Source organism: Mycolicibacterium canariasense (assembly GCF_002101555.1).
Classification (GTDB): Bacteria; Actinomycetota; Actinomycetes; order Mycobacteriales; family Mycobacteriaceae; genus Mycobacterium; species Mycobacterium canariasense.
The window spans coordinates 1-57407 of record NZ_LQOL01000111.1; the positions used below are offsets into that span (position 1 = coordinate 1).

Annotated in this window: 53 protein-coding genes and 1 tRNA gene (1 of these 54 running past the window's edge); 23 read left to right on the plus strand and 31 right to left on the minus strand. The window is 67.8% G+C overall.

Annotation, left to right across the window (positions count from 1 at the left end):
• Positions 1–26 precede the first annotated feature (26 nt).
• The 6 genes from AWB94_RS33125 to AWB94_RS33155 form a co-directional block, all read right to left on the minus strand.
• On the minus strand, positions 27–383 hold the full coding sequence (locus tag AWB94_RS33125; RefSeq protein WP_131805225.1) for a hypothetical protein: 357 nt from the start codon (positions 381–383) through the stop codon (positions 27–29).
• A gap of 546 nt (positions 384–929) precedes the next feature.
• A tRNA-Ala gene (locus AWB94_RS33135) sits at positions 930–1005 on the minus strand.
• Positions 1006–1079: 74 nt separating this feature from the next.
• A complete protein-coding gene (sepX, locus tag AWB94_RS33140; protein WP_062655596.1) occupies positions 1080–2135 on the minus strand; it encodes a divisome protein SepX/GlpR in 1056 nt (351 codons plus the stop codon).
• A 210-nt stretch (positions 2136–2345) separates the two neighbouring features.
• On the minus strand, positions 2346–2999 hold the full coding sequence (locus tag AWB94_RS33145; RefSeq protein ID WP_062655597.1) for a GNAT family N-acetyltransferase: 654 nt from the start codon (positions 2997–2999) through the stop codon (positions 2346–2348).
• A 134-nt stretch (positions 3000–3133) separates the two neighbouring features.
• On the minus strand, positions 3134–4381 hold the full coding sequence (gene glp / locus AWB94_RS33150) for a molybdotransferase-like divisome protein Glp (protein WP_062655598.1): 1248 nt from the start codon (positions 4379–4381) through the stop codon (positions 3134–3136).
• Positions 4382–4421: 40 nt separating this feature from the next.
• Positions 4422–5333: a UTP--glucose-1-phosphate uridylyltransferase gene (locus tag AWB94_RS33155; protein ID WP_062655599.1), complete on the minus strand. Its 912-nt coding sequence runs from the start codon at positions 5331–5333 to the stop codon at positions 4422–4424.
• A 62-nt stretch (positions 5334–5395) separates the two neighbouring features.
• Between AWB94_RS33155 and AWB94_RS33160 the strand changes: the two genes are divergently transcribed.
• The 4 genes from AWB94_RS33160 to mscL all read left to right on the plus strand — a co-directional run bounded on the left by AWB94_RS33160 (position 5396) and on the right by mscL (position 7553).
• The gene (locus AWB94_RS33160) at positions 5396–5965 is read left to right on the plus strand and encodes a 5-formyltetrahydrofolate cyclo-ligase (protein ID WP_062655600.1); all 570 of its coding nucleotides are present in this window, start codon (positions 5396–5398) and stop codon (positions 5963–5965) included.
• A gap of 72 nt (positions 5966–6037) precedes the next feature.
• Positions 6038–6367, plus strand: a complete 330-nt coding sequence (locus tag AWB94_RS33165; RefSeq protein WP_062655601.1) for an FmdB family zinc ribbon protein — start codon at positions 6038–6040, stop codon at positions 6365–6367.
• Between the two features lie 60 nt (positions 6368–6427).
• A complete protein-coding gene (locus AWB94_RS33170; RefSeq protein ID WP_062655602.1) occupies positions 6428–7087 on the plus strand; it encodes an SAF domain-containing protein in 660 nt (219 codons plus the stop codon).
• A gap of 70 nt (positions 7088–7157) precedes the next feature.
• Positions 7158–7553, plus strand: coding sequence for a large-conductance mechanosensitive channel protein MscL (gene mscL / locus AWB94_RS33175; RefSeq protein ID WP_062655603.1), 396 nt, complete (start codon positions 7158–7160; stop codon positions 7551–7553).
• A gap of 75 nt (positions 7554–7628) precedes the next feature.
• Here mscL and AWB94_RS33180 read toward each other — a convergent pair whose 3' ends face one another.
• The 7 genes from AWB94_RS33180 to rpmF all read right to left on the minus strand — a co-directional run bounded on the left by AWB94_RS33180 (position 7629) and on the right by rpmF (position 14122).
• Positions 7629–8264, minus strand: a complete 636-nt coding sequence (locus AWB94_RS33180) for a porin MspA (RefSeq protein ID WP_085122607.1) — start codon at positions 8262–8264, stop codon at positions 7629–7631.
• A gap of 98 nt (positions 8265–8362) precedes the next feature.
• Positions 8363–8998 (minus strand): porin MspA, encoded by a 636-nt coding sequence (locus AWB94_RS33185; protein ID WP_085122609.1) that lies wholly within the window; start codon positions 8996–8998, stop codon positions 8363–8365.
• 668 nt (positions 8999–9666) lie between these two features.
• The gene (locus AWB94_RS33190) at positions 9667–10161 is read right to left on the minus strand and encodes a MogA/MoaB family molybdenum cofactor biosynthesis protein (RefSeq protein WP_024453123.1); all 495 of its coding nucleotides are present in this window, start codon (positions 10159–10161) and stop codon (positions 9667–9669) included.
• 68 nt (positions 10162–10229) lie between these two features.
• Complete coding sequence (locus tag AWB94_RS33195) at positions 10230–11552, minus strand: S1C family serine protease (protein WP_062655604.1); 1323 nt, start codon at positions 11550–11552, stop codon at positions 10230–10232.
• 171 nt (positions 11553–11723) lie between these two features.
• Positions 11724–13211: a HAMP domain-containing sensor histidine kinase gene (locus AWB94_RS33200; RefSeq protein WP_084395047.1), complete on the minus strand. Its 1488-nt coding sequence runs from the start codon at positions 13209–13211 to the stop codon at positions 11724–11726.
• The gene (locus AWB94_RS33205) at positions 13211–13897 is read right to left on the minus strand and encodes a response regulator transcription factor (protein ID WP_062655618.1); all 687 of its coding nucleotides are present in this window, start codon (positions 13895–13897) and stop codon (positions 13211–13213) included. The genes AWB94_RS33200 and AWB94_RS33205 overlap by 1 nt, the downstream gene beginning before the upstream one ends.
• Positions 13898–13948: 51 nt before the next feature.
• On the minus strand, positions 13949–14122 hold the full coding sequence (rpmF, locus tag AWB94_RS33210; RefSeq protein WP_062655619.1) for a 50S ribosomal protein L32: 174 nt from the start codon (positions 14120–14122) through the stop codon (positions 13949–13951).
• A gap of 212 nt (positions 14123–14334) precedes the next feature.
• Here rpmF and AWB94_RS33215 point away from each other — a divergent pair, with 212 nt between their 5' ends.
• The 7 genes from AWB94_RS33215 to AWB94_RS33245 all read left to right on the plus strand — a co-directional run bounded on the left by AWB94_RS33215 (position 14335) and on the right by AWB94_RS33245 (position 23403).
• The gene (locus AWB94_RS33215; RefSeq protein WP_234811972.1) at positions 14335–16041 is read left to right on the plus strand and encodes an acyclic terpene utilization AtuA family protein; all 1707 of its coding nucleotides are present in this window, start codon (positions 14335–14337) and stop codon (positions 16039–16041) included.
• A complete protein-coding gene (locus AWB94_RS33220) occupies positions 16038–17189 on the plus strand; it encodes an acyl-CoA dehydrogenase family protein (protein WP_234811973.1) in 1152 nt (383 codons plus the stop codon). Before AWB94_RS33215 ends, AWB94_RS33220 begins: the two co-directional genes overlap by 4 nt.
• Positions 17186–18781: an acyl-CoA carboxylase subunit beta gene (locus AWB94_RS33225; RefSeq protein ID WP_062655607.1), complete on the plus strand. Its 1596-nt coding sequence runs from the start codon at positions 17186–17188 to the stop codon at positions 18779–18781. Before AWB94_RS33220 ends, AWB94_RS33225 begins: the two co-directional genes overlap by 4 nt.
• A gap of 7 nt (positions 18782–18788) precedes the next feature.
• Positions 18789–20756 carry an acetyl/propionyl/methylcrotonyl-CoA carboxylase subunit alpha gene (locus tag AWB94_RS33230; protein ID WP_062655608.1) on the plus strand — a complete coding sequence of 656 codons (1968 nt, stop codon included), beginning with the start codon at positions 18789–18791 and terminating at the stop codon, positions 20754–20756.
• Positions 20753–21910, plus strand: coding sequence for an acyl-CoA dehydrogenase family protein (locus AWB94_RS33235; protein WP_062655609.1), 1158 nt, complete (start codon positions 20753–20755; stop codon positions 21908–21910). The genes AWB94_RS33230 and AWB94_RS33235 overlap by 4 nt, the downstream gene beginning before the upstream one ends.
• The gene (locus AWB94_RS33240; protein ID WP_062655610.1) at positions 21910–22674 is read left to right on the plus strand and encodes an enoyl-CoA hydratase family protein; all 765 of its coding nucleotides are present in this window, start codon (positions 21910–21912) and stop codon (positions 22672–22674) included. Before AWB94_RS33235 ends, AWB94_RS33240 begins: the two co-directional genes overlap by 1 nt.
• Before the next feature lie 126 nt (positions 22675–22800).
• The gene (locus tag AWB94_RS33245; protein WP_062655620.1) at positions 22801–23403 is read left to right on the plus strand and encodes a DUF1707 SHOCT-like domain-containing protein; all 603 of its coding nucleotides are present in this window, start codon (positions 22801–22803) and stop codon (positions 23401–23403) included.
• 2 nt (positions 23404–23405) lie between these two features.
• On the opposite strand, the gene AWB94_RS33250 is transcribed toward AWB94_RS33245, so the two are convergent.
• A complete protein-coding gene (locus tag AWB94_RS33250; RefSeq protein ID WP_062655611.1) occupies positions 23406–25373 on the minus strand; it encodes a vWA domain-containing protein in 1968 nt (655 codons plus the stop codon).
• Positions 25366–26748 carry a sigma 54-interacting transcriptional regulator gene (locus AWB94_RS33255; protein ID WP_062655621.1) on the minus strand — a complete coding sequence of 461 codons (1383 nt, stop codon included), beginning with the start codon at positions 26746–26748 and terminating at the stop codon, positions 25366–25368. The genes AWB94_RS33250 and AWB94_RS33255 overlap by 8 nt, the downstream gene beginning before the upstream one ends.
• 73 nt (positions 26749–26821) lie before the next feature.
• On the opposite strand from AWB94_RS33255, the gene AWB94_RS33260 reads away from it, so the two are divergent.
• Positions 26822–27844, plus strand: coding sequence for an alpha/beta hydrolase (locus AWB94_RS33260; RefSeq protein WP_109762062.1), 1023 nt, complete (start codon positions 26822–26824; stop codon positions 27842–27844).
• A gap of 135 nt (positions 27845–27979) precedes the next feature.
• The gene (locus tag AWB94_RS33265; RefSeq protein ID WP_062655612.1) at positions 27980–28774 is read left to right on the plus strand and encodes a type IV toxin-antitoxin system AbiEi family antitoxin; all 795 of its coding nucleotides are present in this window, start codon (positions 27980–27982) and stop codon (positions 28772–28774) included.
• Here AWB94_RS33265 and purH read toward each other — a convergent pair.
• From purH to sfnG, 5 genes are all read right to left on the minus strand, one after another.
• The gene (gene purH / locus AWB94_RS33270; protein WP_062655613.1) at positions 28771–30339 is read right to left on the minus strand and encodes a bifunctional phosphoribosylaminoimidazolecarboxamide formyltransferase/IMP cyclohydrolase; all 1569 of its coding nucleotides are present in this window, start codon (positions 30337–30339) and stop codon (positions 28771–28773) included. The two genes, AWB94_RS33265 and purH, sit on opposite strands and share 4 nt — an antisense overlap.
• Before the next feature lie 10 nt (positions 30340–30349).
• Complete coding sequence (gene purN, locus AWB94_RS33275) at positions 30350–31000, minus strand: phosphoribosylglycinamide formyltransferase (protein WP_276054864.1); 651 nt, start codon at positions 30998–31000, stop codon at positions 30350–30352.
• Positions 31001–31004: 4 nt separating this feature from the next.
• Positions 31005–32381, minus strand: a complete 1377-nt coding sequence (locus tag AWB94_RS33280; RefSeq protein WP_062655615.1) for a cell division protein PerM — start codon at positions 32379–32381, stop codon at positions 31005–31007.
• Between the two features lie 72 nt (positions 32382–32453).
• Complete coding sequence (locus AWB94_RS33285; protein ID WP_062655616.1) at positions 32454–33323, minus strand: DUF5336 domain-containing protein; 870 nt, start codon at positions 33321–33323, stop codon at positions 32454–32456.
• A gap of 59 nt (positions 33324–33382) precedes the next feature.
• The gene (gene sfnG / locus AWB94_RS33290) at positions 33383–34513 is read right to left on the minus strand and encodes a dimethylsulfone monooxygenase SfnG (protein WP_062655623.1); all 1131 of its coding nucleotides are present in this window, start codon (positions 34511–34513) and stop codon (positions 33383–33385) included.
• Between the two features lie 113 nt (positions 34514–34626).
• On the opposite strand from sfnG, the gene AWB94_RS33295 reads away from it, so the two are divergent.
• Positions 34627–35475, plus strand: coding sequence for an LLM class F420-dependent oxidoreductase (locus AWB94_RS33295; protein ID WP_062655617.1), 849 nt, complete (start codon positions 34627–34629; stop codon positions 35473–35475).
• A 65-nt stretch (positions 35476–35540) separates the two neighbouring features.
• On the opposite strand, the gene AWB94_RS33300 is transcribed toward AWB94_RS33295, so the two are convergent.
• Entirely contained in the window at positions 35541–37067 is a 1527-nt protein-coding gene (locus AWB94_RS33300; RefSeq protein WP_085122611.1) for an acetyl-CoA acetyltransferase, read from the minus strand.
• A gap of 149 nt (positions 37068–37216) precedes the next feature.
• Between AWB94_RS33300 and AWB94_RS33305 the strand changes: the two genes are divergently transcribed.
• The 4 genes from AWB94_RS33305 to AWB94_RS33320 all read left to right on the plus strand — a co-directional run bounded on the left by AWB94_RS33305 (position 37217) and on the right by AWB94_RS33320 (position 42027).
• Entirely contained in the window at positions 37217–38332 is a 1116-nt protein-coding gene (locus AWB94_RS33305; protein ID WP_062659508.1) for an ATP-binding protein, read from the plus strand.
• A gap of 4 nt (positions 38333–38336) precedes the next feature.
• A complete protein-coding gene (locus AWB94_RS33310) occupies positions 38337–39419 on the plus strand; it encodes a MarR family transcriptional regulator (RefSeq protein ID WP_062659416.1) in 1083 nt (360 codons plus the stop codon).
• Between the two features lie 56 nt (positions 39420–39475).
• Entirely contained in the window at positions 39476–40099 is a 624-nt protein-coding gene (locus AWB94_RS33315) for a TetR/AcrR family transcriptional regulator (protein ID WP_457920263.1), read from the plus strand.
• 77 nt (positions 40100–40176) lie between these two features.
• Entirely contained in the window at positions 40177–42027 is a 1851-nt protein-coding gene (locus AWB94_RS33320) for a S9 family peptidase (RefSeq protein ID WP_062659417.1), read from the plus strand.
• Between the two features lie 52 nt (positions 42028–42079).
• Here the strand turns inward: AWB94_RS33320 and AWB94_RS33325 are convergent, their stop codons facing one another.
• Positions 42080–42991, minus strand: coding sequence for an SDR family NAD(P)-dependent oxidoreductase (locus AWB94_RS33325; RefSeq protein ID WP_062659418.1), 912 nt, complete (start codon positions 42989–42991; stop codon positions 42080–42082).
• 25 nt (positions 42992–43016) lie between these two features.
• On the opposite strand from AWB94_RS33325, the gene AWB94_RS33330 reads away from it, so the two are divergent.
• Positions 43017–43631 carry a TetR/AcrR family transcriptional regulator gene (locus AWB94_RS33330; protein ID WP_062659419.1) on the plus strand — a complete coding sequence of 205 codons (615 nt, stop codon included), beginning with the start codon at positions 43017–43019 and terminating at the stop codon, positions 43629–43631.
• A gap of 62 nt (positions 43632–43693) precedes the next feature.
• Here the strand turns inward: AWB94_RS33330 and sucD are convergent, their stop codons facing one another.
• Entirely contained in the window at positions 43694–44596 is a 903-nt protein-coding gene (sucD, locus tag AWB94_RS33335; RefSeq protein WP_062659420.1) for a succinate--CoA ligase subunit alpha, read from the minus strand.
• A gap of 12 nt (positions 44597–44608) precedes the next feature.
• Positions 44609–45772 carry an ADP-forming succinate--CoA ligase subunit beta gene (gene sucC / locus AWB94_RS33340; protein ID WP_062659421.1) on the minus strand — a complete coding sequence of 388 codons (1164 nt, stop codon included), beginning with the start codon at positions 45770–45772 and terminating at the stop codon, positions 44609–44611.
• A 269-nt stretch (positions 45773–46041) separates the two neighbouring features.
• Between sucC and AWB94_RS33345 the strand changes: the two genes are divergently transcribed.
• Both AWB94_RS33345 and AWB94_RS33350 read left to right on the plus strand, forming a co-directional pair.
• Positions 46042–47124 (plus strand): M23 family metallopeptidase, encoded by a 1083-nt coding sequence (locus AWB94_RS33345; RefSeq protein WP_062659422.1) that lies wholly within the window; start codon positions 46042–46044, stop codon positions 47122–47124.
• Complete coding sequence (locus AWB94_RS33350) at positions 47117–47677, plus strand: hypothetical protein (protein ID WP_062659423.1); 561 nt, start codon at positions 47117–47119, stop codon at positions 47675–47677. The genes AWB94_RS33345 and AWB94_RS33350 overlap by 8 nt, the downstream gene beginning before the upstream one ends.
• On the opposite strand, the gene pcrA is transcribed toward AWB94_RS33350, so the two are convergent.
• The gene (pcrA, locus tag AWB94_RS33355; protein ID WP_062659424.1) at positions 47678–49981 is read right to left on the minus strand and encodes a DNA helicase PcrA; all 2304 of its coding nucleotides are present in this window, start codon (positions 49979–49981) and stop codon (positions 47678–47680) included.
• Positions 49982–50182: 201 nt separating this feature from the next.
• Here pcrA and AWB94_RS33365 point away from each other — a divergent pair, with 201 nt between their 5' ends.
• A complete protein-coding gene (locus AWB94_RS33365; protein WP_062659425.1) occupies positions 50183–50479 on the plus strand; it encodes a chorismate mutase in 297 nt (98 codons plus the stop codon).
• Positions 50480–50489: 10 nt separating this feature from the next.
• On the opposite strand, the gene modA is transcribed toward AWB94_RS33365, so the two are convergent.
• On the minus strand, positions 50490–51239 hold the full coding sequence (modA, locus tag AWB94_RS33370; protein WP_062659426.1) for a molybdate ABC transporter substrate-binding protein: 750 nt from the start codon (positions 51237–51239) through the stop codon (positions 50490–50492).
• An 84-nt stretch (positions 51240–51323) separates the two neighbouring features.
• Positions 51324–52781, minus strand: a complete 1458-nt coding sequence (locus AWB94_RS33375) for an NAD-dependent succinate-semialdehyde dehydrogenase (RefSeq protein WP_062659427.1) — start codon at positions 52779–52781, stop codon at positions 51324–51326.
• A gap of 50 nt (positions 52782–52831) precedes the next feature.
• Here AWB94_RS33375 and pgi point away from each other — a divergent pair, with 50 nt between their 5' ends.
• The gene (gene pgi, locus AWB94_RS33380) at positions 52832–54481 is read left to right on the plus strand and encodes a glucose-6-phosphate isomerase (protein WP_062659428.1); all 1650 of its coding nucleotides are present in this window, start codon (positions 52832–52834) and stop codon (positions 54479–54481) included.
• 57 nt (positions 54482–54538) lie between these two features.
• Here the strand turns inward: pgi and AWB94_RS33385 are convergent, their stop codons facing one another.
• From AWB94_RS33385 to AWB94_RS33400, 4 genes are all read right to left on the minus strand, one after another.
• A complete protein-coding gene (locus tag AWB94_RS33385; protein ID WP_234811975.1) occupies positions 54539–54856 on the minus strand; it encodes a hypothetical protein in 318 nt (105 codons plus the stop codon).
• A 69-nt stretch (positions 54857–54925) separates the two neighbouring features.
• The gene (locus AWB94_RS33390; protein ID WP_062659430.1) at positions 54926–55675 is read right to left on the minus strand and encodes an SDR family oxidoreductase; all 750 of its coding nucleotides are present in this window, start codon (positions 55673–55675) and stop codon (positions 54926–54928) included.
• Positions 55676–55724: 49 nt separating this feature from the next.
• On the minus strand, positions 55725–56606 hold the full coding sequence (locus AWB94_RS33395; protein ID WP_062659431.1) for an Fpg/Nei family DNA glycosylase: 882 nt from the start codon (positions 56604–56606) through the stop codon (positions 55725–55727).
• A 67-nt stretch (positions 56607–56673) separates the two neighbouring features.
• Positions 56674–57407: the 3' end of a xanthine dehydrogenase family protein molybdopterin-binding subunit gene (locus AWB94_RS33400; protein ID WP_062659432.1), read on the minus strand. Its footprint extends 1435 nt past the window's final position; only the last 734 of its 2169 coding nucleotides appear in the window; the start codon falls outside the window, past its right edge; its stop codon occupies positions 56674–56676.

Genomic DNA, 57407 nt, shown 5'->3' on the forward strand with positions numbered 1-57407 from the left:
CACACCCAGCCAACCAGACACCCCAATCACAGGCCGACAGCAGCTGACCGTTCTACACCCTCAATCATGAAGAGCCCGGAATCCTCGTAGGTTCGCTTATGGTAATCTTCGTCAGCCTTGCCTTTGGGGTTTCCCGACTTACCAAATTCCCAGACGCTGTCGCCCTTGGGAACAAACGGCGTCTCGACCGGCGACGTGACCTCGCCATCGTAACCTTCGAAATCGACATGCTCTTCAATCGGCATGATGAGACGGGTGACGTTGGGAACCGACTCCGTAATGATTTTACGCACGAGGTGCGGTAATACAGATCGCGCGTCATACTTCGCGGCCCACTGTTCTATTTGTAGCTGACTCGCTACATTCGGTAAATGGATTGCCATCGGCGACTCCCAGGTTAAGCACAAAGCATCAGGTTTATTATAAACCAAGGATGTGACAGTGTCGCCGCTTTAATCCCTGACAGCAATTAATAACGCTTCACTTGGCGCATTTATTGAAATTAGACCAGAGAAAACGCAAACCGACGTGTATTCGGCGACGAGTGGGCTAATCCTGTGGAAAGGGCAGGTCAGTCATCAGCAGTCCAGCATCAATATCAAGTCCGTCTGCGATCTTGATGATCGTCTCGGATCGCAGACTGCGCTGACCACGCTCGACCTGCCGAGCTGCGTCCCGTGAATACCGCATCGGACGGCGGCAGCTTCCTGACTCAGGCCAAGCCCCACGCCGCCACCCCCGCGCTCATCGTCGTCACCCCACCACCGTGACAGTCATCAGCAGAACCACTCACCAACTCATCTCCAGCCACACCGTCGACCCCCACCGCAACTACTGGCGCAACCAACAAAAAAGCCCCGGCCGATGGCCGGAGCTTTCTGTAACCAATGACGCGACTCAGGTGTAACCCATGACTCGACTCATCACAATGGTGGAGCTAAGGGGAATCGAACCCCTGACCTTCTCGATGCGAACGAGACGCGCTACCAACTGCGCTATAGCCCCTTGTGCCGGTAGCAGGTTATCAGGCATACCGGCGACGGCAGAAACCGGCCGCTAGTACGCGGTCCCGGGAAGAGTCACTGCCCCGCCGCGCGCGGCAGATCCCAGCTTCGCGCGGCCGTCGTGTACTCCAGATGCTCGAAGATGGGGTCCTCGTCGTCGATCTCCAAGATGGCCGCACCGGGGCGCCGCAACCGCGACGGCACCACGTCGTACTCGGGGTCACCGGTGTTCTCCACCCCCAGCCGCGACCGCATCATCCGGTGCGCCCGCCGGCGCCGCAGTTGCTCCTCGATGCGGGTCTGGCGGCGCAGATACGCCAGGTACAGCACGGTCACCGTGGCGACGGAGCCGCACGCCCACCACATGCCGGGCCCGAGCAGGAACGGCAGGGCCGCGGTCACCATCAGCAGCGCCGCCATCACCGACAACACGCGCTTGCGGAAGGTGTACTTGCGGGCGCTGACCGCTTGCGCGGTCTTGGACTCGAAGCGGTCACGCCGCGCGGCCGCGAAGGACTGCGCCCCGGCGGATTCCGACTCGGCCTCGGGCTCCAGGCCCGAGGTGTCGTCGACGTACTCGTAGTCGTCCTCGGTGCCGTCGTCGACCAGATCGGCCGGCTCCTCCTCGGCACCCTCGACAGCCTCGGTGGTCGGCTGCTGCTGGGCCACCGGTTCGGTCTCGGGCTCGACGTCCGCATTGCCGAAATCCAAGGGCAATTCCTCGGTTTGGGCCTGCTCCCGCCCGAACGATTCGCCGATCGGCAGGGCGCCGGAATCCTCTTCGACGATGTCGACGTCGAGGTAGTCGGGTTCGGAACTCTCTTGGACCGCCTCGGCAAGCACCACGGCGCGCCGCACCGGCTGCTCGGCGCCGTCGTGGTCCGCGTCGTCGAGGTCGCCGACGTACTCGTCCTCGACCGGCTGCCAGTGCGGATCGCTCTGGTGCCCGCCGGCCGGACGGGCGCGCCGGCGCAGACGCGCGTTGCGGCCGGTGTTGAGCACCCGGGTGGCCAAGGCGACGTCGCTGGTGCGGCGGACGGTGTCACGTTTGCTCACCAACATCGGCACCAGCACGAAGAGCCAGAGCACGACAAGGGAGATCCACAACAGAGATTGGGGGATGCTTGGCATGACGCCTGCTCCTTTCCCCTTCAGGCTAGGTCTGTGACCAGCGCATCCGTCCACGGCGCGCCGAGACAATTACACACCTGTAATTCACTGAGTACAAGCACCATCAGTCACACAAGTCACATTCGTCACATTGGACGCCGCCGAGATCGACGAAATACCGAAATGCACTCGCACTTTCCCGCCCGTTTGATCAATTGGGCGATGAGGGGGTCAGGTCCAGCTGGCGCGGCCGCTGCGCACCAGCTGCGCGGCCACCGAACCCTGCACTTCCTCGATGGTGATCGCCACCAGCAGATGGTCGCGCCAGGCGCCGTCGACATCGAGATAGCGCTGCAACAGCCCCTCTTCCCGGAAGCCGGCCTTGGCCAGCACCGCGCGGCTGGCCTGATTCTCCGGGCGCACGGTGGCCTCCACCCGATGCAACATCACCGGACCGAACGCGTGGTCCAGCCCCAACGCCAGCGCCGCCGTGGCCACCCCCGAGCCGGTGAACTGCTTGGCCACCCAGTACCCGATCCACGCCGACCGCAGCGCGCCGTGGGTGACGTTCCCGATGGTGATCTGCCCGGCGAACTGGCCGTCCAGTTCGATGACATAGGGCAGCATGCGCCCCTTACGCGCCTCGCCCCGCAGTCCCGAGCACACCGCGGGCCACGACGAAATGGCATGACGCACTTCCCAACTCACATCGGCACTGGGCTCCCACGGCTCCAGGTGGGCCCGGTCGGCGAGCCGCAGTTTGCTCCACTGGGCACCGTCGCGCAGCCGGATCGGCCGTAGCCCCACCAGGCCGGCCGGCACCCGGATGGGCCCGGCGGGCAACGGCCATCCCGGATGGACCGCACTCGTACGCCAGCGGTTCACGCGATTGCCTCGCAGGCTCGGCTCTCGCGCGTCATCTGTCGGTTCGCTCCGCAAGCTTCGCTCACGCGATTGCCTCGCAGGCTCGGCTCTCGCGCGTCATCTGTCGGTTCGCTCCGCAAGCTTCGCTCACGCGGTCAGCCGCGCTGTGCAAGGAATGCGACGTCGACCACCTCGCCGGTGCGGACCTGCTCGGCGTCGCTCGGCACGATCACCAGACAGTTCGCCTCGGCGAGCGTGGCCAGCAGGTGCGAGGACGCACCCGGCGCACCGCCGAGGGCCTGCACCAGATACTCGCCGGTGTCCTGGTCACGCATCAGCTGCCCGCGCAGGAACCCCTTGCGCCCGGCCACCGAACTGATCGGCGACAGGGTCCTGGCCTGGATCACCCGGCGCATCGGCTGCCGTTTACCCAGCGACATCCGGATCAGCGGGCGGACCATCACCTCGAACACCACCAGTGCGCTCACCGGGTTGGCCGGCAGCAGGAACACCGGGACACCGTCGCGCCCCAACTGACCGAACCCCTGCACCGACCCGGGATGCATCGCGACCCGCACGACCTCCATCTCCCCCAGCTCGGAGAGCACGGAACGCACCGCCTCGGCGGCCGCCCCGCCGACCGCGCCGGCGATCACCACCACCTCGGAGCGGCTGATCTGGCCCTCGACGACCTCGCGCAGCTCCGCCGGGTCGCCGTTGACGATGCCGACCCGGTTCACCTCGGCCCCGGCATCGCGGCCCGCGGCGGCCAGCGCATAGGAGTTGACGTCATAGACCTGCCCGTTGCCCGGCGTCCTGGACACGTCGACCAGTTCCCCGCCCACCGACAGCACCGACATCCTCGGCCGCGGATGCACCAGCACCCGATCCCGCCCGACGGCAGCGAGCAGACCGACCTGCGCGGCGCCGATGATCGTGCCGGCCCGCACGGCGACGTCCCCGGGCTGCACATCGTCACCGGTGCGGCGCACGTAGGCACCCGAGCGCACCCCGCGCAGCACCCGCACCCGGGATTGGCCGCCATCGGTCCAGCGCAGCGGCAGCACCGCGTCGGCCAGGGTCGGCATCGGCGCACCGGTTTGCACCCGGGCGGCTTGCCGCGGCTGCAGCCGACTCGGTGTCCGGGCACCGGCGTCGACGTGCCCGACCACCGGCAGGCTCACCTCGCCGGACCCGTCGTCGGTGCCACCCACGGTGGCCACGTCGACGCTGCGGACGGCATAACCGTCGATCGCGGCCTGATCGAAGCCCGGCAGCGGTCGCTCGGTGACCACCTCTTCGGCGCACATCAGGCCCTGCGATTCGGCGATCGCCACCCGCACCGGACGTGGTGCCACCGCGGCAGCCGCTACTCGAGCCTGCTGCTCCTCAACCGAACGCACTGCACGCCTTTCTCCTGTCCGCAGACCGGCCGCGCAGTCGTTATTTCTCGGCCAGGCCCAATCGCTCGACCAACCACCGCCGCAGCTCTGGTCCGTAGTCGTCGCGTTCCAACGCAAAGTCAACCGCAGCCTTGAGGTAGCCGCCGGGATTTCCCAAGTCGTGTCTCGACCCACGGTGCACCACGACATGCACCGGGTGGCCCTCTTCGATCAACAGCGCGATGGCGTCGGTCAGCTGGATCTCCCCACCGATACCCCGATCAACCCGGCGCAGGGCGTCGAAGATGGCCCGGTCCAGCACGTAGCGTCCGGCCGCCGCGTACAGCGACGGCGCGTCCTCGGCCTTGGGCTTTTCCACCATGCCCTTGACCCGGAGCACATTCGGGTTCGCGGCGTCCGGGACCGTCTCGACATCGAACACGCCGTAGGCACTGATCTCGTCCTCGGGAACCTCGATGGCGCACAACACCGTTCCGCCCCGCTTCGCGCGCACCTTCGACATGGTCTCCAGCACACCGGTGGGCAGCACCAGGTCGTCGGGCAGCAGCACGGCGATGGCGTCCTCGTCGTCGAGCAGCTTCTCCTCGACGCAGCCCACGGCGTGCCCGAGTCCGAGCGGCTCCGCCTGGACCACCGATTCCACCTTGATCAGCGCGGGCGCGCGGCGGACCTTCTCCAGCATCGTGTGCTTGCCGCGGGCTTCCAGCGTGCCCTCCAGGATCAGGTCCTCGACGAAGTGCGCGACGACGCCGTCCTTGCCCTCGGAGGTGACGATGATCAGTCGTTCGCCCCCGGCCTCGGCCGCCTCGGCGGCGACCAACTCGATACCCGGGGTGTCCACCACCGGCAGGAGTTCCTTGGGGACCGTCTTGGTGGCCGGGAGAAATCGTGTCCCCAGACCGGCTGCGGGAACGACCGCCGTCCTCGGGATCGGAACCTGTGCCTGTGTCATCGTTGACACACTAATACCAGCCAGTACCTAGGCGAAGGGGTAGCGGCGCAATCGTGGCAATCATGACAAAACCGGTGCTGCGAGAACGCATTCTCGCCGCTCGGCGCGCGGTGCCCGCCCAGGTTCGGCTGGCGGAGGCCACCGCCCTGCAAACTCATCTCCGGGCCGCCTTTCGTCCGGGTGACACCGTGTGCGGCTACGTGCCGGTGGGATCCGAACCCGGCTCGCCGGCGATGCTCGACGCACTCGACACCGCCCGCGTGCGGGTCCTGCTGCCCGTCGCCAGGGCGAGACAACCGATGCAGTGGGGCGCGTACTCGCCCGGCCGGCTGGTCGCCGCGCCGTTCGGTTTGCGCGAACCCGCACCGCCCTGGCTGGGGCCCGAGGCGATCGGGACGGCGGCGGCGGTGCTGGTGCCGGCACTGGCGGTCGACCGGCGCGGGGTGCGGCTGGGCCGCGGGGCCGGTTTCTACGATCGGGCCCTGCCGCTGGCCGATCCGGCGGCCCGACTGATCGCGGTGGTGCGTGACGACGAAGTGCTCGACGAACTACCGATGGAGCCACACGACGTGCCGATGACGCATGTGGTGACCCCCGGCAGGGGCATCGTGGCGCTGGCGATGCGGGAATGACCTGCCCCACGTAGCGGTTCTAGCACTTGGGCCGGTAGAGTGCCAGAAAGTTTGACTGTCTCGGAGGGTTTCGTGCCTACCTATTCTTATGCGTGCACCGAATGCGACAACCGTTTCGATGCCGTGCAGGCGTTCAGTGATGACGCGCTGACCACGTGCCCCAAGTGCTCCGGCCGCCTGCGCAAGCTTTTCGGCAAGGTGGGTGTGGTGTTCAAGGGCAGCGGCTTCTACCGCACCGACAGCCGCGACTCGTCGAAGTCCAGCAGCACCGCCGGTTCGTCCGCCACGAGCGACAGCGGCTCGAGTTCGTCGTCGTCATCCTCGGACTCGTCGTCGGGCAGCTCGTCGTCCGCGTCGTCCAGCTCGAGCAGCTCGACTCCGGCCGCGGCCGCTTCCAGCTAGTTATCCACAGGCCCGCCGCGCGGGCTGTCCCCCACCGCACCACCGGCCTTAGCGTGAGGCGTGGGCGAATCACTGAATCCGGCGCTGTGGTCGCGGCTGCGGCACGGCCTGCGGCCCAGCTGGACCCGGACCGTGGCCGCCCGTCGGCTCGCGGCGGGTCTGCTCGTGCTGCTGGCCGCCGCCGCGGCGTTGCGGCCCGACCCGGACGCCGCGGTGCGGCCCGTCCTTGTCGCGGCCCGAGACCTGGCGCCCGGCACCGCCCTCACGCCGGCCGACGTACGGATCGAAAAGCGTTTGGCGGCAACCATTCCTGACGGCGCGCACACCGACGTGGCGGCCGCGGTGGACGCCACACTGGCAGCGCCCGCCCGTCGCGGTGAAGTGCTCACCGACGTGCGTCTGCTCGGACCACGGCTGGCCGAGGCCACCGCGGGGCCGGAAGCCAGGATCGTCTCGCTGCACCTCGCCGACGATGCGCTGGTGGACCTCATCCGGCCCGGCGACGTGGTCGACGTGCTGGCCGGCGGCAGCACCGCCGCAGGCCCGGACACCCAACCCGAAGTCATCGCCACCGACGCGGTCGTGACGCTGGTGTCGCCGCCTACCTCCGGTTCGGCCGGCGCCGCCGATCGGGTGGTGCTGGTGGCATTGCCCCGCGTGGCCGCCAATACCGTCGCCGGAACCGCACTGACCAGGCAGATCACGGTCACATTTCACTGAGGCCGGCCGCCACCTCGGCTCGGTAAGGTTTGCGGGGTCGATACCGTCGAACTGCTGGAAGGGTCCCCGCATGCTCAAAGGTTTCAAAGAGTTCCTGTTGCGCGGAAACATCATCGATCTGTCGGTTGCCGTCGTCATCGGCACCGCGTTCACCGCGCTGGTCACCAAGTTCACCGAAAGCATCATCCAGCCGCTGATCAACCGGATCGGAGCCGGTGGCGATTCCGACTACGGCATCCTGCGGATCAGCATCGGGGGCGGGCAGACCATCGACCTGAATGTGTTGGTGTCGGCCGCCATCAATTTCGTGCTCGTCGCGGGGGTCGTCTACTTCCTGATCGTGCTGCCCTACAGCAAGTTCCGCAAAGAGAAGGAAGAAGTCGCCGACGCCGAAGTGGTGCTGCTCACCGAGATCCGCGACCTGCTGGCCGGACGCGCCGAAGGCAATCCGCTCGACAAGGCGTGAACACGAAAACAGCCCCCGGTTGCGGCCGGGGGCTGTTTTCGCGGGAACGAGCTAGTTCATGTGCTAGTTCATGTGCTAGTTCATGTTCCAGGGCTCGCCGTAGGTGGTGACCGAGTCACCCTCCTTGGCGATCAACCGAGCGAACGGACGCAGCAGCACACCACCGGCAGCACCGGTCACCGTGCCGTGCGCATTGGACACCGCGACCGCACCATTGGCACCCGACACATCGGTCGAGAAGGTCGCAACCTCCTGGATGCCCGGGCCGTTACCCAGGTCAGCGCTGATCGACGCACCCGGGAACAGGTTCGGGGTGATCACCTGCAGCGGGTTGGCCGGCGTCGCATCGTCGAGCAGGATGTTCGGCGTCGTGTAGCTGAAGTTGATACCCACACCCAGCGACCACGGGAAACCGATCTGGTAACCCAGCTCCAACGTGCCCTCGAACTCGTCAGCACCCGGACCCGACACGATGTACTTGGCCTTACCCGAATGGAACCACTCACGGGTCAGCCGGTTGCGGTCCAACGGGAACACGCCATTGAGGAACGTATCCCACTGCTGAATGGTCAGGGTCCGGTCCTTGCCGTCCACGAGGCTCAGCTCGTTGTCCAGACCTGCGTGAGAAGTGCCCATGCCGATAAAGAGCGATGCAAACGCTCCAGCCACAACAGTGACCATCGCAAGCAGCACCCGACTGAATGCCTTCATGTTCTCCCTCTACCTGTGTGTGGTGTGGCCCAATACGCAGGTGGTGCCGCCCGGGCCGAAGCCCAGACGGCACCCCCGCGCCGTTTATCGCCGAAACGTCAGTTCATGTTCCAAGGCTCGCCGTAGGTGGTGACCGAGTCACCCTCCTTGGCGATCAACCGAGCGAACGGACGCAGCAGCACACCACCGGCAGCACCGGTCACCGTGCCGTGCGCATTGGACACCGCGACCGCACCATTGGCACCCGACACATCGGTCGAGAAGGTCGCAACCTCCTGGATGCCCGGGCCGTTACCCAGGTCAGCGCTGATCGACGCACCCGGGAACAGGTTCGGGGTGATCACCTGCAGCGGGTTGGCCGGCGTCGCATCGTCGAGCAGGATGTTCGGCGTCGTGTAGCTGAAGTTGATACCCACACCCAGCGACCACGGGAAACCGATCTGGTAACCCAGCTCCAACGTGCCCTCGAACTCGTCAGCACCCGGACCCGACACGATGTACTTGGCCTTACCCGAATGGAACCACTCACGGGTCAGCCGGTTGCGGTCCAACGGGAACACGCCATTGAGGAACGTATCCCACTGCTGAATGGTCAGGGTCCAGTCCTTGCCGTCCACGAGGCTCAGCTCGTTGTCCAGACCTGCGTGAGAAGTGCCCATGCCGATAAAGAGCGATGCAAACGCTCCAGCCACAACAGTGACCATCGCAAGCAGCACCCGACTGAATGCCTTCATGTTCTCCCTAGCTGTGCCGACGGTGTTCTGGCGTGTTCACCGTGTGTGTCGATGTGTGGCCCGGCCCTAGCGCAAACCTCACACCTTGCAAGACCTTCATGTGGACCAAATTAGAAAGCCCACATGTTGCTCTTACTCTTTGCTCATCGTTGACACGAGGAACATAACGGGGAGGCATCCACCCGGCAACGCGTGCGTGGTGACATCCGCCACCGCGGAGGCTCACTCCGGAAGTTTGCTGGGCGGTGCGAATCCAGCAACGATCGGGCGCACCAGAGGCGCAGCACTCACGCGATGGCGGATTTGCCCCGTCCGTCGAATCGCACGGAGTTTCCAACCGGAATCAAAGAGATTCCGGCCGATCAGAACGAAATCACAGCTCAGCCGTGGTGTGGCGGCACGTTGTCGCGGAGCCAGCGGTCACGCTCGGATGCCTCCGCCGGCAAATCATCGACCCGCTCGTCGCGGGTGGTGCTGGGCAGCTCGTCGCCGAAGATTGCGTTAACTACATCTCTCGACGGCTTGGAGGGCTCGCTCACATCATCCCCCAGCTGTGATGAACATCACATTCGCGTCCACCGTCCCGTTCACGCGGCTGTAACGCAACGGGCCTGCATTTTCTTCCCTCACGTGCACGAACTCGCATACTTCGGGCCGGACAAACGCCGCTAAATGTCAAGACTCGACAGCTGGCCGATGATCTGGCCGGCGAGCGGCCCCAAGGTGGCCATGCCGTCGCGCACGGCCGCGCGGGAACCGGCAATGTTGACCACCAGGGTGCTGCCGGAGATACCGGCCAACCCCCGGGAGACGCCCGCGTCGATGATGCCCGCGGACAGTCCCGACGCCCGCAGCGCCTCCGAGATGCCGAGCAGCTCACGATCCAGGATGTCGACGGTGGCCTCGGGGGTGACGTCACGGGGGCTCACCCCAGTGCCGCCGACCGAGATCACCAGATCGACCCCGCCGATCACCGCGGTGTTGAGCGCGTTGCGGATCTCGACCTCGTCGGCGGCGACCACCACCACACCGTCGACCAGGAATCCGGCCTCACCGAGCAGTTCGGTGACCAACGGCCCACTGTGATCTTCTTCCCCATGTGCAGTCCGGTCATCGACGACGACGACGAGTGCACGCCCTACCAACGCCCCAGGTTGTTCCATGAGTGCCACCGTATATCCGGCCGGGGACAACGGAGCAGCCGACAGCCAGGCGCGACCACGTGTGCGCGTCACTGGGCTGCCTTCCCCAAGGTGACGTCCAGGGTGGCCGGTTTCCCGGACGGATCCAGATAGGTGAGGGTGATCTTGGTGCCCGGGGCTTTCGAACGCACCGCGGCCACCAGCGCGTCGGCGCTACTGATCACCCGGTCGTTCACCTTGGTCACCACGACGCCGCTGGGCAGGCCCGCAGCCGCGGCGGCGCCGCCGGCGGTCACCTCCACGATCTTGGCGCCATCGGCCCCGGCGTCGTTGCCGACCTGCACACCCAGCGAGGCATGGGATGCGGTGCCGTTCTGCACGAGCTCGTCGGCGATCCGCTTGGCCTGATCCACCGGGATGGCGAAGCCCAGACCGATGGAGCCGCTCTGCGACTGCCCCGAGTCACCACCGAGGGTCGCGATAGCGGAGTTCACCCCCACCAGCTCGCCGTTCATGTTGACCAGCGCACCGCCGGAGTTACCCGGGTTGATGGCGGCATCGGTCTGGATGGCGTCCAACACGGTGTTCTGATTCTTGGCGTCACCGCCGGCTGCCACCGGACGGTTCAGGGCGCTGACGATGCCGGTGGTGACGGTGCCCTCCAGGCCCAGCGGGGACCCGACGGCCACCACGTCCTGTCCCACCCGCAGGTTCTCCGAGGACCCCAGGGTGATCGGGGTCAGCCCGGACACGCCCTGGGCCCGCACCACCGCGATGTCACTGCTGGGATCGGTGCCGACGATGCTGAAGGTGGTGGTCCGGCCGTCGGCGAACGTCACCTTGGTCTGCGCGGCGCCGCCCGGGGCGCCCGGTGCGCCCGGTGCGGCGGCGGCCACGACGTGGTTGTTGGTGAGGATCAGTCCGTCGCTGCTCAGGATGATCCCGGAGCCTTCCTCGGACGCCCGGCCCATATCGGTCTCCAGCTTGACGACGCTGGGCACCACCTTGGCCGCGACCTGCTCGACCGAACCGACCGGCAGGCTGGCCGCCGGCACACTCGGGGCGGCGCCGCCGAAGGAGGTGGTGGCCGTGGTGCGGTCCGGCTGGGCCAGCACCGCCACGCCGCCGCCGACGCCGGCGGACACCACGGCGATGGCAACCGCACCGACAACCAATGCCCCTGTGCGGGAACGCTTTTGCCGACGCGGCGCGGTGCCTCCGGACGGCCGGTACGGGTCGTACTGCGGCGCGACGGGGTGCTGCTGCCGCGGTTGCTGCGCATAGCGCCAGTCATACGGCGGCTGAGAGTGCTGATAACCGGCCTGCGGGCCACCATGCGTGGGGGAGTATCCGGACCCCGGCTCGTACCCGCCGGGGCGCTGCGGGGGCGTGTACCTGGGGTGGTTGGTCATGTGGCTCCGCGCTCTCTCTGTCGTGGTGCTGTTACCTGGACAACGCGTCCGTCACGTACACAGTGCCCAGTTGGGCTGAGAATCCACTTAGAGAACGTCGTGGACGACGCGAGGAAATCCCCACGCGTCACAGATCACACCCCGATGCGGCGCTACACCCCCAGCCGGACGTCAACTATTGTCCGCGCCCGCCACCACGCCGTCCACCGAATTGATCGTGCGTGTCGCGGGCTCGGCGACGGGGGCTTCGGGCAACGCCCGCCGGCCGGGCAACATGACGCGGATGGAGGTGCCCGGCGGTTGCCCACCCGGCACGGTCTCTTCGACGCGGATCGTCCCGCCGTGTTTGAGCACCACCTGTTTGACGATCGCCAGGCCGAGCCCCGACCCTGGCATGGCGCGCGCCGAGGTGGACCGGTAGAAGCGCTCGAAGACCAGCTCACGCTCCTCCGGCGGGATACCCGGGCCATGGTCGGCGACCACCAGTTCGGCATGCACGGCATCGCGTTGCTGGAGCCGCACCGACACCCGACCGCCGGGCGGGCTCCACTTGGCCGCGTTGTCCAGCAGATTGAGCACGGCGCGGGACAGACCCGCGGCGTCGCCGTAGACCTGCCACGAGATCACGTCGGCGTCGAACTCGATATCGCTGCGGCGCCGGCGAACTCGCTCGAGGGAACGATCCACCACATCGGAGATATCCACCGTCTCGTGGATCACGACGCCGGCGTCGTCGCGGCTCAGATCCACCAAATCGCCGACCAGGGTGGACAATTCACCGATCTGGGCGACGACATCGGCCTGCAGCCCGGCCATCTCCTCATCGGGCAACCGGGGTGCGCCCGGCGCCATGGACGCCATCAGCAGTTCGACGTTGGTGCGCAACGACGTGAGCGGCGTGCGCAGCTCGTGACCGGCGTCGGTGACCAGCCGGGCCTGGCGTTCCCGGGATTCGGCCAGCGCGCGCAGCATCATGTTGAAGGCCTCGGTGAGCCGGGCCAGTTCGTCGGTGCCCACCACCGGGATGGGGCGCAGGTCGTCGGTGCGTGCCACCCGTTCGGCGGCCTGTGTCAGCCGGCCCACCGGACGCAGGCCGGCGCGGGCCACCATGCCCCCGGCAATGGCGGCCACCGCCATGCCCGCACCACCGACGATGGCCAGGATGGTGCCGAGTCGTTTGAGCAGTGCGAGTGTGGGCGCCAGACTCTTGGAGATCAGCAGGGAATTGCCGTCGGCCAGATGCACGGCGAGCACCCGCTGGTTGTTGGCGGTCCGCAACGACATCAGCAGGTCACCCTGCACCACCGCTTTCTCCGGCGCCCCCAGGGGCAGCGTCTGCCCCTCCTGGTTGGCGGTGTAGATGTACCGACCCGGGCTGACCAGCATGGCATTCACGTCGGAGTAGGCGGTGCCTTCGATGGCCTTGCCGGGATCGGCGGCCAGCGAGCCGCTCTCGATGAGCAGTCGCGCCCGGCTGTGCAGCTGATTGTCGATGTCGGCGAACACCGACCGGGACACCACGACGTACACGGCGACGGCCATCAGCACCACCACCATGGCCACCATCGACATCGCCAGCAGCATCACCCGCCAGCGCAGCGATACCGAACTGACGTTGCGAACCGTTGTGTAGCGGCGGTAGGGCAGTTTCACGGACATCAGGGCGGGGTCTCACGCAGCACATAACCCACGCCGCGCACGGTGTGGATCAGCCGCGGTTCTCCTTCGGCCTCCGTCTTGCGGCGCAGGTAACCGACATACACCTCAAGGGCGTTGCCCGACGTAGGGAAGTCGAAACCCCACACCTCTTCGAGGATACGGCTGCGGGTCAGCACCCGGCGCGGGTTCGCGATGAGCATCTCCAGCAGCGCGAACTCGGTGCGGGTCAGACTGATGGACCGCTCGCCGCGGGTGACCTCGCGGGTCACCGGATCCAGGCTGAGGTCGGAGAAGGTCAGTGCCCGTGATTCGCTGCTGTCGTCGGGCACCCGACGGCGCAGCAGGGCACGCATCCGCGCCAGCAGCTCTTCGAGGGCGAACGGCTTGGGCAGGTAATCGTCGGCGCCGGCATCGAGCCCGGCCACCCGTTCGGATACCGAGTCACGGGCGGTCAGCACCAGGATCGGCAGATCGTCACCGGTGCTGCGAAGGTGCCGGCAGACCTCCAGGCCATCGAGGCGCGGCATCATGACATCCAGGACCAAGGCGTCCGGACGGTCACTGGCGATCAGATCCAGTGCCTCGACACCATCCTGGGCCAACTCGACCGAGTACCCGTTGAACGAGAGCGACCGGCGCAGTGATTCGCGCACCGCGCGATCGTCATCAACGACAAGAATGCGCACCGGCACAGTGTCACCCGCGTGTCTGAGAGCGACCTGAGAGGCGCTGCCGAGCTACTTACGGTCGAGGTCGATGAGGCCGAGGCGGGCGGCCTTGAGCAGGCGCCGCGGCACCTTGTGCTGCTGACCGGCCACGTTGACGTTGACCAGGCCGGTGGCCTCGGTCTTCCACTGCGCACGCCGGCTACGGGTGTTCGAGCGCGACATTCTCCGCTTGGGCACGGCCATGACGTGCATCTCCTTGTGTTCGGGTTCTGAAAAGTCAAAGTCGCGCGGCACCTCAGCGGCGACAATTGCACTTGAGGATAGCCGGTGAGCCGCGTCCGCTCCAAAACGAGCCAGCGGGCGCGACCCGCCCCTTGACTCGAGACCATCGGTACCCGATAACCTACCGGTTGGTTGGGATGCGATCGCGTCCCGCCCGGTTCAAGGGAGAATGCGTGGCGTCTGCGGCCGGCGATGCGGTTCGGATCGGCAACTGTTCGGGGTTCTACGGCGATCGCTTCGCGGCGATGCGAGAGATGCTCACCGGCGGTGAGCTCGATTACCTGACCGGCGACTACCTCGCCGAACTCACCATGCTCATCCTGGCCCGCGACCGCGCCAAGAATCCGGCCCTGGGCTACGCCAAGACCTTCCTGCGCCAACTCGAAGAGTGCCTGGGCATCGCGCTCGATCGCGGCGTGAAGATCGTGGCCAATGCCGGCGGACTCAACCCCGGCGCACTGGCCGGCGCGGTGCGCGAGCTGGCCGATCGGCTGGGCCTGACGGTCACGGTCGCCCATGTCGAGGGCGACGACCTGGTGGCTCGCGCCGACGAACTCGGATTCGGGGGTGTGCTGGCGGCCAACGCCTACCTGGGCGCCTGGGGCATCGTCGACTGCCTGAACGCCGGCGCCGACGTCGTGGTGACCGGACGCGTCACCGACGCGTCGGTGATCGTCGGGCCGGCCGCCGCCCACCACGGCTGGTCCCGCACCGACTACGACGCGTTGGCCGGTGCCGTCGCCGCGGGCCACATCATCGAATGCGGCACGCAGGCCACCGGCGGCAACTACTCCTTCTTCACCGAGCTACCCGATCTCACCCGGCCCGGATTCCCGCTCGCGGAGATCGCGGCCGACGGGTCGTCGGTGATCACCAAGCACGCCGGCACCGGCGGATCGGTCAGCACCGGCACCGTCACCGCCCAGCTGCTCTACGAGATCACCGGCGCGCGCTACGCCAATCCGGATGTCACGTTGCGGATGGACAGCGTGTCACTGGCGGACGACGGACCGGACCGGGTGCGGGTGCACGGTGTGCGCGGCGAGGCGCCGCCACCCACGCTGAAGGTTTCGCTCAACAGCATCGGCGGTTTCCGCAACGCGACGTCGTTCGTGCTCACCGGCCTGGACATCGACGCGAAGGCCGAGCTGCTACAGCGTCAGCTGGAGGGCAATCTGACGGTGCGGCCCGCCGAGCTGGAATGGACGCTGGCCCGCACCGACCATCCCGACGCCGACACCGAGGAGGCCGCCAGCGCCCTGCTGCACTGTGTGGTGCGCGATCCCGACCCCGCCAAGGTGGGACGTCAGTTCTCTTCGGCCGCAGTCGAACTCGCATTGGCCAGCTATCCCGGTTTCACCTCCACCGCGCCGCCGGGCGACGGCCAGGTGTACGGGGTGTTCACGCCCGGCTATGTGGATGCCAAGCTGGTGCCGCACGTCGCGGTGCACGCCGACGGCAGTCGGGTCGAGATCGCCGCGGCCACCGACACCCTCGAGCTGGCCGCGGTGGCCGACCCCGAGCTGCCGCCGGCACCGGTCGCCGGGCCGGTGCTGCGCGCCCCGCTGGGCCGCATTGCCGGGGCCCGCAGCGGCGACAAGGGCGGATCGGCCAATATCGGTGTCTGGGTGCGTACCCCAGACGAATGGGCCTGGCTGGCACACACGTTGACCGTCGACAAGGTGCGCGAGCTGCTCCCCGAGACCGCCGACCTGCCGGTGACCCGGTACCTGCTGCCGAATCTGCGGGCGGTCAACTTCGTCATCGAGGGCATCCTCGGCCAGGGGGTGGCCTATCAGGCCCGCTTCGACCCGCAAGCCAAGGGACTCGGCGAATGGCTGCGATCCCGGCATCTCGACATCCCGGAAAGGTTGCTGTGACCGATATCTGGCACACTCCCGAACGCGAAGCGCTCCGAAAGTCGGTGCACGCGTTCGCCGAACGTGATGTGCTCCCTTATGCCGACGAGTGGGAGCGCAACGGTGAGATCCCGCGCGAGCTGCATCGCAAGGCGGGCGCCGCCGGGCTGCTCGGGGCGGGGATGCCCGAGTCGGTGGGCGGTGGCGGCGGTGACGGCGCCGACGCCGTCGTCATCTGCGAGGAGATGCACCAGGCCGGATGCCCCGGCGGAGTGTTCGCATCCCTGTTCACCTGCGGCATCGCGGTGCCGCACATGATCGCCTCCGGGGATCGGCGCCTGATCGACACCTACGTCCGCCCGACGCTGCGCGGTGACCTGATCGGGTCGCTGGCGATCACCGAACCGGGCGGCGGCTCCGATGTCGGCCACCTGACCACGCGCGCGGTCAGGGATGGCGACCATTACGTCGTCAACGGCGCCAAGACCTACATCACCTCGGGAGTGCGCGCCGACTACGTGGTGACCGCGGTGCGCACCGGCGGGCCCGGCGCGGCCGGCGTGTCCCTCATCGTGGTCGACAAGGGCACGCCCGGTTTCGAGGTCAGCCGCAAACTGGACAAGATGGGCTGGCGGTCCAGTGACACGGCCGAGCTGTCCTACACCGACGTCCGGGTGCCCGTGGACAATCTGGTCGGGGTGGAGAACACCGGCTTCCTGCAGATCGCCGGCGCGTTCGTCGCCGAGCGGGTGGGCCTTGCCGCCCAAGCGTATTCGAGCGCGCAGCGGTGCCTGGACCTCACCGTCGACTGGTGTCGCAACCGCGAGACCTTCGGACGCCCGTTGATCACCCGGCAGGCCGTGCAGAACACGCTGGCCGAGATGGCCCGCCGGATCGACGTGGCCCGGGTCTACACCCGCAGGATCGTCGAGCGGCAGCTGGCCGGTGACATGGGTTTGATCGCCGAGGTGTGCTTCGCCAAGAACACCGCGGTGGAGGCCGGCGAGTGGGTGGCCAACCAGGCCGTCCAATTGTTCGGCGGCATGGGTTACATGGCCGAGTCCGAGGTAGAGCGCCAGTACCGCGACATGCGCATCCTCGGCATCGGCGGCGGGACCACCGAAATCCTCACCGCACTGGCCGCCAAGACGTTGGGATACCAGTCATGACCGTCCTGAAATCCACGTTGGACCCCCGCTCGTCGGCGTACACCGAGGCCGCCGAGGCGATGACGGCCAAACTCGCCGAACTGGACGCCGAGCACGCCAAGGCACTGGCCGGGGGCGGCACCAAGTACGTCGACCGCCACCATGCCCGCGGCAAGCTGACCGCGCGCGAACGCGTCGAGCTGCTGCTCGACCCGGACGCCCCGTTCCTGGAGCTCAGCCCGCTGGCGGCGTGGGGCACCGATTTCGCGGTCGGCGCCAGCGTGGTCACCGGGATCGGCGCCGTCTGCGGCGTCGAATGCCTGATCGTCGCGAACGACCCGACCGTCAAGGGCGGCACCAGCAATCCGTGGACGCTCAAGAAGATCCTGCGGGCCAACCAGATCGCCATGCAGAACCGGTTGCCGGTGATCTCCCTGGTGGAATCCGGCGGTGCGGATCTGCCCACGCAGAAGGAGATCTTCATCCCGGGCGGCCAGATGTTCCGGGATCTCACCCGGCTGTCGGCGGCCGGGATCCCCACCATCGCCCTGGTTTTCGGCAACTCGACGGCGGGCGGGGCATACGTGCCAGGCATGTCCGACCACGTCGTGATGATCAAGGAACGCTCCAAGGTGTTCCTGGCCGGCCCACCGCTGGTGAAGATGGCCACCGGGGAGGAGTCCGATGACGAATCCCTCGGCGGCGCCGAGATGCACGCCCGCACTTCGGGTCTGGGTGACTACCTGGCCGTCGACGAGCTCGATGCCATCCGGATCGGCCGGCGCATCGTGGCCCGGCTGAACTGGCGCAAGCAGGGCCCCTCCCCCGCCCCGGTGCTCGAACCGCGGTTCGACGCCGAGGAACTGATCGGACTCGTGGGCGCCGATCTTCGGATCCCGTTCGATCCGCGCGACGTGATCGCCCGCATCGTCGACGACTCGGATTTCGACGAGTTCAAGCCGCTGTACGGGTCGTCGCTGGTGACCGGCTGGGCACGGCTGTACGGGTATCCGGTCGGCATCCTGGCCAACGCCAGGGGCGTGCTGTTCAGCGAGGAGTCACAGAAAGCCACCCAGTTCATCCAGCTGGCCAACCGGTCCGATACACCACTTCTGTTCCTGCACAACACCACCGGCTACATGGTGGGTAAGCAGTACGAAGAGGGCGGGATGATCAAGCACGGCTCGATGATGATCAACGCCGTGTCCAACTCCACCGTGCCGCACATCTCGCTGCTGATCGGGGCGTCCTACGGTGCCGGCCACTACGGCATGTGCGGTCGTGCCTACGACCCGCGCTTCCTGTTCGCCTGGCCCAGTGCCAAATCGGCGGTGATGGGCGGCGCCCAGTTGGCCGGCGTGCTCTCGATCGTCAGCCGCGCCGCCGCGCAGGCCCGTGGGCAAGCGGTCGACGAGGACGCCGACGCCGCACTGCGGGCCGCCGTCGAGGCGCAGATCGAGGCCGAGTCGCTGCCGGCCTTCCTGTCCGGGCGGCTCTACGACGACGGGGTGATCGACCCGCGCGACACCCGCACCGTGCTCGGAATGTGCCTGTCCGCCATCGCCAGCGGCCCGATCGAGGGGACGTCGAATTTCGGCGTCTTCAGGATGTGAGACGCACGTGATCACCAGAGTTCTCGTCGCCAACCGTGGTGAGATCGCCCGCCGCGTCTTCACCACCTGTCGCCGGCTCGGTATCGGCACCGTCGCGGTGTACACCGATCCGGATGCCGGCTCGCCCCATGTGGCCGAGGCCGACACCCGGGTACGCCTGGAGGGCCGCAACGGGTATCTGGACAGCGCCCAACTGATCGCCGCGGCACGGGCCGCCGGTGCCGACGCGATCCATCCCGGGTACGGATTCCTCTCGGAGAACCCGGATTTCGCCGCCGCCGTGCAGCAGGCCGGCCTGACCTGGATCGGACCGCCGGTACCCGCCGTGGCTGCGATGGGCTCCAAGATCGAGGCCAAGAAATTGATGGCGGCCGCCGGCGTTCCGGTGCTGGCCGAGCTCGACCCGGATACCGTCACCGCCGATCAGTTGCCGGTGCTGATCAAGGCGTCGGCAGGCGGTGGCGGCCGCGGCATGCGGGTGGTGCGCGAATTGTCGGCGCTGACGGGCGAAGTCGCTGCCGCCCAGCGCGAGGCGCAGTCGGCATTCGGCGATCCCACGGTGTTCTGTGAGCGCTACCTGGCCAGCGGCCACCACATCGAGGTACAGGTGATGGCCGACGCGCACGGGACCGTGTGGGCCGTCGGTGAACGCGAATGTTCCATCCAGCGCCGCCATCAGAAGGTGATCGAGGAGGCGCCCTCACCGCTGGTGGAACGCTCCCCAGGCATGCGGGAGAAGCTGTTCGAGGCCGCCCGGCTGGCCGCCGGCGCCATCGGCTACACCGGTGCGGGGACGGTCGAATTCATGGCTGACGAGGCGGGTGACTTCTTCTTCCTGGAGATGAACACCCGGCTGCAGGTCGAGCACCCGGTCACCGAGGAGACCACCGGACTGGATCTCGTCGAACTGCAGCTCGAGGTGGCCGACGGTCACCGGCTCGACCCCGCTCCCCCTGCCGCACAGGGGCATTCCATCGAGGCCCGGCTCTACGCCGAGGATCCGGCCGAGAACTGGCAGCCACAGGCCGGCCCGGTGCACCGGTTCGACGTGCTCGGCACCCGAACCCGGTTCGGCACGCTGGACGGGCGCAGCGGTGTGCGGGTGGACTCCGGCATCGTCGACGGTTCGCAGGTGTCGGTGTTCTACGACCCGATGCTGGCCAAGATCATCTCCTACGCACCCACCCGGGAGCGCGCCGCGGCGATCCTGGCCGACGCTCTGGCCCATGCCCGCCTACACGGCATCACGACCAATCGCGACCTGCTGGTCAACGTGCTGCGGCACCCGGCGTTCCGCGCCGGCGACACCGACACCGCCTTCTTCGACACGCACGGACTGGCCGAGCTGGCCGCCGGTCCCGCCGATGCAGCCGCCCCATCGGCCGTCGCAGCGGCTCTGGCCGACGCCGCACACAACCGCAGCACCGCAACGGCTTTCGCGCCGGCGCCCAGCGGGTGGCGCAACCTCGCCTCGGGCTACCAGACCCGGACCTACCGCGACGCCGCTGGATCCGAACGGGTGGTCCGCTACCGGTTCGCCCGTGCCGGGGTGCAGCTGCCCGACCACGACGGTGTGGCCTTGGTGTCGGCGACGCCGGACCGGGTCGTCCTTTCCGTCGACGGCGTGGAGCGGTCCTTCGACGTGGCCCGGTACGGCGACGAGGTCTTCGTCGACTCCCCGTCGGGGGCGGTGCGCCTGGTGGCCCAGCCACGCTTTCCCGATCCGGACGCGGCCGTCGCGCAGGGCTCCCTGCTGGCTCCGATGCCCGGATCGGTGGTGCGCGTCGGGGCCGCCGTCGGGGACACCGTCACCGCGGGCCAGCCACTGATCTGGCTGGAAGCCATGAAGATGGAGCACACCATCACCAGCCCGCAGGCCGGTGTGCTCGCCGAACTCCATGTCGCTGCCGGCCAGCAGGTCGATGTCGGCGCCGTGCTCGCCCGTGTAGAGGAACCAGAAGGAGAACAACCATGAGTTTCGTCGAGACCGAGGAACAGCGGGCGCTGCGCGACGCCGTCAGGGCGATGGCCGCCAACTACGGCCAGGACTATTACCTGGAGAAGGCGCGCGCCGGCCAACACACCACCGAATTGTGGAGCGAGGCAGGAAAGCTCGGCTTCATCGGGGTGAACCTGCCCGAGGAGTACGGCGGCGGCGGGGCGGGCATGTACGAGCTCAGCCTGGTCATGGAGGAGATGTCCGCGGCCGGCTCGGCCCTGCTGATGATGGTCGTCTCGCCCGCCATCAACGGCACCATCATCTCCAAGTTCGGCACCGAGGATCAGAAGAAGCGCTGGATCCCCGGTATCGCCGACGGGTCCATCACCATGGCATTCGCCATCACCGAACCCGATGCCGGGTCCAACTCCCACCGCATCACCACCACCGCGCGCCGCGACGGCAGCGACTGGATCCTCAAGGGCCAGAAGACGTTCATCTCGGGTATCGACCAGGCCCAGGCCGTACTCGTGGTGGGCCGCACCGAGGACCACAAAACCGGCAATCTCAAGCCGGCGCTGTTCGTGCTGCCCACCGACACCCCGGGGCTGAGCTGGACCAAGATCGAGATGGAGATCGTCAGCCCGGAAAGCCAATTCCAGGTGTTCCTCGACGACGTCCGACTTCCGGCCGACGCACTCGTCGGCTCCGAGGATGCGGCCATCGCGCAGCTGTTCGCGGGGCTCAATCCCGAGCGCATCATGGGCGCGGCCAGCGCGGTCGGGATGGGCCGCTTCGCGATCGGCAAGGCCGTCGACTACGTGAAGACCCGCCAGGTGTGGAAGGTCCCGATCGGTTCGCATCAGGGTCTGTCACATCCGCTGGCGCAGAACCACGTCGAGATCGAACTGGCCAAGCTGATGATGCAGAAGGCCGCGACGCTGTACGACACCGGCGATGACTTCGGCGCAGCGGAGGCCGCGAACATGGCCAAGTACGCCGCCGGTGAGGCGTCGGTGCGTGCGGTCGATCAGGCCGTGCAGTCGCTCGGTGGAAACGGCCTGACCAAGGAGTACGGCATTGCCGCGGCGGTGACCGCGTCCAAGCTGGCCCGGATCGCCCCCGTGAGCCGCGAGATGATCCTCAACTTCGTCGCGCAGACCTCGCTGGGTCTGCCCCGGTCGTACTGATGGCGCAGCTGGTCCACTACGCCGTCGACGGTGCCGTCGCGCGGGTCACCCTCGATTCGCCGCACAACCACAACGCGTTGTCGTCCGCGCTCGTGACCCAACTGCGGGAGCGACTGGCCGACGCAGCAGGATCCGGCGCCCGCGCGGTGGTGCTCGGCCACACCGGCAAGACGTTCTGCGCCGGCGCCGATCTGAGCGAGGCCGCACATGGTGATCCCGGCGACCTCGCCGTGGACCGGGCCCGGGAGATGACGGTGGTGCTGCGCTCCATCCTGGAACTGCCCATTCCGGTGATCGCCGCGGTGGACGGACACGTGCGCGCCGGCGGCATGGGGCTGGTCGGTGCCTGCGATATCGCGGTGGCCGGGCCGGCGAGCACTTTCGCGCTGACCGAAGCCCGGATCGGGGTGGCGCCATCCATCATCTCGCTCACACTCTTGCCGAGATTGACGGCTCGCGCGGCGGGCCGCTACTTCGTGACCGGTGAGAAGTTCGGTTCGGCCGTGGCCGCGGCCATCGGCCTGATCACGGAGGCTGCCGAGGATGTGGACGCCGCGGTGGCCGCGTTGACCGCGGAGATCGTGAAGGGTTCACCGCAGGGGCTGGCCGCGTCGAAGGCCCTGACCACGGCGCCGATCCTGGCCGCTTTCGACGCGCACGCCGACGAGCTGGCATTGCAGTCGGCGCGGCTTTTCGTGTCCGACGAGGCGCGCGAGGGCATGCTCGCCTTCTTGCAGAAGCGCAGCCCCAACTGGCTGACGTGATCCAGGCGACGCGAATACAGCAAACAACGCGCCCGCCGCAACGAATTCGTCAACGCTATTGCATGTGCGGCTATTCGTCGTACGCTCGTCAGTGATGAGCGCCGGCGCGAAGAACAGATGGCACTGATGAGCACGTCAGCGTCGTGGAGTGGGTCGATGCGTGCCGCCGACACCGACCGGATACAGGTGGCGCAGTTGCTCACGGACGCGGCCGCCCAGGGCCGCCTTTCGCTCGACGAGTACGAATCCCGGTTGGCCAAGGCGTATGCCGCCCAGACCTGCGCGGACCTCGATCGGCTGAGTGCCGATCTGCCCGGCGGCAGCGCGACCGGCAAGGGTGTCTGCCGGCCGGCGCCGTCCACTCTGCTGCTGGCCATCATGAGCGGATATGAACGCCGCGGCCGGTGGAACGTGCCCAAGAAGCTGACCACCTTCGCCTTGTTCGGCGGCGGCGTCGTCGACCTGCGCTACGCCGACTTCACCACGGCCGATGTGGAGATCCGCAGCTACTCGATTTTCGGCGGACAGACCATTTTGGTGCCGCCGGAGGTGAACGTCGATATCGGCGGTGTCGGCGTGATGGGCAGCTTCGACCACAGCGTGAACGGCAGCGGGACACCGGGCGGCCCCCGGGTGCGGGTGCGTGGGTTCTCGCTGTGGGGCAGCGTCGGGGTCAAACGCAGGAAGCGCCGTCACGCCGACGGCGACGGCGACGGCGACGAGGTCTGACGCTACCTCCGCCGTGAGGTCAGGTAGTCGCCCACCACGGCGGCGCCGAGACCATCCAGATCCGGTACGACGACGCGGCCCTGCACCCGGCGGGCGACCTGGTCGATGAATCTGGCGAGTCCCGGATCGTTGCCGAGCCGGAAGATGGTGACCTGCGCGCCGAGCCGGGCCACCTCGTCGAAACCCTTGACCGTGAACGCGATGGTGCGCGGGTGCGGCGGGTAGTCGAAAAATACCGAAGAGCCCTCGTTGCCGCCGTAGTCCTCCAGGTGGGCGGTGGGCTCACCGTCGGTGACGATGAGGATCACCGGCTGGGCATTGGGGTGCCGGCGCAGGTGCCGGGCGGCCAAGGCCAGCGCGTGATGCAGATTGGTGCCCTGCTCGTAGACGCCCTCCAGCCCGGTCAGTTCGGCCGCGGTCAGCGTCCGGGCGTACCGGCCGAACGCGATGATCTGCAGGTCATCGGACCGGAAGCGGGTGCTCACCAGATGATTCAGGGCCAACGCCGTGCGCTTCATCGGCAGCCACCGGTTCTCCATCACCATCGAGAAGCTGGTGTCCACCAGCAGCGCCACGCAGGCTTGGGTGCGGGTTTCGGTTTCGGAGACCTCCACGTCGTCGACCGTGATGGCCAGCGGCCCGTGCTCGTCGGTACCCGCCCGCCGCAGCACCGCATTCGTGAGCGTGCGCGTGACGTTCCAGGGTTCGGTGTCGCCGAACGCCCATGGCCGGGTCGCCCCGGTCAGTTCGCCCGCCGCCCCGGCCCGTTGGGTCTGACGTTCGCCGTTGCGCCCGGACAGTTGGCGCGCGACATCGCGCAGCGCGGTCTGGCCCAGCTGACGCATGGCCTTGGGCGACAACCGCCACTTACCGTCGGAACCGCGATCCAGGAAGCCCTGGTTCATCAGGGCGCGTTCCAGATCGGCGAGGGTGCGGGCGTTCACCGCCGCGTCGTCGCCGAGCTGACGGGCCAGCATGTCCAGGTCGACGTCCTCCATGGTGGCGCCCGGATAGCTCTGCGCCAGTTGCTCGGCCAGCTGCTCCAGCTCGGCGATGTCGGCCAGCGCCTGGGCTCCCTCGCCCATGCCCAGCGGGTCCCCGCCGGAGAACTCCTGCGATCCCGTCCAGTCCTCGCCGGGCCGCGCGGCCTGCAGGTGGGAATCCAGTCGGTTCAGCGCATTCATCAGCGACGGAGAACCGAACGCCTGCTGTGCCAGGGCATCCAGCTCGGCGCGCTGTTGCGCCGACAGGCTGTTACGGAAGCGCTGAGCGGCGGCGGCGCGTTGGGCCAGCGAATCGATCAGCTCTTCCACGTTGCGCGGATTCTCCGGGAAGTACTGGCCGTGCTTGGCCATGAAATCCTGAAAATCTTGCTCGGAGTCTTGGCCTTGTGCGTGCTTGTCGAGCAGGTCGTTGAGGTCGTCGAGCATGTCGTTGACGGCCTGGCGGTCCTCGTCGGTCGCGTTCTCCAGGGCCTGCTTCATGCCGGCGAAGCGTTGATCGAGCATCTCCCGGCCGAGCAGATCGCGGATCTGTTCGTACTTCTGCCTGGCCTCCGTCGAGCGCCAGTCGTAGTCGGCGAGTTCGCGTACCGCCTTGGCCGGGGACGGGGACAGCGCCTCCATCTGCATCTCGCCGAAGCGGGCGTCATCGTCGAGCGCGCGGGCCAGTTCCTTGCGTTCGGCCAGCACCGCCTCGTCGAGCAGTTTCTTGATGTCCTGCAGGGTGCCGTCGAGATTGTTGCGCTGCAACAACTCCCGTCGCTTGCGGTTGGCCTCGGCGGCGAGCTTGTCCGCCCCGGACAGGCTGCGGGTGCCGCGGCGCAGCAGCTCCGACAGTGCCCGTCGCGGTGACGAGCCCTCCATCACGTCCTGACCGATCTGCTCGAGTGCTTCGCGCAGGTCGACCGGCGGCGCCAGCGGGTCGGGTCCGCCGCTGTATCGCGAATATCTCGAAAGGTGTTTAACCATAAACTGTTTCGCCCTCATCGGAGGTCTTGTCGATCCGCTTGGCCAGGTACAGCGCTTCCAGGGCCAGCTCCACCGCCGCGGCCCGTTCACCGTCATTGGTGGCCCCGAGCCGTTCGGCGATCGCGTCCAGCACCGGCAGATCGGGCAGCGCGGCCAGCACGTCCTTGGCGCTGACCCGCTCACCCGTCGTCACCGGCGAGCCGTCCTCGACGGCGGCCACCAGGGGGCCCACGTCGATACCGCCCAGTGCCCGCGACGCGGTGTCGGCCGTCGCCCGGCGCAGCAGATGCTCCAGCACCACCTGCTCGCGGCCTTCCTCACCGGACTCGAATTCGAGCTTGCCGCGCAGCACGTCGATCACGGTGCCGAGGTCGACGACGCGGGCCACCGGCTCCTGTTCGCCGAGAATGGCCCCACGGTGCCGGGCGGACGCGGCCACCGTTTCGGCGGCGGCGATCGCGAACCGCGCCGACACCCCGGACCGCTGGTCGACGGCGCTGGACTCGCGCAGCGAACGGGCGAACCGGGCGACGATCTGCAACAGGTAGTCGGGCACCGGCGCGCTCAGGTGCGCCTCCTGCCTGATGACGGCCACCTCGGCGGCCAGCTCGAGCGGGTAATGGGTGCGGATCTCGGCGCCGAACCGGTCCTTGAGGGGGGTGATGATGCGGCCGCGGTTGGTGTAGTCCTCCGGGTTGGCGCTGGCGACGACGAGCACGTCGAGCGGCAGCCGCAGGGTGTAGCCGCGGACCTGGATGTCGCGCTCCTCCATCACGTTGAGCATGGCCACCTGGATGCGCTCGGCGAGGTCGGGCAGCTCGTTGACGGCGACGATGCCGCGATGCGAACGGGGAATCAGGCCGTAGGCGATGGTCTCGGGGTCGCCGAGGCTGCGGCCCTCGGCCACCTTGATGGGATCGATATCACCGACCAGGTCGGCGACGCTGGTATCGGGAGTCGCGAGCTTCTCGGTGTACCGCTCGCTGCGGTGACGCCAGGCGATCGGGAGGTCGTCGCCGACCTCGGCGGCCCGGCGGATCGATTCCGGGGTGATGGGGCTGTAGGGGTGCTCCCCCAGCTCAGAGCCGGCGATGACGGGCGTCCACTCGTCGAGCAGGCCGGCCAGTGAGCGCAGCAGGCGGGTCTTGCCCTGTCCACGCTCACCCAGCAGCACGAAGTCGTGTCCGGCGATCAGGGCGCGTTCGACCTGGGGCAGCACGGTGTCCTCGAAACCGAACAGGCCGGGCCAGATGTCGTCGCCGGTGGCCAGCCTGGCCAACAGGTTCTCCCGGATCTCCTGCTTGATCCCGCGCTCGACATGACCGGAAGCGCGCAGCTCGCCGACGGTGCGGGGCAGATTGTTAGGTGACGTCACCACTCCACGCTACGACTGCTGCCGAGTACCGGCATGGTCACCTGAATTTTCCCCGCCCCAAGTACCCAGTACCATGGGTACCGTGAATTCGCTCGAATGGCGTGACCGGCCGACCACCGTGCAATTCGGCCCGGCCTGCCGGCAATCACGATTGCTGGGTGTGCTGACCGCGATCTCCCTGCGCACCGTGCTGGGTATCGTCACGATCATCGGCCTGATCGTCAACAAGGTGTGGCCGGCCGGATTGCAGCGCGCCCACCTCGATGTCATCGACCGGCCGCTGCGGTTCATCCCGCCGCTGCCCGGCACCAGCGTCACACCGGAGCGGCTGCCGCACTGCCCGGCCGAGTGGGTCGTCGCACCGGACGCCCGCGACTCCGATCGGGTGATCATCTACTTCCACGGGTCTGCGCTGGTGACCCTCGGCCTCAACTCGCATCGGCGGTTCGCCTCGAAACTGTCCGAGGCCACCGGTTCTCAGGTGTTCAACGTCGGGTATCGCCTGGCCCCGCAGGCCAGCATCGAAGAGGCCGTCGAGGACGGCCTGGACGCCTACCGGCATGTGCTCTCCCTCGGATTCACCCCGGATCGCATTGTGCTGGCCGGTGATTCGGCCGGCGGACTGATGGCCGCCGATACCGCGCTGGCGATCCGCGACGCCGGGCTACCGGTGCCCGCCGGCCAGGTTCTGCTGTCGGCGCTGACGTCGGCGGACATGCAGCTGAAGTACGCGGCGCTCAAGGAGCACACGGATGTGCTGTTCCCGTTCATGACCGTCAAGTTCATCTACGACGTCTTCGCCACCGTCAACGGCACCCGACCGGTGCCGGTCATGCCGTCCGAGGCGAACATGAGCGGACTGGGCCCCTTCCTGTTGCAAATCGGCACCAACGAGATGCTGCGCAACGACACCTTCACACTCGCCGACCGGCTACAGGCCGACGGTGTCCCGGTGTGGGTCCAGGTGTGGGACAAGGCGATGCACATGTTCCAGCTGTCCTTCGACGTGAACCCCGACGCCCGCCGTGCGGTCGAGGAGATCGCGTCGTTCGTGGAGTACGTGACGACGGCGGCTCGCGACGAGGCGGCGTCCTAGCGCCGGACTCCGGTCGGGTTGCCTCCGCCGTGCTCCAGCGAAATCGACCTCAGGGCTGTGGCGAGTTGTCCACAGCCCTCACGTCGATTTCGCTGGAGCACCCGAGACGTCGGTGGCTACTGACACGATGCGGGCATGGACCCGATCATCGGCTCGGAGGCCATCGCGAGCGGAGCGCTCACCAGGGCAGAACTGCGCTGGCGATTCACCGCGCTCTACCCGAATGTCTATGTGCCGAAAGACGCCACGCCCAGCCTGGGTACCTATGCCACGGCTGCGTGGTTGTGGAGCGGCCGGCGCGGCATCATCGCGGGCCGGACGGCGGCGGCACTGTACGGCGTGCCGTGGATCGCGAACACGGGTCCCATTGAGCTCATCGCGCCGAACAGCAAGCACCCGGAAGGGCTGATCGTTCGCAATGAACGTATCGCCGTGGACGAGATCCGAATCATCGACGGCGTGCCGATCACCACTCCTGAGCGCACCTCTCTCGACCTGGCCAGGCACTTGGAGCTACAGACCGCCGTCGAACACCTCGACGCCCTGGCCGCGATCACCGGGCTGCGCAAGGACGATGTCTGGCACCTCGAAGAGCGCTACCCCGCCGCACGGGGCATCATCGCGGCCAGGCAGGCAATAGCCCTGATGGACGCCGGCTCCGGGTCACGATGGGAAACCCGGGTGCGGCTGATCATTCGGAGTGCCTCGGGTATCCCCGTTCCTCGCGTCGGCATCCGCATCAGCGACCTCACCATCGCGATGGGCTGGCCGAGATGGAAAGTCGGTATCGACTGCCGGGAACGACCGGCCGACGAGCGCGATTTCCTGCAGCGCATCGGCTGGACCATGGTGGCGGCGCTGCCACAGCACACCCGGGCTTCGATCATCGCGCGGGCCCGCACCGCGGTGTGGGCCCGCGCCGCTGCCTAGTGCGCGAAGTGCCGGGCCCCGGTGAGGTACAGCGTGATCCCGGCCTTCGCCGCGGCCTCGGTCACCATGTCGTCACGCATCGAACCACCTGGGTGCACAATCGCTTTCACGCCCGCATTGGTCAGGGTCTCCAGGCCGTCCGGGAACGGGAAGAAGGCATCCGAGGCCGCGACCGCGCCCTTGACCCGGTCACCGCCGCGCTCCACCGCCAGCCGGGCGGCATCCACCCGGTTCACCTGACCCATGCCCACCCCCACGGTGGCACCGTCGGCCGCGACGACGATGGCGTTCGATTTCACCGCGCGGCAGGCCCGCCACGCGAACACCAGGTCGGCCAGCGTGGCCGGATCGGCGGGCGTGCCGGTGGCCAGCGTCCAGTTGGCCGGGTTGTCACCCGCGGCGTCCAGCGCGTCGCGCTCCTGCAGCAGCAATCCACCGCTGATCTGCCGGAATTCGACACCGCTGTCCTGCGGCTCGGAGGCCACCAGGATGCGGATGTTCTTCTTACCGGACAGGATCTCGACCGCGCCGGGCTCATAGGCGGGCGCGACGATCACCTCGGTGAAGATGTCGGCCACCGTCTGCGCCATTTCCACGCTGACGGTGGAGTTGGTTGCGATGACCCCACCGAAAGCCGAAAGCGGGTCGCATTCATGGGCTTTGCGATGCGCGTCGGCCACCGACACCGACGAGACGGCGATACCGCACGGGTTGGCGTGCTTGATGATCGCGACACAGGTCTGCTCGTGGTCGAATGCGGCCCGCCAGGCCGCATCGGCATCGGTGTAGTTGTTGTAGGACATCTCCTTGCCGTGCAGCTGCTCGGCCTGGGCTAGGCCCGGCCAGCCGGCGTCGTCGCGGTACAGCGCCGCACCCTGGTGCGGGTTCTCGCCGTAGCGCAGCACCGCGGCGCGGTGCCAGGTGGCACCCACCCACTGCGGCGGGCCGTCCGGGCCTGCGCCGTCTTCGGGCGCCAGCACCGAACCCATCCAGCTGGCCACCGCGACGTCGTACTCGGCGGTGTGCCGGAATGCCAACGCCGCCAGCCGCTTCCGCTCGGCCAGGGTGAAACCACCGGACCGCACGGCGGCCAGCACGCCCTCATAACCGAGCGGGTCGACGACCACGGCCACGCTGGGATGGTTCTTGGCGGCGGCGCGCACCATGGACGGTCCGCCGATGTCGATCTGCTCGACGCACTCGTCGGGCGCCGCACCGGAAGCCACCGTCTCGGTGAACGGGTAGAGGTTGACCACGACGAGCTCGAACGGGGCGATACCCAGATCCGCCAGCGCCGCCTCGTGCTCGGACTTGCGCAGGTCGGCGAGCAGGCCCGCGTGCACCTTCGGATGCAGCGTCTTCACCCGGCCGTCGAGCACCTCGGGGAAGCCGGTGACATCCTCCACCGGGGTGACCGGAACACCCGCCTCGGCAATCGTTTTCGCGGTGGATCCGGTCGACACGATGCTCACGCCCGCGTCGTGCAGCCCGCGGGCCAGCGCCCCCAGACCCGTCTTGTCGTACACGCTGATCAACGCGCGCCGGATCGGCCGCTTTTCACTCATCGTTGCATCCTCAACATCCGAAGGCCGCCTTTCGCCCGGTCCAGGTGAGGCCGCGGGTAGCCACCGCGGCGAGCACGTCCACCAGTAGTCGTCGTTCGACCACCTTGATGCGTTCGTGCAAAGTTTCTTCGTCGTCATCATCGAGCACGGGCACGGTTTCCTGCGCCAGAATCGGCCCGGTGTCGGTCCCGGCATCGACCAGGTGCACCGTGGCGCCCGTCACGCGCACACCGTAGTCCAGCGCTTCGGCGACGGCCCGCGCGCCGGGGAAGGCCGGCAGCAAGGCCGGGTGGGTGTTCACCACGCGCCCTTCGAAGCGCGAAAGAAATTGGGGACCAAGAATTTTCATGAAACCGGCACTGACGACCAGATCGGGATCGTGGCGCGCCACCGCATCGGTGAGGGCAGCGTCCCAGCCGGCCCGGTCGGTGTGGTCGGCGAGCCGCACGGTGAACGACGGCACCCCGGCGCCCGCGGCGATCTCCAGCGCACGGCACGCCCGGTCCGTGCCGACGGCGACCACCTCGGCCGGGTAGTCACCCGCGGCCGCAGCCAGCAGTGCCTCCAGCAGGGATCCGGTACCCGAAGCCAACACCACCAGCCGCGACGGTGCGGTCGGAGGCACCCTGATCGGGTCCCGGAGCGGGGGCTGCACGCCCAGCAGCCTAGTCGGCCTGTTCGCGTGGCTTTTCGACCGGATCCCCGTCGGTGAGGAAGTGCTCTTCCGGATCGAGCAGGGCCTCGTCGGGCTCCGGTCGTTGGGTGCGGGGCGCCCCGGCCTCCTTGGTCTCCTGAGCCTCGGCAACCTCAGAGACCTCGACGACCTCGACGTCGATCGGTTCGTCCAACACCACCACATCGGTGACGGCATCGTCGGGCTCCGGCTCCGGCTCGGGTTCGGGAACTGGCTTGACCGGTTTGGGGCGCTTGGCCAGGCCACCGGCCATCGCCACGGTGAGTCCGCCGATCGACACGAACCAGAGGAACACCGCGGGCCCGAACGTGACCTGGTCGACTCCGACGTCGCCGAAGTTGCCGAGCCGTCCACCGCCGGCGTGGCCGAGCAGCGCCATCACCGCGGCCGCGATGGCGGCGGCCACCACCAGCTTCGCGGCGGCGGTGGGCAGCGGCACCGGCCGTCGCGCACACTGCTGTCCCAGCGCCACCGCCGATACAGCGGCGACGATCAGCAGCGCGACCCAGATCGGCCCCAGCGGCGGGGTGGGCATGGCCGCCAATACCGGCACCGCCGGGATGTCACCGCCCAGCACGGTGAACGAGCTGAAGGTGGCCAGCCCGACATGCGCCGTCGACCCGACCGCCACCGCCGCGGTTCCGACGATGACGTTGGGGATGTACAGCGCCGACAGCAGGGTGAGGCTGAACTGCCCGAATACCGAGTCGGTGATCCCGAACAGGTCGTGCATGGTGCCCCAGTGCACGATCAGCGAGCCCGCGGCCACCACGCCGGACAGGCCGAAGAGCGCGAGCACGCCGGCGCCGGCGCCGCGCAGGGCGTCGGGCAGCCAGCCCGGCACCCAGGGCACCGACCGCATCTTGCCGGTGAGCAGGACGCCGACGACCGCACCGATCGCGTGCACCGCCAGCACGCCGGCGAATGCGCGCCCGGCGTTCGGCGTCTGCAGTTCGGTGAGCACCGAGGACGCGTCGTGGATGACGGCCAGCGCGAGCGCCGCGATGAGCAACGGGCCGCCCAGCGCGGAGGCCACCACCCAGCGGATGACGAACCAGGACGACCGCGCCGCGGCCGCGGCCGTCGTCCGGGCGGTGCCCCACACCATCAGCAACACCGGCAGCAGCGGCATCACACCGAGCTCGCGGCCACCGATCGACACCGGTACCTGGTGCACGCCGAGCCACATGCTGGCGATCGCGCCGAAGGCGCCGGTCATATCGCTGTTGGCGATGAGCAACTGCAGCAGCGTCACCGCCGCGATGATGCCGAGGGCAACCAGCGAGGGACCGAACGCGACGCGCAGCAGGTCGCGTGCCTGCCGGGTGCCGACTGACCGGTTGTCCACTAGCTGGGTCGCTCCTCGCGTGCTGGGCTCACGCATCCGGTGTCCACCTCGCCCGGATGCGCGACGCCCAGACTACGACGGCGGCGGCCCAGCTTGCTCTGAGGACGCGGCGTGAGATTGTGTCGGGACCGCTGTGGTCGGGTCGGACGATCCGGCCGGCTGCGGCTGACCGAACGCGGGGAAGCCGGTGGGCGGCGTGGGCGGGCCGCTCTGCGGACCGGGCGCACCGGCGGCGGCGAAACCGCCGGTATTGGGGCCCTGGTAACCGCCGCCGTACTGGGCGGGCGGGGCGTAGCCGGGCCGGCCCTGCGGGGGCGCGGGCGGTGCACCGTAGGGCTGACCCGGCTGACCGTGCTGTTGGCCGGGCTGCTGACCACCGTGCTGTCCGTAATACGGCGCGCCGTACTGGCCATAGGGCTGCTCGTACCGCGGCCGCGGTTCGGGCGCGGTGATGATGCCCGCCTCCAGCAGCAGCGCCGCGATCGCGGCACCGGCCTGCAGCACCGTGCAGATGATCACCAGATACAGCGCCCAGCCGATCGACACCCCCTGCGGTGCGTTGATCACCTCACCGAGCACCAGCAGGAAGGACAGCAGCGCGATGGCGGCCACCACACCGGCGGACACCTTCTGCTTGGGCAGCAGGGCGACGGCGCCGATCAGGCCGGCCAGCACCGACGCCGCCACCGCCAGCCCGATGCCGATGGTGCTGCCACTGGCGCTGCCGAACTGCGGGAAGTCCGAACTCTTGATGGTGAGCAGCGGTCCGAAGTTGAACGCGTAGGTGGCCAGTCCGAGGACGGCGACGGCGGCGAACAGGTAGACCGGCAGCTTGACCGGCTCGGCCGGATCCGTGACCTTCCCGAACTGCTGGGTCGGCGCGACGTACTGGTTGCCCTGCTGGGACTGCGGATATCCGGGACTACCGGGTGGGTAGGTCATGACTCTCCTGTGTCGGCGATCTCGACCACCCACGCTAGCGCACCCACATGTGAGCGACCTCAGGCCGATACGAGCACCGACGGGTCCAGCGCGCCTTCCTCGGACGCCTCGATTTCGCGGACCAGCGGCAGCACGTGCTTGCCGAAGTACTCGATTTCTTCCTGGAAGTGGAGGAAGCCGCCCAAGATGAGGTCGACACCCCGTTTGCGGTAGGCGGCGATGCGTTCGGCGATCTGCTCGGGGGTCCCGATCAGCTGGGTGCGGAACCCGTCGTTGTACTGGACGAGGTCCTCGAACGAGGAGTCGGCCCACATGCCCTTCTTGTCCGACGTCGAGCTCCCGGCCTGTTGGACGGCGCCGCGGAAGCCCTCGACGGCCGGCTTGTTGGCCTTGGCGATGATCTCGCGGAGGACCTCTTTCGCCTCTTTCTCGGTGTCCCTGGCGATGATGAACCCGTTGAGGCCGAACTTCACCTCACGGCCCGCGGCTCTCGCGTGGTCGCGGACGTCGACCACCTGTTCGGTGATGCCGTCGAAATCCTTGCCGTTGGAGAAGTACCAGTCGGCGTAGTAGCCGCCGTTGCGGCGGGCGGCCGTGGAATTGCCACCCTGGAATAGTTCGGGGTTGGAGCGCTCGGGGGTGTTCAACGGCTTGGGCTTGAGCGTGAAGTCGTGGATGCGATAGAAGTCGCCGCGGAAGTCCACGTCGTCCTCGGTCCAGATCTTGCGCAGCACCTGCAGGAACTCGGCGCTGCGTCGGTAGCGCTCGTCGTGCTCCAGCCAGGGCTCGCCCAGGTGGGTGAACTCGTCCTTGAACCAGCCGGACACCACGTTGACCGCGAACCGGCCGCCGGACAGGTGATCGGCGGTGGCCCCCAGCTTGGCCAACACGGCGGGCTGCCACAGGCCCGGATGCACCGCGGCGATCACCTTGAGCCGCTCGGTGGCCAGCAGCAGGGCCAAGCTGAAACTGGTCGATTCGTGCTGGTACTCCGCGCCGTAGCTGGCCTCGTACCGGACCTGCGACAGGGCGTACTCGAACCCGTTGTTCTCCGCGGTCTGCGCGAGCTTCTTGTTGTACTCGTAATTCCAGTCGGTGCGCTGCTCGATATCACTGGTCACCAGGCCGCCACTGACGTTGGGCACCCAGTAGGCGAACGTGATGTGGTCGGCGATGCGTTCGGTCGTCATGGCTGCCATCGCAGCAGCCCGCGCGGCGATAGTCACCGGTAACGATCTGCCTGAACCGAACCGACCCCGCCCCGCCCTTGCCCTCCAGACTAGAACACGTTCTAATTCTTGCCATGGACTATGGGCTCGTACTCTTCACCAGCGATCGCGGCATCACCCCGGCGGCCGCTGGCAAGCTCGCCGACGACCACGGTTTCACCACCTTCTACGTGCCCGAGCACACCCACATCCCGATCAAGCGGCAGGCCGCGCATCCGACCACCGGTGACGAGACCCTGCCCGACGACCGCTACATGCGGACCCTCGATCCGTGGGTGTCGCTGGGTGGAGTGGCCGCCGTGACCGACCGGGTGCGGTTGTCCACCGCGGTGGCCCTGCCCGTCGAGCACGACCCCATCACGCTGGCCAAGTCGATCGCCACCCTCGATCACCTGTCCGGCGGCCGGGTCAGCCTCGGCGTCGGATTCGGTTGGAACACCGACGAACTCGCCGACCACAAGGTGCCGCCGGGTCGCCGGCGGACCATGTTGCGGGAGTACCTGGAGGCCATGCGGGCACTGTGGACCCAGGAAGAAGCCGCCTACGACGGCGAATTCGTCAATTTCGGCCCCAGCTGGGCGTGGCCCAAGCCGGTCCAGTCGCACATCCCGGTACTGGTCGGCGCGGCCGGCACCGAGAAGAACTTCAAGTGGATCGCGAAGTCGGCCGACGGCTGGATCACCACGCCCCGGGACTTCGACATCGACGAGCCGGTGAAGCTGTTGCAGGACACCTGGGCAACGGCCGGCCGCGACGGGGCCCCACAAATCGTCGCGCTCGACTTCAAGCCGGACCCCGACAAACTCGTGCGCTGGGCCGAACTTGGCGTCACCGAGGTGTTGTTCGGGCTGCCGGACAAATCCGAGGCGGAGGTCGGGGCGTACGTCGAGCGGCTGGCGGGCAAGCTCGCCGCCCTCGTCTGAGATTGCCGGACCACCGGCAAGGTAACCGCGACCGCCCTTTCGGTGACCTGCCGGATTTGCTGAGCTCAGGCCGGCGTCGCGCGATTGCCTTGTTCGGTCGAGCGCACCGCGATCGCCGCGCCCAGTGGTTCGCCGTCGGACAGCAGCGCCACCAGTTCCGCGTCGTCGGTGGTGGCCAGGAAGCGTGACTCGTCGGCGTCCAGTCGGCCGACGATGATGCCGGTGTGCGGGGTCCAGTCGTAACGCACCGTGTAGGTCTCGATGGTCGCCGCCCCGTCGGCCTGCTCGGTGACGGCCACCGCCGGGTAGCCGGCCACCTCGCCCTGCAGTTCGGCGCTGCGGTCGGGCACCCAGTCGGCGGGTTCGGTGGAGTAGATGCCGACCGAGTACTTGCTCGCGATACCGCCGTTGGCGCCGACGAGGGCGAATTGGCCGGGCTTGTCCCGCATTTCGTTGACCGCCTCGGCGATGCCGTGCAGCGAGTAGTTGTTGCCCGGACCGCCGAAGAAGGGCAGCCCGCCGGTCAGGGTCAGCCCGCGCTCGTCGTCGGTCGCCAGCCCGAGCCCGTCGCAGATGTTGAACACCGGGAACGGGAAGCAGCTGTAGAGGTCGAACGCCGCGATGTCCTCGACGCCGATACCCGCCACCCGCAGCGCCTCGTGCACCGCGAGCACCGAGGCGGGGCTGGCGCCCAGATCGGCCCGCTCCAGCAGTTTCTGTTCCTTCATGTCGGCGTGCCCGCGCAGATACACCCACTTGTCTTCCGGCACACCGAGTTTGCGCGCCGTGGCCACCGACATGAGCAGCGCCGCCGCACCCTGGTTCACCTGGTCGCGGGCCACCATGAGGCGCGGGTAGGGATCGCAGATCATCCGATTCGAGGCTGTCACGGTGACCAATTCGTCGACCGAACGTTCCGTCGGTGCCGACGAATACGGGTTCTTGGCAGCGACTTTGGAGAACGGCGCGAACAGTTCGGCCATCGCCAGCCGGCAGTCGGCGACCGATAGTCCCAGCCGGGCCCGCCGCGCGTTGTCCAGCAATCCGTACTGGACCGGGGCGCCGATGAGGCCGTGCTTGATCGTGTACTCGTCGAAGATGCCGTCGTAGCCGTAGCCACGGTCCTCCAGCTGCCCGCCGACGGTCTCGGAGTGATCGGGCCTGTCGTCGCGGTCCGCGAAGTACCGCAGGCTGGAGGTGTTCTCCGATCCCATCACCAGCACCACGTCGGACTCGCCTTCGGCGATGGCACCGGCGAACTCGGTGACCAGACGCTGCGGGCTCTGGCCGCCGATCACCTCCAGCACGGCTCGCGCGGGGTCCGCGCCGATGCGCGCGGCCACCGACCGCGGGTAGTTGTCGGACTTGCCCAGGGGTGCCGGTGTCCGGCCGGAGATCTCGAATTGCCGGGTTCCGGCAATGACGTCGATGGCGCGTGCCACGGCGGCGGGATCGGTGCCGGTGTTCTCCAGGGCGGCGCGCGCCGCGGCGGCGGCGAGGTCGACCGACGACATGCCGCGGTAACCGGAATCGCCGAGGCGTTCGGTGAACTGGCCCACGCCGACGATGACCGGGGTGCGGGGATCGACCATGACACATCTCCTGACAGGTGTTAATTCGCCAGGCTAATGGATAGCGGTAGCGGAAGCACAACAGCCTCTACGTCACGATTGGTGTACAACTCATTCGACGTACATCAAGTTGGACGTACAATTGCCGGATGTCGTGGCCGGTTCGTCCGATGTCCCTGGTGGTGGGTGGCGTGGTGCCGCCGGAGAACGTCGTGGGCCGCGTCCGGGAGCAGCAGGAGATCCTGGCCAGCGTGGTCGACGGGGGTGCGGCCCTGGTCGGCGACCGCAGGCACGGGAAGACCTCGCTGGCCCGATTGGTGGCCCACACCGCCCGCGGACGCGGCTGGCCGGTGATCTCGGTGAGTGCCGAACGGCAGACCTACACCGAGTTCGTGTCGGCGCTGGCGGGTGAGCTCGGGCGGCTCGACACGGCGCTGCGGCAGGAGGTCGAGCGCTGGAAGATCGCCTTCGGCACCGGTCCGGTGCGGTTCGAGCGAGCGCGCGCCGAAGCCGCACTCGACGACCTGCTGCACCGCGCCGTCGGCCGCGCCGGCGGCGGCCCGCTGGTGCTGTTCATCGACGAGGTCACCGTGCTGGCCCGCAATCTGGAGCGCGAAAAGCCGGGCGGCGGAGACGGTTTCCTGCATCTGCTGCGTCGCCTACGGCAAGAGCACCCCGGCCGGCTGGCCACGGTGCTGTCCGGATCGATCGGCTTCCACCATATTTCGGGCGACGCCCTGAGCTCGGTCAACGACATCCGTAAGGTCACGGTCGGCCCGATCCGCCCCGACCATGCCACCTATCTGGCCGAATGCCTGCTACTGGGCGCGCAGGTCGGCACGACCGACCGCCACGCGGTGGCCAACGCCGTCGCGGAGGCGGCCGAACACGTGCCGTACTACATCCAGCACCTGGTGGCCGCGGCAGCCCGGCTCGGCGAACCGGTCAGCGCCGAACGCATCCCGCGGTTGCTCGACGCGGCGATCGCCGATCCGCACGATCCGTGGGATCTGCGCCATTACCGCGACCGGCTGCGCAACTATTACGGCGACGATGCGCCGGCCATCGCCGGGTTGCTCGACATCTATGCCCACGCTTCGGAACCGTTGAGCGTCAACGCGGTTATGCGGCTGTTGCACAGCGAGGGCTCCCCCATCACCGACAAGGACCAGCTGGTGTCCTTCATCGAACGGCTCGAGCAGGACCACTATCTGCGCCGGCACCGCGAGGACGACGTCTTCGCCTCCGGACTGGTACAGCGCGCCTGGCAGGCCATGCGGAGATGAACCGATGAGCGCACCGCTGTACACCCCGGGCACCGCCGGCGCCGCCGACCTGGCAGCGCGCACGGTCGGGCGGCAAGCGCTGCTGGCGCGGCTGACCCAGCGCATCGGGACGGCCGCGACGGACGGTTCCCGGCCACACACCCTGCTCGTCGGACCGCGCGGCAGCGGTAAGACCCACACCGTGCGCGTCGCCCTGTATCGCACCCTGACCACACACGCCGAACACATTCTGCCCCTTGTCATTCCCGAAGACGCCTTGGCGATCGGGAGTTACGCCGATCTGCTCGTCGAGCTGCTGCGGACCCATCGGGCGGACGCCAACGGTCTGCGCGACGACGTGGTCGAGCTGGAACGGACCATCGTCGAGATCGCCGACGGCCGGATGGTACTGGTCGTGATCGAGAATCTGGACCGGGTCTTCGACGCGATCGGTGAAGCCGGCCAAGGCAGCCTGCGGGCGTGGGTCGAGACATCAACGGCCGTCACGATTTTTGCCACCGCACCGACTCTGTTCCCCGGTGTGTCGTCACGTACCCATCCCTGGTACGGCTCCTTCATCATCGAGCACCTGGACGACCTGAGCGTGCAGGACGGAGCGCAGATCGTGGCCCGGACGGCCCGCGACCGTGGCGACGACGAGCTGGCCGGCTATGCGTGCTCGCCCGACGGTCTGCACCGACTGACGGAGATCGCCGCGGTGACCGGTGGGGCACCCCGGATGTGGCGCATGGTCGGCGACGTCGCCGACCGCGACGGCCTGGCCGCCGTCACCCCGGTACTGACCGCGTTACTGGACCGGTTGACCCCGGTCTACCAGCATCGGCTGTGGGGACTGCCGGCCGGTGAGCAGCGCTTGGTGGTCGAGATCGCACGCGGCGACGGGCCACGCACGGTGTCCGATCTCGCTGCTGCCGTGGGGGTTTCGAGCCAGACCGCGTCTGCGGCGCTGGGCCGGCTGGTGGCCGCGCGCTGGGTGACGGCCGCCAAGTCCGATACCGGTGACCGGCGCGCCACCTGGTACGACCTCACCGAGCCACTGGTGCGCCACGTGCTGCGCTACCGGGAGGGGCAGCCACCCACCCCTTGACGAGGCTGTCACTTAGTGACACAGTGGAGCTGTCACTAAGTGACAAGGCAAAGGGGGTGGTGCAGATCGGTGACAAACAGGCGCAGGCCCGCCTGGCCGTGTCTCGACACGCGGCCACCCTCTTCTGGGAACGCGGGGTCGCCGCCACCAGTGGCGACGATATTGCCGCTGCCGCAGGGCTTTCCACCAGAACAATCTGGCGCTACTTCCGGACCAAGGAGAGCTGCGTCGAGCCGCTGCTGGCCAAGTCGGCGGAACGCTTCCTGGATTCGGCGCGCCGCTGGCCGCACGAACTGTCCCTCATCGAACACCTGGCGGCCGAGGCCGTCGCATACCCACTGTCCCCGCAGGACATCGAGGACGAGGTCGCGGCGCTGCGGATCGCTACGCTGTCGCACACCGACCCCGCGCTGCGCACCGCGTACCTGATGGTGCACGACCAGATGGAGCGCGGATTGATCCCGGTGATCGCCGACCGGCTCGGCGTGCCGGACGACCATCTCACCGCGCGGCTCTACGCCGCCACGGTCACCGGCGCGTTCCGCGTCATCGATGAGGATGTCGGCCACACCGTCATCGTCGAGGGTAAGCCGGTCAGCCAGGACGAGGCCTACGCACTGATCGACCGGGCCATCCGGGAAGCCACCGACGGCCGCATCGGCGGACCTGTGCGGGGCTGACCCGTTCTCCCCCAATTCCTTACGAGCCCACATCACGGTGGGCCCGTCGACCCAGCACGCCCCGAGAAAGGACCACTGTGCCCACCCACATCACCGTCGAGGAATTCTTCCGCGCGCCCGAGCGCACCGCGGCGACCATCTCCCCCGACGGCACCCGGCTGGCCTATCTGGCTCCGTGGCGCAACCGCCTCAACATCTGGGTGCAGCGCCTGGACACCGACGAGCCGGCCCGCTGTGTCACCGCCGATGAGACCCGCAGCGTGTACATCTACCGCTGGACCCCTGACCCGCGCTGGCTGCTGTACATGCAGGACACCGGTGGCGACGAGAATTGGCACCTGTACCGCATCGATCTCGACGACCCGTCCGCCCCTGCGGTCGACCTCACCCCGTTTCCCGGCACCCGGGCGGATTTCGAGGTGCTCAAGGGTCGGCCCGGCAAGGCGATCGTCCAGCTCAACAAGCGCAATCCCGAACTGTTCGACGCCTACGAACTCGATATCGCCACCGGCGAGCTGACGCTGCTGGCCGAAAACCCCGGCACCGTGGTCGGATGGTTGAGCAGCCAGACCGGCGAACTGTTCACCAACACGCTGACGGCCGACGGCGACGTCGAACTGTCACACTGGGACCCGGCGGCAAAAGCGTTGCGTCCCATCAAGGTCTACGACGGCATGGGCTATCCGCTGGGCATCCACCCCATCGCCGTCACGCCGGATGGCACCGGGCTGTGGCTCGGGTCCAACGAGGGCACCGACCGCACCCGCCTGGTCCGCGTCGACGTGGCCACCGGCGCCGAGACCGAGGTCGACAGCCATCCCAGCCTCGAACTGGCCGCGCAGCTCATGCTGCCCTCACCGCTGATCCTCAGTTCCCGCACCGGCGAGCTGATCGGGGCCCGCTACTACGGGGAGCGTCAGGTGATCCACGCGCTGGATCCGGAATTCGCCGACGTGCTGGGTGCTTTGACGGCGCTCTCCGACGGTGACCTGGCCGCCATCTCCTCCGACGACAGCGGGCGGCGCTGGGTGGTGAGTTTCACCGACGACCGCGACCCTTGGGCCACCTATCTCTACGACCACGCCACCGGCGAGCACCGGCTGTTGTTCCGGCCGTACCCGCACCTGGATCCCGAGGCACTGGCCCCGATGCGCCCGGTCACCATCGAATCGCGCGACGGCCTGGACCTGCACGGCTATCTCACCCTGCCGGTCGGAACGGAGCAGACGAACCTGCCGATGGTCCTGCTGGTGCACGGCGGGCCATGGGCGCGGGACTGCTGGGGTTACCAACCCGACGTGCAACTGCTGGCCAACCGCGGATATGCGGTGCTGCAGGTCAACTTTCGCGGGTCAACGGGCTACGGCAAGGCGTTCGTCCAGGCCGCCATCGGTGAGTTCGCCGGCAAGATGCACGACGATCTGATCGACGCCGTCGACTGGGCCGTGCAGCGGGGCATCGCCGACCGGGAGCGGGTGGCGATCTTCGGCGGTTCCTACGGCGGGTACGCGGCGCTGGTCGGCGTGACCTTCACCCCCGATGTCTTCGCCGCGGCCATCGACTATGTCGGGATCTCCAGCCTGCCCAACTTCATGCGGACACTGCCGAACGTCGCCCGGCCCTTCCTGGCGAACAACTGGCACCGTTATGTCGGCGACCCGTCGGACCCGGCGCAGGAGGCCGATATGCTGGCCCGCTCGCCGATCACCAAGGTGGACGCCATCCGCACACCGCTGCTGATCGCCCAGGGCGTCAACGATTCTCGGGTGGTTCAGGCCGAGTCCGACAATATGGTCGCCGCCCTGCGGGCCTGCGGCGTGCAGGTCGAGTATCTGGTCAAGGACGACGAGGGCCACGGCTTCATCAACCCGGAAAATCAGATGGACCTGTACCACGCGGTCGAACGCTTCCTGGCCAAGCACCTCTGACCGATGCCGTCGACCTGACCTCATCGAAAGCCCATGTTCCGAGAGCTTCCGATCAGCTGGCGTTGCCGGGATAGATGCCGTCGTAACCCTTCGCGGCCATGAGTTCAGCGGTGGCCTGCCAGAGTTCGCGCCGGGTCCGCGGGTCGTCGGCCGGTGGGACGGGAGTAAGCAGCCGGGCGCTCTTTCCGGAGTAATACCCGCCCGATTGCAGCCCAGAGTCGGTGCCGACCCGCACGATGAGGTTGGCGCCGTTATGCGGATCACCGATACCGAGCACGTTCAGGATGCGCTCGAGTACGGCGGCGAAGCGCAGTTCACGGCCGAGGCCGGTGGTGTTGTAGCCGGGGTTGAGACACATGGCACTGATGGCCGTGCCGGCGAGCCGGTCGGCCAATTCGAGGGTGAACATGATGTCGAGCAGCTTGCTCTTGCCGTAGAGCGGTGAGGACTGCAGGGCATTGAAGGGCGCGGTGCTGGTCAGATCGTCGGGTATCCGCAGCGTGCCGTGCCGCCGCGACGCCTCGGAGGCGACCGTGACCACGCGGGCGCACGCTGCGCGCCGCAGTGCAGGCAGGACCGTGCCGGTGAGCAGCCATGGCGCGAGGTAGTTGACGGTGATCATCTCAGGCAGGCCGTCGACAGTGGTGCGCTGACTCATGGCATGCAGACCGGCGTTGTTGATCAGGACGTCCACCCGTGCGTAGCGGTGGTTGATCTCCATGCCCGCGCGGCGGGTACTGGCCAGATCGGTGAAATCGGCATCGATGATGTCGATGACGGTGTTCGGCGAAACCCGACGAATGTGGGTGACAGTCTGTTCGGCCCGCTCCGCGTTCCTCGCGGTGAGCACGAGGTGCGCGCCGCGACGCGCGAGATCGATGGCCGCCAGCTCACCGATGCCGCTCGTGGCGCCGGTGATCACGACTACGGGCGGTTCTGGTCGGTCGACATCCCAAATATTCATACTGGTCTAAGTTTAGACTTGGTGTATGGAAGTGCGCACATCCTCGACATCGACCGACACCTCGATGGGGTTGCGGGAACGCAAGAAACGGCAAACTTGGCGAGATATCCGCGCCGCCGCCAATCGCCTGCTCAGCGAGCACGACTACGCGTCCGTCAGCATCGATATGATCGCCGCCGAGGCGAATGTCTCACGCGCCACGTTCTTCAACTACTTCGCATCCAAGGACGCGGTGGTCTTCGATGCCGACCCCGATGAGCTCTCGGCTTACAGGTCGTTGCTCGACGCCCGGCCCCACGACGAGCCGACCTGGACCTCCCTGCGGCACATTCTGGTCGAGACAGTCACGTCTGTCGCCGAGCAAGTCGTCGTCCAACATCATCTCCTACAACGCAACCCGGCATTGGCAAGCGGTGGACGCACCTTCGGCGATCAGTTCCGCCACACTCTGATCGAGTGGGCCACTCAGCGAGCGATAGCGGCCGGGAGCACGGAATTCAGCGCCGCGCTGCTGGTCGCTGCGGCCGATGCCGCAGCGACCACCGCCTACCGGTTCTGGGACCCCGACACCGGCGCCCAGACGCTGCGTGATCTGCTCACCGCCGCCTTCGACACCGTGGGTGCGGGCTTCGTCGACTAGCCCTGAGACGCAAAATCCCCCGGAATCGATTGACTCCGAGGGATTTTGGCGTGCGTGGTGCGTTACAGGGTCTCGAAGATCTCCCGCGCCAGCTTGGCGGTCTCGGACGGCGTCTTGCCGACCTTCACGCCGGCGGCCTCGAGGGCTTCCTTCTTGCCCTGCGCGGTGCCCGCACCGTCGGAGACGATGGCACCGGCGTGGCCCATGGTCTTACCCTCCGGTGCGGTGAAACCGGCGACGTAGCCGACGACCGGCTTGGTGACGTTGGCCTGGATGTAGGCGCCGGCCTTCTCCTCGGCGTCGCCACCGATTTCGCCGATCATCACGATCAGCTTGGTCTCGGGATCCTTCTCGAACGCCTCGATGGCGTCGATGTGGGTGGTGCCGATGACCGGGTCGCCGCCGATCCCGATCGCGGTGGAGAAGCCGAGATCGCGCAGCTCGTACATCATCTGGTAGGTCAGCGTGCCGGACTTGGACACCAGACCGATCGGGCCCTTGCCGGTGATGTTGTTCGGCGTGATGCCGACCAGCGACTCACCGGGGGTGATGATGCCGGGGCAGTTCGGCCCGATGATCCGGGTCTTCTGGCCCTTCTCCACGTTGTAGGCCCACGCATAGGCGCTGTCCTGCACCGGGATTCCCTCGGTGATGACCACCAGCAGCGGGATCTCGGCGTCGATGGCCTCGATGATGGCGTCCTTCGAGAAGGCCGGCGGCACGAAGGCGATCGACACGTCGGCGCCCGTCTCCTTGATGGCCTCGGCCACCGAACCGAACACCGGCAGCTCGATATCGTTGCCGTTCTTGTCCTTATGCGAGACGGTCGTGCCGGCCTTGCGCGCGTTGACGCCGCCGACCACCTGGGTGCCGGCCTTGAGCATCAACGCGGTGTGCTTGGTGCCCTCGCCGCCGGTGATGCCCTGGACGATGACCTTGCTGTCCTTGTTCAGAAAAATCGACATTGATTGCGTCCCTTACTTGTTCGCCAGCTCGGCGGCTTTGTCGGCACCGGCGTCCATGGTCTCGGCCTGGATCACCAGCGGGTGGTTGGCCTCGGCCAGGATGCGCCGGCCCTCTTCGACGTTGTTGCCGTCCAGGCGAACCACGAGCGGCTTGTTGGCCTCGTCACCGAGGATCTGCAGCGCCTTGACGATGCCGTTGGCCACCGCGTCGCACGCGGTGATGCCACCGAACACGTTCACGAACACACTCTTGACCTGAGAGTCCCCGAGGATGACGTCCAGCCCGGCGGCCATCACCTCGGCCGAGGCGCCACCACCGATGTCGAGGAAGTTGGCCGGCTTCACGTTGCCGTGCTTCTCGCCGGCGTAGGCGACGACGTCCAGGGTCGACATGACCAGACCGGCACCGTTACCGATGATGCCGACCTCGCCGTCGAGCTTGACGTAGTTGAGGTCGTTCTCCTTGGCCTTGAGCTCCAGGGGATCGGTGGCGTCCTTGTCCTCGAACTCCGCGTGCCCGGGCTGCCGGAAGTCGGCGTTGGCGTCCAGGGTGACCTTGCCGTCCAGCGCCAGGATCTGGTCGTCGGGGGTGCGCACCAGCGGGTTGACCTCGACCAGGGTGGCGTCCTCGCCGACGAAGACCTCCCACAGCTTCTGGATGGTCACCGCGGCGGCGTCGAGCACCTCGGCGGGCAGGTGGCCTTTCTCGGCGATCTCTCGCGCGAACGCCAGATCGACACCCTTGACGGCGTCGACCGGCACCTTGGCCAGCCGCTCGGGCTTGGTGGCCGCGACCTCTTCGATCTCCATGCCGCCCTCGACCGAGCACATGGCCAGGTAGGTGCGGTTGGAGCGGTCCAGCAGGAAGGAGATGTAGTACTCCTCGGCGATGTCACTGGCCTCGGCGACGAGCAGCTTCTTGACGATGTGGCCCTTGATGTCCAGGCCGAGGATGTTCTGAGCGTGGGTGAAGGCGTCCTCCGGGGTGGCCGCGTACTTCACGCCGCCGGCCTTGCCGCGGCCGCCGACCTTGACCTGAGCCTTCACCATGACCGGCTTACCGATCTCCTCGGCGATCGCCTTGGCGTCCTCGGGCGAGTCGGTGACCCGGCCGGGCGTGGTGGGGACGTTGTGCTTGGCGAACAGCTCTTTCGCCTGATATTCGAAGAGATCCATGAGCTCGGAGAAATCCCTGTCTGTCTGCGTTGACGTTTGAATTCACTTCAGCGTTTGGGCCTGACTGGCTCGCTGGCACTTTATCGACCCGCGGCACGACCTCCCCCACCGCCCACCTGACTTGTGCTAAATCTCACCGACCCCAACCAGTGATACAAGTCACAATCCCGAATGGAATACCCGCTTGGGTTGCCACTCACATTCGCGTTTCGTTACCGTGCCTACTGGTCCAGATCACGGCAAGGTCACGAAAAGAAGGACATCGCAGGTTGCTTGAGCACAGTTCGCCCCGCTCCCCGAAGGGAACCGCGACGAGTGCTCGCAAGCCGATAACTCCTCCCTCTGCCGCCGAAGTGACCGACATCATCCCGTTCAACGAGTTCGGTGACCTGCCCGAGCTCGATTTCCGGGACAGCTCGGCGTTCGACAAGGAGCAGCGCGTCATCGCGGCTCCGGAACTCGACGACCTGAACGACACCGACGACCTGGTCCCGTTGCGGCTGGCCGTGCCCACGGAGTTCCAAGCGGGCGAAACCTCGGACGCCGTCAAGCGCTCCACCCGCGGTTACCGGGACAGCCACACCGATCTGAGCGACGGCCTGGCCAAGACCGACATCATCGACATCCGCGGCCAGCGCACCGGTGGCGCACACCGCAAGCAGACCGTGGGCGCCGTCAAGAGCCGCCTACTGATCGCCGCAATGGCCGCCGGCGCCACCGCTTCGGGTGCGTACACGCTGAGCACCGCCGACTCGTCCAAGCCCACCTCGGACACCATCCTGACCGGCGCACAGGCCGGCATCAGCGGCGGTGTGATCACCGGGTCGACCGATGGCATGCAGATCGTCACCGTCGAGCCGGCCGCCAGCTCCGCGGTACACGCCGAGGAGATCACCAAGGCCGCCGCCTTCGCCCAGGAGCGCGCCGAGCGGGAAGCCCGGCTGTCCCGCCCGCTGTTCGTGATGCCCACCAAGGGTGTGTGGACGTCGGGCTTCGGTTACCGATGGGGCGTGTTGCACGCCGGCATCGACATCGCCGGACCGATCGGCACGCCCATCGTGGCCGTGGCCGATGGCACCGTCATCGACGCCGGGCCGACCGCCGGCTACGGCGCGTGGGTCAAGATCCGCCACAACGACGGCACCGTCACGCTGTACGGCCACGTCAACACCTGGCTGGTGTCGGTCGGGCAGCGCGTGATGGCCGGCGACCAGATCGCCACCATCGGCAACCGCGGCAACTCGACCGGCCCGCACTGCCACTTCGAGGTCTTGCTCAACGGCAGCAACCGCATCGACCCGGTGCCGTGGCTTGCTCAGCGGGGGCTTAGCCCCGGCACCTACGTTGGATGATGTGAGTTCCGACCCGTCCGACGAACCCCGCACGAACATCATCCGCCGGAGCCCCACCGGTTCGTTCCCGGCGATCGGGGATGACCGCACCGCCTTCGTGCGCAGCCCGGCCGAGCCCGACCAAACCAGCTACATCCCCAGCTACACCCCGCGCCCCACGCCGCAGGCGGTGTCGGCGCGGCGCGAACCCACCGCCGCGGCGGCCATTGCCGCGGCGGTGTTCAGCATCCTGACCGGCTGGGCCACCGCCGTCATCGCCACCGACCTGATCGCCGGCTGGTGGCGCACCGATCGGCTGTTCTGCGTGGCCATCGGATTCCTGACCGCGATCTCGGCGGCGGCCGCGATCGGTGGCCTGATCGCACTGCTGCTGCGCCGCCGGCTGGGCCGGCTGCTCATCGTCATCGGCGCGGCGATCGGACTGATGATCTTCGGCTGCCTGTTCCTGGCCGGCGCGCGACTGCACCCCGTCGTCTACGCGATGCCGGTGTTGCCGGTCGCCGCGATCGTGCTGGCGCTGCTGCCCGCGACGGGCCGTTGGGCGCGCGGCTGACTAGAGCTTGCTGACCGGCGCGTGGTTGTGCATCAGCTTGACCCGGCCCGCACTGCCGAAGTCGATGAGCGACATGGCCGATTCGCCCATGCCGGAGACCTCTTCCACCCGGCCCAGCCCGTACTTGTCGTGGGTGACCCGGTCACCCGGCTCGAGCACCAGCAGCGTGCGGTTACGTCCCGCCGAGGACCGAGCCGGTGCCGGACGCGCGCTGTCGGCGAACCGGCCCACACTGCGCGGGGCGCTCAACACCGACGCCGGCGTCTCGACGCGGCGCCAGTTGATCAGTTCTTCCGGGATCTCCCGCAGGAACCGGGACTCCGGATTGAGCATCGGCTGTCCCCACGATGACCGCACCTTGGCCCGGCTCAGGTAGAGCCGCTGCCGGGCCCGAGTGATCCCCACGTAGGCCAGGCGGCGCTCCTCGGACAGCTCGGTCGGGTCGCCGAGCGCCCGCATGTGCGGGAACATGCCGTCCTCCCAGCCGGTCACGAACACCACCGGGAATTCCAGTCCCTTGGCGGTGTGCAGGGTCATCATGGTGACCACGCCGGTGCCGTGCTCGGGGATCTCGTCGGTGTCGGCGACCAGTGACACCCGCTCCAGGAACTGCGCCAGCACCCCGGTTTCCGGGACGTCTTCGTCGAGCTCCTCTTCCTCGCGCAGCGCCTGCGCATTGGCCAGGTCGATACTGAATTCGTGTGCGACGCTGACCAATTCGTTGAGGTTGTCCAAGCGCGCCAGATCCTGCGGATCGTTGGACGCCTCGAGTTCGCGACGGTAGCCGGTGCGGTCGAGCACCGACTCGACGAGGTCGCCCAGCTCACCGTCGAGGCCGCCGCGCAACTCGTCGAGCAGCGCCACGAACGAGGCAATGGCCTTCTCCGAGCGAGTGTTGAGCATCGGGACCTTGCCCTCGGCAGCGGCCTGCAGGGCGTCGTTGAAGCTGGCCCCGGTGTTCTCGGCGTACACCGCCACGCACGCCTCTGCGCGGTCCCCGATACCGCGGCGGGGGGTGTTCAGGATGCGCCGCATGCTCACCGAGTCGCCAGGGTTGTCCAGCACCCGCAGGTAGGCGACGATATCGCGAATTTCCTTGCGCTCGTAGAACCGAACGCCGCCGACAACCTTGTACGGGATGCCGGACCGGATGAACACCTCTTCCAGTGCACGCGAGGAGTTGTTGGTCCGGTAGAACACGGCGACGTCGCTGTAGTTGATCTGATCCTGGTCGGCCAGCGCGTCGATCTCACCGGCGACGAACCGCGCCTCGTCGTGCTCGTTGTCGGCGACGTACCCGACGATCAGCTCACCGTCACCGGAGTCGGTCCACAACCGCTTCTCCCGACGCCCCGCGTTGCGGGAGATGACGGCGTTGGCCGCATTCAGGATGGTCTGGGTGGAGCGGTAATTCTGTTCCAGCAGAATGGTTGTCGCGTTCGGGTAGTCGCGTTCGAAATCCTCGATGTTGCGGATGGTGGCACCGCGGAACGCGTAGATGGACTGATCGGCGTCGCCCACCACACAGAGCTCTCCCGGCGGCACCTGGTCGTCGGGGTCATGCCCGACCAGCTCCCGCACCAGCACGTACTGGGCGTGGTTGGTGTCCTGGTACTCGTCGACCAGGATGTGCCGGAACCGGCGCCGGTAGTACTGGGCCACCTGTGGAAACGCTTGCAGCACACCGACGGTCTCGCCGATCAGGTCGTCGAAGTCCAGCGCGTTGGCGGCGCGCAGCCGGCGCTGGTACTCACCGAACACCGAGGCCACGGTTTTCGACATGTCGTCGGAGGAGTCCGTCAGCTCGGCGACCGCCCGCTCCGGATCGATCAGTTCGTTCTTCAGGTTGGAGATCCCGTTGGACAGCACCCGCGGCGAGTACCGTTTGGTGTCCAGCCCCATGTCCTTGGCGATCATCATCAACAGGCGCCGAGAATCGTCGGCGTCGTAGATGGAGAAGTTGGAGTTCAGGCCGGGCAGCAGCGAGGCCTGGTTGCGCAGGATGCGCACACACGTCGAGTGGAACGTCGACACCCACATGTTGCGCGCCCGGGGCCCGACCAGTTGGACCACGCGCTCGCGCATCTCCGCGGCGGCCTTGTTGGTGAAGGTGATGGCCAGGATCTGCCCGACGCCGACGTCCCGGGCGGCCAGCAGATAGGCCACCCTTCTGGTCAGCACCGCCGTCTTGCCCGACCCGGCGCCGGCCACGATGAGCAACGGCGACCCCTCGTGCAGCACAGCTTGGCGTTGCTGCGGGTTGAGTCCGTCGAGGAGTTGATCGGTTTCGCTGATGACGCTCATATCGGTGTCAAACCTACCGCTGCACGGTGACACTTTTTGCGTCGACGGCCAGCTTGATGGCACACTCGAAACGTGCTCCAGCAGCAGGGACGATTTTTTTACGGGTACCGATCCGCGGTGCCCGTGGTCTAGCTGCTTCCCAGAGCCCCGCGGTCCGCATCCGGATCCGGGGCTCGTCTGTTGTGTGAGGCCCGAAACCGGATGAAACCAGAACCCACCAACAGTGAGGAGTCATCCATGAGTCTCGAAACCGACGCCCCCAACATCGACGACCTCCGCCTGGAGATCGACCGGCTGGACGCCGAGATCCTGGCCGCCATCAAGCGGCGCAAAGAGGTCTCCCAGACCATCGGCAAGATCCGGATGGCCTCCGGCGGCACCCGCCTGGTGCACAGCCGGGAGATGAAGGTGATCGAGCGCTACAGCGAGCTCGGCCCCGAGGGCAAGGACCTGGCGATGCTGCTGCTGCAGATGGGCCGCGGCCGCTTGGGCCACTGAGGCTGGGCCCCTAGGGCTTGGCGAAGCCGGCCTGGGCCAGCACCTTCTGACCAGCCGCCCCGGTGACGAGTTCGACGAACTTGTGCGCCAGGTCCGGGTCGGCGGCGCCCTTCAGCGTCGCGATCGGGTAGGTGTTCACCGCGCCCGCCGACTCCGGGAAGGCGACCCCGTCCACCTTGCCGCCCGAGCCGGCGACGTCGGTGACGTACACCAGCCCGGCGTCGGCCTGACCGGTCGACACCTTGCCCAGCACGTCGGTCACCGACGACTCCTCACTGACCGGGGCCAGCGTCACCTTGGTGGCGTCCTCGAGCTTCTTGGTGGCGGCCCCGCACGGCACCTGCGGCGCGCACACCACGACGGCCAGGCCCGGCCTGGCCAGGTCGCCGAAGGTCTTGATGCCCTTGGGGTTGCCCGGGGGCACCGCGATGGTCAGGGTGTTGGTGGCGAAGCTCACCGGATTGCCGGCCAGCAGCCCGGCCTGGGCCGCCTTGTCCATGTTCTTGGTATCCGCCGAGGCGAACACGTCGGCCTTGGCGCCCTGGGTCAACTGGGTCACCAGGTCCGACGAGCCGGCGAAGGAGAACTCCACCGTCGCGCCGGGGTTGTCGGTCTTGAACTGCTCGCCGATCTGCGTGAACGTCTGCTTGAGCGAGGCCGCCGCGAACACCACCAGGTGCTGATCGGGTGCGGGCTTGTCGGAGCCGCATCCCGCGGCCAACATCGCGGCGGCGAGTATCAGCGCGGCCGAGCGTTTCATGTGCTGTCTCTCTCGCCGAGTTCGACGTTTTGCCGGGATCCGCCCGCACTCTCGCGCCCGTTTGATCAATTGGGCGGGACGGGGTCAGGGGGTGAAGGCGATGTACTTGGTCTCCAGGTACTCCTCGATGCCCTCGGTGCCGCCCTCGCGGCCGAAGCCGGACTGCTTCACGCCGCCGAACGGCGCGGCCGGATCGGAGATCACCCCTCGGTTCACGCCCACCATGCCGGCGTCCACCGCCTCGGCCACCCGCAGCGCCCGGTCCAGCGACTGCGTGTAGATGTAAGACGCCAACCCGTACTCGGTGTCGTTGGCCGCGGCGATGCCCTCCTCCTCGGTGTCGAACCCGATGATCGGCGCGACCGGGCCGAACACCTCCTCCTTGAGGATCCGTGCGTCGGCGGGCACGGCGTCGAGCACCGTGGCGGGGAAGAAGTTGCCCGGTCCGGCGGGCGCCTCACCGCCGACGGCGACCTCGGCGCCGCGTTGCACGGCGTCGGACACCAGCTCGTTGACGATGCCCAGCTGCTTGGGTGAGATCAGCGGCCCCAGCGTCGACGCGTCGTCCAAGCCGTTGCCCAGCTGGTACTCGCCCATCCGCTTGACCAGCTTCTCGGTGAACTCCGCGCGCACCGCGTTGGCGACGTGGAACCGGTTGGCCGCCGTGCAGGCCTCGCCACCGTTGCGCATCTTGGCCAGCAGGGCGCCCTCGACGGCGGCGTCGACATCGGCGTCGTCGAACACCACGAAGGGCGCGTTGCCGCCGAGCTCCATCGACGTGCGCAGCAGCTTGTCCGACGACTGCTTAACCAGCGCCTTGCCGACGCCGGTGGAGCCGGTGAACGTCAGCTTGCGCAGCCGGCCGTCGTCGATCAGGGCTGTGGTCAGCGCGCCGGGATCGGACGTGGGCAGCACCGACAGCACGCCCTTGGGCAGGCCGGCCTCATCGATCAGCTTGGCCAGCAGCAGCATGGTCAGCGGGGTTTCCTGCGCGGGCTTGACGATCATGGTGCAGCCGGCGGCCAGCGCCGGGCCGATCTTGCGGGTGCCCATCGCCAGCGGGAAGTTCCACGGCGTGATCGCGTAACACGGCCCGACGGGCATCTTGGTCACCAAGATGCGCCCGGTGCCGGCCGGGCTGTGGGTGTAACGGCCGTCGATGCGCACCGCCTCCTCGGAGAACCAGCGGAAGAACTCGGCGCCGTATTTCACCTCGCCGCGGCTCTCGGCGATGACCTTGCCCATCTCCAGGGTCATCAGGGTGGCCACGTCTTCGGCACGCGCCGTGATGGTTTCGAACACCGAGCGCAGGATCTCACCGCGTTCGCGCGCCGGGGTGGCGGCCCAGTCGGCCTGCACGGCCGCCGCGGCGTCCAGCGCGGCGATACCGTCTTGCGGCGTCGCGTCGGCCACCGAGGTGATCACCTCGTCGGTCGCCGGATTGTGCACCTCGAACGTCGACGTGCCGGCGCGCTCCTCACCGCCGATCCACAGTCCTGTGGGCACGGATGAGATCAGCTCTGCCAAGTGTTCGGTGCGCATACATCCATCATGTACACCCTCGACACGCACGCCGCACTAAGGTCTGAAGAATGAGTGCTGACATCACCGCAACGGCCGCATGGCATTCGCTGGCGCGTCACCATGACGAGCTCGCGTCGAAGAATCTTCGGCAGATCTTCGCCGAGGATCCAGCCCGTGGAACCGAACTGACGCTGACCGTCGGCGATCTGTACATCGACTACAGCAAGCACCGCGTCACCCGCGAAACCCTGGATTTGCTGGTCGATCTGGCCAAGGCCGCTGACCTGGAAGGCCGCCGGGACGCGATGTTCTCCGGCGAGCACATCAACACCTCGGAGGACCGAGCGGTGCTGCACACGGCGCTGCGGCTGCCGCGCGGGGCGCAGCTCACCGTCGACGGTCAGGACGTCGTCGCCGATGTGCACGAGGTGCTGGACGCGATGGGCGCGTTCACCGATCGGCTGCGCTCCGGCGAGTGGACCGGCGCCACCGGCCAGCGCATCACGACCGTCGTCAACATCGGCATCGGCGGTTCGGACCTGGGCCCGGTGATGGTGTACGACGCGCTGCGCCACTACGCCGACGCCGGGATCTCGGCGCGCTTCGTGTCCAACGTCGACCCGGCCGACTTGGTCGCCAAACTGGACGGACTCGACCCCGCCACAACGCTTTTCATCGTCGCATCGAAGACGTTCTCCACGCTGGAGACGCTCACCAACGCGACCGCCGCGCGGCGCTGGCTCACCGACGCGCTCGGCGATGCCGCGGTGTCCAAGCATTTCGTGGCGGTCTCCACCAACAAGCGCCTGGTCGACGAGTTCGGCATCGACACCGCCAACATGTTCGGCTTCTGGGACTGGGTGGGTGGCCGCTACTCGGTGGATTCGGCGATCGGGCTGAGCGTGATGGCCGTCATCGGCAAGGAACGGTTCGCCGAGTTCCTGGCCGGTTTCCATCTGGTCGACGAGCATTTCCGCACCGCACCGCTGGCCGAGAACGCGCCGGCACTACTCGGCCTGATCGGGCTCTGGTACAACAACTTCTTCGGCGCCCAGTCCCGCGCGGTGCTGCCCTACTCCAATGACCTGTCCCGTTTCGCCGCCTATCTGCAACAGCTCACCATGGAGTCCAACGGCAAGTCGGTGCAGGCCGACGGCAGCCCGGTGACCACGAGCACCGGCGAAATCTATTGGGGCGAGCCGGGAACCAACGGCCAGCACGCCTTCTACCAGTTGCTCCATCAGGGCACGCGACTGATTCCCGCCGACTTCATCGGATTCAGTCAGCCCACCGACGATCTGCCCACCGCCGACGGCACCGGCAGCATGCACGACCTGTTGATGAGCAACTTCTTCGCCCAGACCCAGGTGCTGGCGTTCGGCAAGACGGCCGAGGAGATCGCGGCCGAGGGAACGCCGGCCAACGTGGTACCGCACAAGGTGATGCCGGGCAACCGGCCCACCACCTCGATCCTGGCGACCAAGCTCACCCCCTCGGTGGTGGGCCAGCTGATCGCGCTGTACGAGCACCAGGTCTTCACCGAAGGGGTCATCTGGGGTATCGACTCGTTCGACCAGTGGGGCGTCGAACTGGGCAAGACCCAAGCCAAGGCGTTGCTGCCGGTGCTCACCAGCGATACCTCACCCGCGCCGCAGACCGACACCTCGACGGATGCCCTGGTGCGCCGCTACCGCGTCGAAAGAGGGCGCAGCGCTTGACGACTTCGGCGCGCCTACCCACGGTGACCGCGGGTAGGCGCGCCGAAATCACATGAGTCAGCCGGGCAGGTCGATGGTCCGGCACGGCCCGCCGGGCACACACGCGATACCGCCGCCCGGGCCCGCCTCGGCCCACGGGCCACCGGGCACACCGGCCGAGACATGCCCGTCGGCGCCGGCCTGGGCACCCGGGCCGCCCGGAATTTCGGCACCGGCACCCTGCGGGCCCGCCGACGGCGTACACGGGGTGCCGTCCGGGTTGTAGCAGCCGGGGGCCGGTGGTGCCGGCGGCATCGGCTCGGCCATCGCAGCCGGGGCTAGCGCGATGGCTCCGGCAGCGGCCGCACCTGTGAACAGTAGGGGCGTCATCTTCATCAGTTTCACCATCATGTGGTGTCGACTACCCGGTGATCGCGGCCGACTAAACGTGACGACCGGGAAAAATCAGGCGAACCGCTTGGTGTACTTCGGCGGCAGCATCCGCATGATCTGCGTCAGCGGCGCCCACGGCCAGCTCGGAACCACCGCGCGGCCCTTCTCCTTCTCGATCGCGTTGACCATGGCGCGCACGCCGGTCTCGTTGTCGACCATGAGCATGGTGGTGGCGGATTTGGCCGTCATCTCCGACTCGATGTACCCGGGCTCGATGACGGTGATCCGGATGGGGCCCTTGTCGTATTCGGCCCGCAACGACTCGCCCAACGAGGTCATCCCGGCCTTGCTGGCGCAGTAAGCGGCCTTACCGCCGGGCACGCCGGTGTTCCCGAGCACCGAGGAGATGAGCACCAGGTGCCCGCCGCCGGTCTTCTTGAACATCTCCAGCGCGGTTTCGATCTGCGCCATCCCGGCGATCAGGTTCGTCTCGACGGTGGCCTTGTTGGCCCACGGCTTGCCCTCGCCCAGCGGCCACCCCTTGCCGATGCCGGCGTTGACGATGACGCGATCGATGCCGCCCAACTCGTCGGACAGGGCGCCGAAGACCCGTGGGATGGCCTCGTGGTCGTTGACGTCGAGCGCGGCGACCGCCACCTTGACGTACGGGTGCTTGTCGGCGATCTCGGCCTTGAGTTCGTCCAGCCGGTCGGTGCGGCGGGCGCACAGGGCCAGGTCACGACCCTTCGCGGCGAAGGCGCGTGCCATGCCGGCGCCCAGTCCGGAACTGGCACCGGTGATGAGGATCTTCTGGCGAGTCATGGCAGCAGAATAACCGAGTTAGATAACTCGCCCCGCGCGCGTGCTCGGTCTACTTCAACAGCCGGGACATCCGCCGGTCGGCCAGTTTCTTGCCGCCGGTCTGGCACGTCGGGCAGTACTGGAACGACTTGTCGGCGAAGGACACCTCCGCCACGGTGTCCCCGCATACCGGGCACGGCAGTCCGGTGCGGGCGTGCACCCGCAACCCGGACCGTTTCTCACCTTTGAGGGTGGCCGCGCCCTGCCCGACCGATCGGGTGACGGCATCGGTCAGCACCGTCACCATCGCGTCGTGCAGCGCGCCGAGCTGGTCGGCCGTCAACTTTCCCGCCGTGGCGAACGGGGAAAGCTTTGCCACGTGCAGGATTTCGTCACTGTAGGCGTTGCCGATACCGGCGATGACCTTCTGGTCGGTGATGACGGTTTTGATGCGGCCGCTCTGCCCGGCCAGCACCTCGGCGAGTTCGGTCGGCCCCAGGGCCAGGGCGTCGGGTCCGAGCGCGGCGATCTGCGGGACGGCCATCGGATCGGTGACCACCCACACCGCGAGGCGTTTCTGGGTGCCGGCCTCGGTCAGATCGAACCCCTGGCCGACACCGTCTGATGTCGCCGCCCGGGCGGCTCCCAGGTGCACCCGCAGGGCGATCGGTCCCTTGCCCGGCTTCAGCGGTGTCGGGGCCAGCTTGTCCGACCAGCGCAGCCAGCCGGCCCGGGACAGATGGGTGATCAGGTACAGCTCCCCGGCCTGCAGACCGAGATACTTGCCCCAGCGCGCGGCACCCGTGACGGCCTTGCCGTGCAGCGCGGTGACGGGTGGGTCGAAGGTCTTGAGCACCGACAGGGCCGCCACGTCCACGCGCGTGATCGTCCGTCCGGCGGCGTGCCGGCGCAGGTGATCGGCGAGCGCCTCGACTTCGGGCAGTTCGGGCATGGGTCCAGTGTGGCATTGCAGGGGCGAGCGAAGCGAGGTACTGCAGACTGGAGGGGTTAGCGCCCGGTCACAGCAGTTTCTCCACGGTGATCGGAAGATCGGTGACGCGCTTGCCGGTTGCGTTGAACACCGCGTTGGCGATGGCCGCGGGCACCCCGACGATGACGATCTCGCCGAGGCCCTTCACCCCGATGGGGTCGGCGATGGTGTCTTCGGCGGTGAGGAATTCGGCACCCAATCGCGGGATATCGGCGTTGACGGGCACCAAGTAGTCACTGAGGTTCGCGTTCACCACCCGTCCGTCCCGGTGATCCAGTTCAGCGCGCTCCAACAGCGCCATCCCGATGCCGCCGACCATCCCGCCGATTGCTTGACTTTGCGCCAGTAGCGGATTCACCACTCGGCCGGCGTCGTAGCAGGCGTGCAATCGTCGCACCCGGACGATGCGTAGTGCGGCGTCAACGGCCACCTCGGCGTACACCGCGCCGTAGGCGTACATCGAGTACCGCTGATCGGCATCGTCGGGGGTCCAGGTCTGCTCCGCGTCCGAAGCCGGCCATCCGCGCCGGTGCAGCAGATCGCGGTACGTCTCACCGCGACTCGGGTTACCGCGCAAGAACATCCGGCCGTCGGCGACGCCGACTTCGTCGGGGTGCGCGGCGTTCAGCGGTGATGCGGGGTCCACCACTGCGGTGCGGATCATCCTGTCTCGCAAGCTGGTACACGCCGAGAACACCGCCGAACCGACGCTGGCCATGGTGCGCGAGCCGGAGTGCGACGGCGCCTTCGGGTAGTTGCTGT

Excerpts from the sequence above, each read along its gene's own strand:
- AWB94_RS33125 (WP_131805225.1), bottom strand. The coding sequence starts at position 383 with ATGGCAATCCATTTACCGAATGTAGCGAGTCAGCTACAAATAGAACAG.
- sepX (WP_062655596.1), bottom strand. The coding sequence starts at position 2,135 with ATGCCAAGCATCCCCCAATCTCTGTTGTGGATCTCCCTTGTCGTGCTC.
- AWB94_RS33155 (WP_062655599.1), bottom strand. The coding sequence starts at position 5,333 with ATGACACAGGCACAGGTTCCGATCCCGAGGACGGCGGTCGTTCCCGCA.
- AWB94_RS33160 (WP_062655600.1), top strand. The coding sequence starts at position 5,396 with ATGACAAAACCGGTGCTGCGAGAACGCATTCTCGCCGCTCGGCGCGCG.
- mscL (WP_062655603.1), top strand. The coding sequence starts at position 7,158 with ATGCTCAAAGGTTTCAAAGAGTTCCTGTTGCGCGGAAACATCATCGAT.
- AWB94_RS33180 (WP_085122607.1), bottom strand. The coding sequence starts at position 8,264 with ATGAAGGCATTCAGTCGGGTGCTGCTTGCGATGGTCACTGTTGTGGCT.
- AWB94_RS33185 (WP_085122609.1), bottom strand. The coding sequence starts at position 8,998 with ATGAAGGCATTCAGTCGGGTGCTGCTTGCGATGGTCACTGTTGTGGCT.
- AWB94_RS33190 (WP_024453123.1), bottom strand. The coding sequence starts at position 10,161 with ATGGAACAACCTGGGGCGTTGGTAGGGCGTGCACTCGTCGTCGTCGTC.
- AWB94_RS33195 (WP_062655604.1), bottom strand. The coding sequence starts at position 11,552 with ATGACCAACCACCCCAGGTACACGCCCCCGCAGCGCCCCGGCGGGTAC.
- AWB94_RS33200 (WP_084395047.1), bottom strand. The coding sequence starts at position 13,211 with ATGTCCGTGAAACTGCCCTACCGCCGCTACACAACGGTTCGCAACGTC.
- rpmF (WP_062655619.1), bottom strand. The coding sequence starts at position 14,122 with ATGGCCGTGCCCAAGCGGAGAATGTCGCGCTCGAACACCCGTAGCCGG.
- AWB94_RS33225 (WP_062655607.1), top strand. The coding sequence starts at position 17,186 with ATGACCGTCCTGAAATCCACGTTGGACCCCCGCTCGTCGGCGTACACC.
- AWB94_RS33235 (WP_062655609.1), top strand. The coding sequence starts at position 20,753 with ATGAGTTTCGTCGAGACCGAGGAACAGCGGGCGCTGCGCGACGCCGTC.
- AWB94_RS33240 (WP_062655610.1), top strand. The coding sequence starts at position 21,910 with ATGGCGCAGCTGGTCCACTACGCCGTCGACGGTGCCGTCGCGCGGGTC.
- AWB94_RS33245 (WP_062655620.1), top strand. The coding sequence starts at position 22,801 with ATGAGCACGTCAGCGTCGTGGAGTGGGTCGATGCGTGCCGCCGACACC.
- AWB94_RS33250 (WP_062655611.1), bottom strand. The coding sequence starts at position 25,373 with ATGGTTAAACACCTTTCGAGATATTCGCGATACAGCGGCGGACCCGAC.
- AWB94_RS33260 (WP_109762062.1), top strand. The coding sequence starts at position 26,822 with ATGGGTACCGTGAATTCGCTCGAATGGCGTGACCGGCCGACCACCGTG.
- AWB94_RS33265 (WP_062655612.1), top strand. The coding sequence starts at position 27,980 with ATGGACCCGATCATCGGCTCGGAGGCCATCGCGAGCGGAGCGCTCACC.
- purH (WP_062655613.1), bottom strand. The coding sequence starts at position 30,339 with ATGAGTGAAAAGCGGCCGATCCGGCGCGCGTTGATCAGCGTGTACGAC.
- AWB94_RS33285 (WP_062655616.1), bottom strand. The coding sequence starts at position 33,323 with ATGACCTACCCACCCGGTAGTCCCGGATATCCGCAGTCCCAGCAGGGC.
- sfnG (WP_062655623.1), bottom strand. The coding sequence starts at position 34,513 with ATGACGACCGAACGCATCGCCGACCACATCACGTTCGCCTACTGGGTG.
- AWB94_RS33295 (WP_062655617.1), top strand. The coding sequence starts at position 34,627 with ATGGACTATGGGCTCGTACTCTTCACCAGCGATCGCGGCATCACCCCG.
- AWB94_RS33300 (WP_085122611.1), bottom strand. The coding sequence starts at position 37,067 with ATGGTCGATCCCCGCACCCCGGTCATCGTCGGCGTGGGCCAGTTCACC.
- AWB94_RS33305 (WP_062659508.1), top strand. The coding sequence starts at position 37,217 with ATGTCCCTGGTGGTGGGTGGCGTGGTGCCGCCGGAGAACGTCGTGGGC.
- AWB94_RS33310 (WP_062659416.1), top strand. The coding sequence starts at position 38,337 with ATGAGCGCACCGCTGTACACCCCGGGCACCGCCGGCGCCGCCGACCTG.
- AWB94_RS33325 (WP_062659418.1), bottom strand. The coding sequence starts at position 42,991 with ATGAATATTTGGGATGTCGACCGACCAGAACCGCCCGTAGTCGTGATC.
- AWB94_RS33330 (WP_062659419.1), top strand. The coding sequence starts at position 43,017 with ATGGAAGTGCGCACATCCTCGACATCGACCGACACCTCGATGGGGTTG.
- sucD (WP_062659420.1), bottom strand. The coding sequence starts at position 44,596 with ATGTCGATTTTTCTGAACAAGGACAGCAAGGTCATCGTCCAGGGCATC.
- sucC (WP_062659421.1), bottom strand. The coding sequence starts at position 45,772 with ATGGATCTCTTCGAATATCAGGCGAAAGAGCTGTTCGCCAAGCACAAC.
- pcrA (WP_062659424.1), bottom strand. The coding sequence starts at position 49,981 with ATGAGCGTCATCAGCGAAACCGATCAACTCCTCGACGGACTCAACCCG.
- AWB94_RS33365 (WP_062659425.1), top strand. The coding sequence starts at position 50,183 with ATGAAACCAGAACCCACCAACAGTGAGGAGTCATCCATGAGTCTCGAA.
- modA (WP_062659426.1), bottom strand. The coding sequence starts at position 51,239 with ATGAAACGCTCGGCCGCGCTGATACTCGCCGCCGCGATGTTGGCCGCG.
- AWB94_RS33375 (WP_062659427.1), bottom strand. The coding sequence starts at position 52,781 with ATGCGCACCGAACACTTGGCAGAGCTGATCTCATCCGTGCCCACAGGA.
- pgi (WP_062659428.1), top strand. The coding sequence starts at position 52,832 with ATGAGTGCTGACATCACCGCAACGGCCGCATGGCATTCGCTGGCGCGT.
- AWB94_RS33385 (WP_234811975.1), bottom strand. The coding sequence starts at position 54,856 with ATGAAGATGACGCCCCTACTGTTCACAGGTGCGGCCGCTGCCGGAGCC.
- AWB94_RS33390 (WP_062659430.1), bottom strand. The coding sequence starts at position 55,675 with ATGACTCGCCAGAAGATCCTCATCACCGGTGCCAGTTCCGGACTGGGC.
- AWB94_RS33395 (WP_062659431.1), bottom strand. The coding sequence starts at position 56,606 with ATGCCCGAACTGCCCGAAGTCGAGGCGCTCGCCGATCACCTGCGCCGG.